We start from the raw sequence: 57,671 nt of genomic DNA, 5'->3' as shown, positions 1-57,671 counted from the left end.
CCAATTCATCTCCGGTATGTTTTCAAAACAGCTCTGAAGTAAGGGATGAATATAAATAATAGACTGAATCGATTTAGAATTATTATTAAAATTACTATCTTTGCCCCCAGAAAATTCAGGAGTAAATAAATGTCTACTTTTCACGGAACTGCCGCATTTCATACACTCGGCTGCAAATTAAATTTTGCGGAAACATCTACTATTGCCCGCCAATTGACAGATGCAGGTTATGATAAAGTAAGTTTTGACGATAAAGCAGATGTTTATGTAATTAATACCTGTTCAGTGACTGAAAATGCTGACCGTGAATGTAAATTGCATGTAAAACGGGCTATGAAAGCCAATCCTGAAGGGCTGGTCGTTATTGTAGGTTGCTATGCACAGCTGAAGCCTGAAGAAATTTCACAAATCGATGGAGTAGATCTTGTCCTGGGAGCTAAAGAGAAATTCAATATTTTAAGCTACCTGGATGATTTGGAAAAATCGGAAAGTGAAGGTATCGTCCATTCCTGCGAGATTGAGGAAACCGATTTTTTTATCGGAAGCTATTCAATTGGTGACAGAACAAGAGCCTTTCTGAAAGTTCAGGATGGATGTGATTACAAATGTACCTACTGTACCATTCCGCTGGCAAGAGGAATCTCCCGTTCAGATACCATCGAAAACGTTCTTAAAAATGCCAAAGAAATTGCCGAAAGAGACATCAAAGAAATTGTTCTTACAGGAGTTAATATCGGTGATTACGGTAAAGGAGAATTCGGAAATAAAAGACATGAACATACTTTCCTGGATCTCATATCAGAGCTTGATAAAGTAGACGGCATCGAAAGAATACGTATTTCTTCCATAGAACCGAATCTTTTGAAAGACGAAAGTATTGATCTGGTTTCCAAAAGCAAAAGCTTTGTTCCCCATTTTCACATCCCGCTACAGTCAGGATGCGATGATCTGCTGAAAAAAATGAAGCGCCGTTACCTTACCAAGCTGTATAATGACAGAGTGAATAAGATCCGTGAGGTAATGCCTGATGCAGCTATTGGTGTCGATGTTATTGTAGGATTTCCGGGTGAAACAGAGGAGAAATTTATGGAAACCTATAATTTCCTGAATGAACTTCCTATCACTTACCTTCATGTATTTACCTATTCCGAAAGAGAAAATACGGAAGCAGCCGATATGGACGGTGTAGTTCCTATTCCTGAAAGAAAAAAACGGAATAAAATGCTGAGAATACTTTCTGAAAAGAAAAAGATGGCATTTTATCAGACTCAACTTGGAAAAACGCTTCCCGTTCTTTGGGAGCACGAAAATAAAGACGGCAAAATGTATGGCTTCACGGAAAACTATGTGAGAGTCCAGAAAGATTTTGATCCTGCATTCGTTAATCAGATTGAATTTCTAAATTTAGAAAAAATCCTGTCAGATGGCACGGTTTCTGTGCAGTCATCCTTCGAAAGTTTTTTAGCAAAAGCGTAGTCTTTTTGCAAAATTTCTACTAAATTTATTTTAACTTTAAATACTACATTCATGAGAGATAAGTTTTTATCTTGGGGAATTGTATTAGTAACTGCTACATGGATCGTCGCATTACTGATCAGAGCGCATTACTGGATACCCATCCTGTTATCTGCCATCTATGCATTGGGTGTTTACAATGCCTACCAGTCGAAACACGCTATTTTGAGGAATTTCCCGGTACTGGGATACTTCAGGTACTTTTTCGAAAGTATTTCACCCGAAATGCAGCAGTATTTCATAGAAAGGGAAACAGACGGGAAACCGTTTCCCCGAAACCAGCGTTCTGCAGTGTATAGGCGAGCCAAAAATCTAAGCGATACTGTGGCTTTCGGAACACAGCTGGAAGTTAATCACAGAAAATATGAAGGAATCAAACATTCTATTTATGCAAAATCACCTGCAGAAGAGCTTCCAAGAGTATGGGTAGGAGGAGAGCAGTGTACACAGCCTTACCATGCTTCTTTATTCAATATTTCGGCAATGAGTTTTGGAGCATTAAGCGACAGAGCACAGATTTCATTGAACAGGGGTGCAAAAAAAGGAAATTTTTATCATAACACCGGAGAAGGAGGAATTTCTCCCTATCATTTGGAAGGAGGAGATCTTTGCTGGCAAATTGGAACCGGATATTTTGGTTGCCGTGACGAAGAAGGGAAATTTAACCCCGAATTATTTGAAAAGTATGCAACCCTCCCCAATGTAAAGATGGTTGAAATTAAGTTGTCTCAGGGGGCAAAGCCAGGACATGGAGGTGTGCTTCCGGGGGTGAAAAACACACCGGAGATCGCAAAAATCCGTCACGTAACTCCGGGAATGACTGTTATTTCACCGCCATCCCACAGTTCATTTTCTGATGCTGCAGGTCTGCTGAGGTTTGTACAGCAATTGAGAGAACTTTCAGGAGGGAAGCCAACCGGCTTTAAACTTTGTATTGGTGATACCAAAGAATTTGAGGATATCTGTGTACAGATGAATGTTTTGAAGATCTATCCGGATTTTATCACCATAGATGGAGCAGAAGGAGGAACAGGAGCAGCACCGCCGGAATTTTCAGACGGAGTGGGGATGCCTTTGGAACCCGCCCTGATTTTCGTTAACAGAACCCTTAATAATTATAATTTAAGAAGCAGGCTAAGAGTTATTGCCAGCGGAAAAGTACTGACAAGTTTAGATATTCTGAGAGCGGTGGCAATGGGAGCTGATATGTGTAATAATGCGAGAGGGTTTATGTTCTCATTAGGTTGTATCCAGGCTTTAAGATGTAATAATAACAATTGTCCGACAGGAGTTGCCACTCAGGATAAAATGCTGGTTAAAGGACTTGATGTTACGGATAAAAGTGAAAGAGTATATCATTTTCATAAAAACACACTGCATACCTGCAATGAACTGATTGCAGCAGCAGGAAGAAGCTCTTACGAAGAAGTGGATGCCACTATGTTCATGAGAGGAGATGAATTTGACCATCTGGCGGATTTGTATTTCCCTGATATTTTAGGGAATGTAAAGCAGAAAGCAAGAACTTAAAAGCATATAAATAAAAACCGCCTTCATCTGAAGGCGGTTTCTTTATGTAGAATATATTAATCTTAAATTATTGTCCGTCAGGTCTGTCAGCTCTTCCGTATACCTGGAAATTAAACACCATAGAATAATTTCTTAAAGAGTATTGTGTGCTGTAAGGGTAGTGTGGATCTCTTGCGAATGCAGCTCTTGACGGTACTAAAATTACACCCTGAAGATTATATGGATCTCCGCTTGGAAGATTTTTAAAAGCTTTGAATTTCTGAATGGCTTCACGGAAACCTTCCACTTCATAATAACTTCTTTGCTGTGCTACTCCTGTTGTTGCAGCATCCAGTATAGACTGTTTTACATAATAATACATCGGATCTATTATTGGAAGACCGTTGCCATTAATTGTATTGGTAATGGGCAAGGCTGCTGCGAAAGCAACATTTCCATCGGTATTAACAGACAAATAAGCAGTCGTTCTGATCATCATAGTAAGAATGTCTTTCGGGCCGATAGTTTGTGGCTCAACTGTTGGCTGTGCTCCTTCTCTCACAATGTATATGGTCCCGGAAGGAAGCGTTTGATACGGCAGATCTATTAATTTTTTTTCATTGTCATCACTGGCATCTGTTGTGCTGAAAGCTTTTATATTTCCCTGGGCGTCCAGATAATTTTCGCTCATAAACTTCTTAATAGCCTGATCGTCATAACTGTTCTGAACGGAGATGTCTTCCGGCTCTGTATAAGTTTCAACTTCATCATCTTTCTTACATGCAGAAAAACATAAAGATCCCGCAAGGATATATAAAAATATTTTTTTCATTTCAAAAAACTTTAATTACTTTACAAATAATATAACGGCAAAAGTATAAAAAAATATGAGAATAGATAAATTTTTATGGTGCATTCGTTTTTATAAGACGAGAAGTATTGCAACAGAGGAAATTAAAAAGAACAGAGTTTCTATTGGAACGTCTGCCGTAAAGTCGTCCAAGGAGGTAAAAGAAGGAGATGTTATTAAGATCCGCAAAAATCAAATTGATTATAAAATAAAAGTTACCCAGATCCCCAAAAGCAGGATGGGAGCGAAGCTCGTTCCTCTTCATATCCAGGATGTAACAGACAAAGAGCAATATGAATTATTAAAGCTCCGCAAGATGTCGCAGGACTATTATAGAAATAAAGGTGAAGGAAGGCCTACTAAAAAAGACAGGCGCGAGATGGATGAATATGTAGGAAATGATATAGCCTCAGACTTTACAGACTGGGATGATTTCTTTGGAGAAACAACAGATGGCCCCGAAGAAAGCGAAGATTAAAAATATAAAAGCTCTAGAGATAGAGCTTTTCTACTATTTCCTGGACAATATCTTCAGGATCCCGGGAATCCGTATTGATGCTAAACTGCGCTTTGCTGTAAAAAGCATTTCTTTCAAATAAATGCTTGGCAATGAATTCAGGCAGATCTTCATCGGAAATATTAGCTATTAAAGGCCTCTTTTCTTTCTGTTTGGAAAGCCTTTCGTATAAAGTACCTACAGAAGCTCTTAAAAAAATGCTTTTTGAGCTGAGGTTGATAATTTCCATATTGTTATAATAAACAGGCGTTCCCCCACCCAGGCTTAAAACCACGTTTTCTTCCGAAGCCAGGATTTCTTCCAATGCCTCTCTTTCCAGCTTTCTAAACTGAATTTCTCCCTTTTTTTCGAAAATCTCAGGAATGGTTAATTTATTTCTCCTGGAAATCTCTTTATCAAGGTCAATTAGTTTGAAATTTATTTTGTCGCTTAAAATTTTGGAAATGTGAGATTTGCCACATCCCATGTATCCAATCAGTGAAATAACCATGAATTTTTTTTAAACAAATTTGCAAAAAAGTTTTGAGATAATGAAAAAACTTCTATCTTTGCACCACTGAAAACGAGGGACATTATTCAAATGTAAATCGTTGCTAAAGTGACCGACTCGGTAGCTCAGCTGGTAGAGCAATACACTTTTAATGTATGGGTCCTGGGTTCGAATCCCAGCCGGGTCACAAGCGAAAAAATTACTAGATTTTTGTAATTTTATAGCCTGCGTGGTGAAATTGGTAGACACGCCATCTTGAGGGGGTGGTTTCCTAAGGATGTGCTGGTTCGAGTCCAGTCGCAGGCACTGCAAAGAAAATTTAATAATTATAGTGAATAATTAAAATTTAATTTTATATTTATCATTATTAATTATGACCGACTCGGTAGCTCAGCTGGTAGAGCAATACACTTTTAATGTATGGGTCCTGGGTTCGAATCCCAGCCGGGTCACAAGTTTACTGAAAAGTAAATTTTTTTCATATTAATATTTTGTGATTTGGTGTTTCAAAGGTCTCCGCAAGAGGCCTTTGATTTTTTTTATATATTCTATTGCAGGAATCAAAAAAAAGCATATCTTTGCACCTCTTAAAAACGACGGCATTAAATGCTGATCGTAAACAAGTGACTGACTCGGTAGCTCAGCTGGTAGAGCAATACACTTTTAATGTATGGGTCCTGGGTTCGAATCCCAGCCGGGTCACAAGTTTACTGAAAAGTAAATTTTTTTCATATTAATATTTTGTGATTTGGTGTTTCAAAGGTCTCCGCAAGAGACCTTTGATTTTTTTATATGATAGCTTCAAAAAGAAAAAACTCTGATAAAGCAACCAGAGTTTATATTATATAAAGAAAATATGCTGAATATTTTGTTGAACAAGTGTTTAATATTAATCCAAATGCATGTTATCAATTAATCTGACACCATCTACTACAACTACGATGAATGCTCTGTAATTTCTGTCCTTATAGAAAAAATCAGTTTCTTTCAAAGTTTCTTCATCAGCGATTAAAAAGTACTCTAATTTCATGCCCTGCTGATGATCAAAGATATCTGTTACTCTTTCTTTTATTTCGGGAATAGTGACAACCCGAAACCAGTCATTTACTTTAACTAAGGTCTGGTAAATGATCTTTGCAGTTTCTTTTCGGTCTTCGTGAAGCCTTTGGTTTCTTGAGCTTAATGCTAATCCATTTTCTGCTCTGTAAATTGAAACTCCTGTAATTTTTACGGGTAGATGTTTCTTTTCTACCATCTTTTTAATAATGGCAAGCTGTTGAAAGTCTTTTTCTCCAAAATAGGCATTATCTGGCTGGACCTGTCTGAAAAGCTCTTCCACTACAGTTCCCACTCCATCAAAATGTCCTGGTCTGGACTTGCCTTCCATTTCATTTTCCAGTCCATCGAAATCATAATGCTGGCTTTCTGTTTTCTCAGGGTAAATATCTGCTACTTCAGGAATATAAACTGCATCTACTAATCCTGAATTTTTCAGGATAAGGATATCTCTGTTGATATCTCTTGGGTACTTTTCCAGATCTTCCGGATTATTGAATTGGGTTGGATTTACAAAAACTGAAGAAACCACCAGGTCATTGTCTTTTCTGGCTTCTTCATACAGGGAAAGATGACCTTTGTGAAGTGCTCCCATCGTAGGGGCAAAGCCTATCTTTTTTCCCATTTCTTTCTGTCTTTCAATGAAATCCTGAAGGGTTTTCTTATTCTTTATAACTTCCATAGCTTATTTTAATACTAATTCAAAAATACTAAAAATATCATATAATTATATGAGTTTTTAATAATTTGAAAATAGGAATTATCGTAAAAAAATGTTAATTAAAATAATGTTGAATGTTTTTTTGTAATTTTGCACATTAAAGCATTTTTACAAAAATATAGATAGAAATTTATGCCGAATCAAAAAATACTGTACATTACTACAGAGATGTATCCATATCAGGAAGACACGAATATGGCTGCATTGGTAAACAAAATGGCACTTAAGATGCACAATGAAGGCAATGATGTAAGAGTTTTTATGCCAAGATTTGGACAAATAAGTGAAAGAAAATTCCAACTTCATGAGGTAATCCGTCTTTCGGGAATGAATATTATTATCAATGACCTGGACCAGCCTTTAATTATTAAAGTAGCGTCTCTTCCGGGGGAAAGACTTCAGGTTTACTTTATTGATAACGAAGAATACTTCAAAAGAAAACAATACTACGTAGATGACGAAGGAAATCCTTTTGATGACAACGATGAAAGAGCGATTTTCTTTGCAAGAGGTGTTATAGAAACCATCAAAAAGCTAAACTGGGTTCCAGATGTAATCCATTTGAACGGATGGATGTCTTCTTTTGTTCCAATTTATCTGAAAACCTATTACGAATCTGATACTTACTTCAAAGATGCTAAGATCGTCCTTTCTTTATACAATGAGAAGGATGCTAATCTGGACAAGAACATTGCTGAAAAATTGACATTCGACAATATTTCTGGATTAAAGGCGTTAGATAATCCGACAATCAAAAACTTTGTTATTGAAAGTATGAAGTATGTTGACATGGTGGTGAAAGGAGATGAGTTTCTGGATGCAGACCTTGATAAAGGTTTCAACGAAACAACTACTCCGAAATCAGAATATGTTGATGTAGATTCTATAAACCAACTTTATTAAAACACATTTTTAATGACTCATACTGTTAAAAGGACCTTAGCCATGCTTTTTGTGGCGGTTTTCGGGAGTGCCCTTCTTTATAATTGCGAACCGGAAGCGGATTCGTTGGGCGAGCAGCTTTTTGTAGACGGGGCTGCGGAAGGCAATGTAATTTCATATCCTCTTATAGCCTATAATGTTAATAATAATGACTCCATCCGTAGTGATGCGGGCAGACTTATAAGTCAGGTGACCGGAACAGGGACAACTTCCTCTCTTGCTGTATTAGGCGCTTTTTCCGAGGGACAATTTGGTATGCAGAAAGCATCCTTTCTTACCCAGCTGAGAATGAGTACTGATAATTTTAATTTCGGAACTACTCCAAAAGTGGATTCTGTTGTATTGGTGATGAAGCCTTATGTTGCTTCTGCTGCTGATTCAATAATAACGCGCCCTCTTAAAGAGGAAAATATATTGATAGGAACTGAAAACGTAGCTGTCTCTACAGAGATAAAGACCTATCCAACGGATTTCACCTTTAAATATGGTAAAACGAAATTAGGTACGGGGGGATCTCATACTTTGCTCCATATCAATGTAGATGAAATTACAACATTCATGGATAGTAATATTGATGCCTTCAGATATTCCAACCCGTCTGTAAGTATAGGGCAATCATTGGGATCCGGTATTCTTGAGGGAAGAGTGACTGCTAAAACCATTACCAAGAAATCAGATAATACAAATGTATTTACTTCGGAGCCAGGACTTAGAATCCGTTTAAATAAAGATTTTTTCCAGACCAAGATTCTTGACAAAAATGGCAAGCCAGAGCTTATGGATGCTGCCAACTTTACAAGATATTTTAAAGGAATAAAACTTTCCGTAACTGATACAGATGGATACCTTTTACAACTGTCTCCGGATAATATGGAGATTGTTATGTATTATACCAACGAGAAAAATGATAACGGAACCATTACAAGACCACAGTCTACTTTCAAATTCTCATTATCGGGGAATGTAGGTAATGCCCGTCTAGGCCAGTATGAGTATGACAGAACCAGTTCTGCATGGGGGATTGCAAGGAATTCAATCAATCCAACGACCGGAGATAAGAAACTTTATCTTCAGGGAATGGGAGGTCCTTCAGTACGTGTAAAAATACCAGATCAAACCATCAATGATCTTAAAACATTATATGTAACAAAAAAGGCAGCCATTGTAAGTGCCAGAATTAGAATCTATACAGATGAGGTAGTTTGGAAAAATAACTACAAGAGGATAGACAATAATTTTACCCTTCTTCCTTTAACGAAGGATGAAAAGACAAACTTGGAGGTGCCTAAAGATTTTCTTACTGATACCTCTGTAGGCTTTAACTGGATAAGGTCTTATGATCTGGATAAAAATCCTTCTTATTATGAGTTTACAGTGACGAAAACAGTAAAAGATATTGTTGAACAAGCAGCTGATGGAACAACTAAGGAAAATAAGCCACTATTGCTTAACATGGGGAAATTTATCCTGTCTGATGGTACTAAGAGGTTAGGATACAGATTTACAGAAAGGGCATTTGCAACAGAAAGAGGGGTTTTTGTAGGATCAGATGAAAATAACCCTGAAAAAAGAATTCAGTTAAAAATCATTTACGGTACTAAAAAATAGTACAGATAAAAAAATAAACAAACACTAGACAAAATAAAAATATGTGCGGAATTGTAGGATATACAGGGTTTCAAGATGCGTATGATATTGTAATCAACGGTCTTAGAAGATTGGAATACAGAGGATATGACAGTGCAGGAATTGTTTTAGAAGGTTCAAACAATAAATTTGAAGTAGAAAAAACAAAAGGAAAGGTTGATGATTTGGTGAATATTTCAGCGCAGTTGAAAGGTACGGCTAAAATAGGGATGGGACACACCAGATGGGCTACCCATGGAGTTCCAAGCGATAGAAACTCACACCCTCATTTGTCAAACAATGGAAAAATTGCTCTTGTACATAATGGTATTATAGAAAACTACGATACTATTAAAACAATGCTCAGCGAAAAAGGATTTACTTTTAAATCTGAAACAGATACTGAAGTATTGGTTAACCTTATCCAGTATTTTATGGATCTGAAATCTGAAACGGATTTCCCGACAGCAGTAAGATACGCTTTGAATGAAGTATACGGGGCATACGCTATCACTGTACTTCATGAAGATTATCCGGGAGTATTGGTTGTTGCAAGACTAGGTTCTCCATTGGCGATAGGTCTGGGAGATAAAGAATACTTTATTGCTTCTGATGCATCACCTTTCGTAGAATTTACTAAAGAAGCGATCTATCTTGAAGAAGGACATATGGCTACAATTTCACTGGAAAATGGAGTAGACATCAGGACTATTAATGACAACTCAAGAATCGAACCTGAAGTTCAGGAGCTTAAACTGAGCTTAGAACAGATTGAAAAAGGAGGGTACGAGCATTTTATGCTTAAAGAGATTTTTGAACAGCCTAAATCTATTCATGATACGATGAGAGGGAGACTTCTTGTAGATGAAGGAATTATAAAAATGGCAGGTATCTGGGATCATTTAGAAAGATTTAGAAATGCAAACAGAATCATTATTATTGCCTGTGGTACTTCATGGCATGCAGGTCTTATCGGGGAATATCTTATTGAAGAATATGCAAGAATTCCGGTAGAGGTAGAATATGCATCAGAATTCAGATACAGAAATCCAATTATTACTGATAAAGATGTTGTTATTGCAATTTCCCAATCAGGAGAAACAGCAGATACAATGGCAGCATTGAAGCTGGCAAAAGAAAAAGGAGCATTTATATATGGTATTTGTAACGTAGTGGATTCTTCTATTGCAAGAATTACAGATGCCGGTTCATATACTCATGCAGGACCGGAAATCGGTGTGGCTTCTACAAAAGCATTTACTGCACAGCTTACCATCCTTAGCTTAATTGCATTAAAATTAGGAAAGCATAACGGTAATTTAGGAAACGCTGAATTCATGAGCTTAATTGCTGAATTGGATGCTATCCCTAAAAAGATCGAAGAAGTTTTAAGTACAACCCACGAATTAACTCAACATATTGCTAAAGACTTTGTAAGCACAACAAACTTCCTTTATCTGGGAAGAGGATACAATTATCCTGCGGCATTGGAAGGCGCTTTAAAGCTGAAAGAAATCTCTTACATACATGCAGAAGGATATCCGGCAGCAGAAATGAAGCACGGACCTATTGCCCTTATTGATGAGAACATGCCAATCGTTATTATTGCTCCTAAAAAAGGACATTACGATAAGATTGTGAGCAACGTTCAGGAAATTAAGGCTAGAAAAGGAAAAGTCATTGCTGTAGTCAATAAAGGAGATAAGCAGGTAAGCGCAATGGCAGATTATGTTATTGAAATCCCGGAGACCTCAGAATGTTTCTCGCCAATCGTAGCATCAGTGCCTTTGCAGCTATTAGCTTACTACATTGCTGTATACAGAGGAGCTAATGTAGATCAGCCGAGAAACCTGGCAAAATCCGTAACCGTGGAATAAAAAACAGTTGTAAATAAAATAAATTTAGATTTCTTCCGTTATTTCAAAAAAAATCTTAAAAGTTTCTTAAAAAAATTATATATTTACGGCTTAATTATAAAAATTAACATGAAAAGGATATTTCTTTTATTATTGTCTGCGTCGGTAGCATCAGTATCTTGTTCAGGTGGTGGCAGTTCTTCTGTAGGGAAACCTGGAACGAAAGGAGAATTGATACCAAGAGAAAAAACGAAATCATTTGTTGCGGAAAGACCATTTGGAATGGTTGGTATTCCTGCAGGTTCATTTGTTGCTGGTCTTGCAGATCAGGATCCAACAAATACTCCTGAAAAAGCTTCGTTGAAAACTGTTACTGTTTCCTCTTTCTTCATGGATGAAGCGGAAACTACCAATGCAGAGTACAGAGTATTTATCAATTATGTAAGAGATTCCATTGCGAGAACTCTACTAGCTGAAGCTGCTGGGGAAGGCGGTGAAGAAGGCGGACGTAGAGGAGCAAGCATCGGTGACTATGCATATCTTGCTAAAAAAGAAGAAAATTTAACACCTTATCAAGAATATTTAGAAGGCCAGGGAGGAAGAGAAGACGGAGGTTATGATGCAACTAAAAGACTAGACTGGAAAATCCCATTACACTGGAGCACTGGAAAGTACCCTGATGTAGAATACGCGGAAGTTTTAGAGTCTATGTATCTGCCTGCTTCTTCCAGAATCGGAAACGAAAGAATTTTAGACGTTAGCAAACTAAAATATAACTATCAGTGGGAAGATATGGATGCCGCACTTGCTGAAAACGAAAGAGGAGCAAACTTCCTTAAAAGTTCCAGCATTGCGATCTATCCGGATACTACAGTTTGGGTGAAGGATTTCCACTTTGCTTATAACGAGCCATTGTTCGAACAGTATTTCTGGCACAAAGCCTATAAAGATTATCCTGTAGTTGGGGTAACCTGGGACCAGGCAAGAGCTTACTGTAACTTCAGATCCAAGCTGAAAACAGATTATAACGAAAGCTTAAAAAGAAAAAAACAAAGACCAATGAAGTTCCGTCTTCCTACAGAAATCGAGTGGGAATACGCTGCTAAAGGCGGAATGCAAAATGCTACTTACCCTTGGGGAGGTCCATATTTAATGGATGACAGAGGTTGCTACCTTGCCAACTTCAAACCGAAGAGAGGTAACTATATGGAAGACGATAAAAAAGGTACTTATACATATACAGCTCCAGTAAAGAAATTTAAGAAAAATGGATTTGGGTTATTTGATATGGCTGGAAACGTTTCTGAATGGACAGCATCTGCGTATAACAACTCTTCTTATGGATTCTCTTCTACGCTAAATCCTTCTACGAAAAATAAAATAGATACGAAGAAGTCTGTAAGAGGTGGGTCTTGGAAAGATATAGGATATGCACTGATGACAGGTGCTAGAGATTGGGAAAGAAAAGATTCTGCAAGAAGCTATATCGGATTCAGAACTGTACAGGATATTCCTGAAGCAGCTGTTAAACCAAGAAGAGTTAACAGATAATAACCAGACAATTTTTCAATAACAATTTTATTTAACATTAAAAAAACTAACTTAATATGTTTAAGACTAAAGATGCTTGGATGAATTTCTTTTATTCATTCGGTGCTGCAATTGTAATTCTTGGAGCTTGGCTTAAAATTACTCACATTACCTTGGGACCAATTAATGGTAATATCGCTCTTACAGTGGGACTTATTACGGAGGCTATTATCTTTATCATTTTTGCATTTGACCCTCCAAAATCAGAAGAATCTTATGCATGGGAAAACGTTTATCCTGAACTATTAGATAAGCATGCCAATCCCAACCCTTTACATTCTAATGTGTCATCCAAAAACAGTGCACAGCAGTTTGCAGAATTAGAAAATTCTCTTTCAAATAAATTAGACAAAATGCTTCAGGAAGCAAAATTGGATGTTCAGTTGTTTGACAGACTTAGAACAGGTATCGACAAGTTCTCCAGCTCTGTTGATCAGATCAACCAGACTGTTGATGTATCTGCTTCTACTCATAAGTATAACGATCAGCTTAACAAAGCTGCACAGCATATGGAAAGTATGAATGCTTTATATGCAATGCAGTTGGAAAGCGGTAAAAAACAATCTGAATTTGCTAACAAATATGTAGCAGATATGCAGAAGTCTGCAGAACAGTCTGAAAAATTCAATCAAGAATTACAAGGTTTAACAACTAATCTTAATAGCTTAAACAGAGTTTATGGCGGTATGCTTACTGCTATGAAGTCTTAATTCCTAAACCATTTCTAAATTTAACTACTTAATCAAAAACTAAAAGAAAAGAGAATGGCACAAGGAAAACAGACCCCTCGTCAGAAGATGATCAACCTAATGTATCTGGTGTTCATCGCGATGATGGCCCTAAACATTGATGCAGAAATCATCAGATCATACTATGACTCTACCAGAGCATTAAATGAAACGAGAACTTTAACAGAAAATAAGAACGAAAAGATTTTCGAAAAAACGCTTGAGGCTAAAGCACAGCAGGTTCCGGATACCTATGCACAGCCTTGGTCGCAGTATAAAGTTTTAAAAGGTAAAATTGATGCTTTAGTAGCTTCTGCTCAGGGGATCAAGGATGCTCTAAAAAAACAGTCAGATTTTCATGATAAAGATCCAAAAACTGGAAAAGATATTGATGTAAGTGAAAATTTTGCGGCATTAAATAATAATGAAGCGACTACAGAATATTTCTTCAAAGAAGGAGAAGAAAATACCCCTTCAAAAGGAGCTTTAGATTTGAAAGCTAAAATTGATGACGTAAGAAATTATATCAACGCAACTTTTGGTGGTAATCCACAATTAAAAGATTTGGTAGACAGAGCTAATAAATCTCTGATTGCCGAATATCCAAAAGGAAAATCTCCAAATGATAAGACTTGGTTTCAGAATAAATTCTATCACCAGCCGTTAATCGCTGCAATTTCTAATTTAGAGATCATCCAGAATGACGCGAGAAACGTACAGTCTGATGCATTAGCGTTATTACTTCAGGAGAAAGTGGATGCAAGCATCAAATTCTCAAGCTATGAACCTATTGTTTCAGGTCCGGTGGATATCCAGGCAGGAAAACAAGCTGAGGTAAAAGTAATGTTAGGTACATATTCTACAAGCAACAAGATTAGTATCACTGGTGTAAGTAGAGTAGAGAATGGTAAAGGTATCAGCTCAATATCAGGTTCTGGTATTGGTGAACATAAATTAGGAGGAACAATTACTTTAACGGATGCTTCAGGAAAACCTCAGAGTTTCCCATGGACACATACGTATAACGTAATCGCAGGACCAAGAGAAGTAAAACTTGAAAAAGGATTATTACTTTCTGCTGATAAAATGAACGTAATGTATAGAGGACTTGAGAACCCTGTTTCAGGATCCATCTTAGGTGCTGATAATTCTAAACTTTCATTATCTGCTCCGGGAGCATCAGTAAGAAATACTGGCCCAGGAAAATGGATCGTGAAGCCTACAACAGGTAATACAGTTAAACTAACATTATCAGGAATAGATCCTTACGGAAAATCAGTATCTCAGGTATTTGAATATAGAATTAAAAATGTTCCACCGCCACAAGGTCAGATCAGAGGACAAAGTATGACATCTATGCCGGCAGGTTCTATCCAGAATCAGACTGTACAGGCAGCAATCCCTGACTTCGACTTCCCTGTTTCATTTACTGTAACTCAGTTTATGGTTAGAGTACCGGGTAGAGCAGCACTATTGGTTCATGGAAATTCATTAAGTGATGCTGCTGGATTAGTTAAAAATCTTAGATCTGGAGATGTAGTTTCTATCTTTGATATCAAAGTTACAGCTCAGGGTCTTGAAGGACAGGCAATTAAAAACATTACTCCTATAATCATTAATATTCCATAGGACTAAAATTGTAATTTATTATGAAAAAATATATTAGCACCCTTTTAGTATTAGTTTCGGGATTCGCTTTTTCCCAGACTATTCTGAACGCAGCTTCTCCGGAAGAGTTCAGACAGATGAGAGAGGAAAACAAACAAAAAGTTGGTGATACTATTATTGATAACACAGTAAAGCCTCTTGAATACGGTTTTGTAGAAGATAAAGATATCCTTAAGAGTATGTTTGTTTGGGAAATCATTGACATGAATGATAAGATCAACCAGCCATTCTACTATGACAATCCGGATGGACTTTTAGCCACACCTACCAGATCTTTGTACCAGTTATTGTTAGATGGTGCATTGACCGGAAAGATCGAGCAGGTTTATGATGATGAAAACTTTACCGTGAAACTTTCACCGGAAGGTATTCAGAAAAGACTGGAAAAAGTAGTAATCAACGATGCTGCTATTGATATCCTTAACTCCGGAAGACAGTTAACTGAGCAGGAGAAAAAAGAATATACCGACGTTTTCAAGACGACTACTGATAAGGTAAAAGTCCTTAAGATCATGGGTATGTGGTTTATCGATAAGAGAGACGGACAGATGAAATACAGACCTCTGGGAATTGCAGCAATGGGACCAGATCCTGCTGTACAGGGTGTTATTGGACCAGATGGTAAGCCGATTGCCAGTAATGATGAGCTGATCGACCTATTCTGGATCTACTATCCGAATGCAAGAGATATTTTGGCAAACAACTATGTTTACAACAGAAAGAACTCTTCTGCCGACCTTTCTTTTGATGATATCATCAATGCAAGAAGATTCTCTTCAGTTATTTACAAATCATCAAGCGGTTTAGGTGATGGTACTATCAAGGACTATATCCCTAAAGATGCTGAAGATCAGTTGGAAGAAAGCGAAAGAATCAAAGCGCAGATCCTGAATATGGAAAATGATATGTGGAATTACTAGATTTCACTTGATATTTATACAAAACCTGAGTACTTTTACTCAGGTTTTTTTATTATGAAACATATAGACTATATTATTGTTGGAGATGGGTATGCGGGATTTTTTTTCGCCCATCAGCTCATGAAGAATAACAAATCTTTTGTACTCTTTTCAGAAGGTAGAAAGAGTGCCTCCCAGATTTCTGCCGGAATTATCAATCCGGTAGTCCTCAAAAAATTCACGACCTTCTGGAAAGCACAGGAACAAATTGATTTTCTGAAAGACACTTTGAATGAAATAGAATCTTATACTGCGAAAAACTATCTCATCAATTCACCGATTCACCGAATTTTTCATGATGGGAATGAACAGAACCTCTGGCTGAAGAAATCAGATAATGAAGAACTCTCCAGCTTCCTTGATAGAAAATTCGATCATTTAGAGGTGGTAAAAAACGACTTTAAGACAGGAAAGGTTAATCAGTCTGCCAGACTTCAGGTGAATGGTTTTTTCATGGGTCTATTTGATTTTTTAGAAAAAAAAGAAGCCTTGATCAAAGAAAAGTTTGATTATGAAAAATTAGATGCTTCTTCATCTACTTATAAAAATTTTCAGTTTAAGCATATTGTATTCTGTGAAGGAATGGGTGTGAAAGAAAATCCATTTTTCTCAGATATTGCTGTAATTCCAAATAAAGGGCATCATATTAAAGTAAAACTTTCCGAACCCATTCCAAAAGATATTACCATCAAAAAGAAACATTTCTTATTTCCAACAGATGATGGGCTTCATTTCTATGGCGGAACCTACGACAGGGAACAGCTTCACTATCACATTGACGAATCTGCAGTTACCCAGCTTGTAAATGGGCTGTCAGAAATTTATCCGTATGATTTTGAAGTTAAAGAAGTGAATTTCGGTTTCAGGCCGACAGTAAAAGACAGGAGACCGATTATCGGAAGACATGCCTCATACAAAAACCTGTACGTATTCAATGGTCTTGGGGCAAGGGGAATTCTGAATGGCTGTTATTTCTCAAAAAGCCTGTATCAGTTTATTGAAGAAAATATTCCGCTGGATGAAGAAGTTTCCAGTGACAGATTTAAATAGCTTGAGCTGAAAAGAGAAGGGGATTCAGATTTATTTACCAAGGTTGCAGTAAAATTAATGAACTACATTTAAAAAGCATTGAAACTATGAATGAAAATATTTTGGGCATAATAGCCGGAGTCCTTACTTCCATCTCCATGATCCCTCAACTGATCAAAGTTATCAAAGAGAAAAATGTAGATGATATATCTCTGGTAATGCTCTTAGTGCTCATTACCGGACTTTCACTTTGGGTCTGGTATGGCTTTATAAAAGATGAGCTGCCCATTATTTTATCAAATGCATTTGCAGTTATGGTGAATATAAGCCTTCTGATCTGCTATACGATCTATAAAAAACCTTAAGAGAATTTATAATAAAAAGACGTTTCACAAAATCGTAAAACGTCTTTTTTTATTGTAAAATTTTAAACTCGGTTATGGTTGAAGGACAAATTTAGCCAAAGGAGCCATTCTTGCCTTATTCAATGTCAGCGTATTGCCGTTTACAGAATAATTATCTGCGGCAAGCACTGCTTTTGTAAATAATTGTTCAGTTTCAAGATCCTCACAGGCTATCATGGTAGACATTCCCTGGTTGAATTTGATTCTCATGATATCAGGTTTAATCTCAAAAGTACCTCCAAATCCATTGCATCCTGCATGACCTTCATATCTCATGCCTTCTGTATTAAGCTTGAAATAAGGATTGTTTTTCGGATTTTTAAGCTTGATCGGCTGCCCGTTCAGCTCCGTAAGTTTCCAGGTCTTTCCCATAATATCAGCTGTTTTTGGAGCTGAAGAAGTTTTACATGCCGTAAGAAAGACAAGTAAAAAAAGAGCGGATAAGTAATAATATAAGTTTTTCATAAATATTATTTTGTTTAAGAGTGGTGATTAAATTAATAGGAAGCCATCTTTGCAGAGCCGGACCCTTTTGTTTCACGTTTTGCGTGGAACAGAACCATATCTACATTTTTTTTCAGTAAAGTAATATTTCCTTTGATATTTGAATACTGATATTCTTCATTGCTTGCAGTGTACTCAGGAAGAGCATCACTTTTTTTCAGATTATAGGTTTTACCCTCCAGATGTACTGTTGCCGTACTTTTTGTATGGTTGATGATAACCTCAATTTTTTCTCCATAACTGTCGGTGAAAACCTCTTTTGTGGTTTCATCTTTGTTTTCCGGTACTGCATCTGTAATGATCTCTGCCTCTTTGCCCGGATGCTTACACGCTGTTGAGGAAAGTACTGCCAGCCCGATAAGGACCAATGTGAATAATTTTTTCATAGTGATAAGTGATTGGTAAGTGTATCATGAATTAGTGATATTAATATTATATAAATTTACAAATATTTTTAATAAATATATGTTAATTTTACATAAATTAATCTAATCTTTCTACCTGTTATGCATTACGGTTCTTTACAGGTGTTTTATAATCATAAAAAGATTTTTCACTAGGATTTGTAAAGATGGTCACCGCAGGAATGCTTTTTGAGCCGTCGGTTTTAAGAATGAAATAGTACAGCTTTTTTCATAATTACATTTGTTGTTTTAATTGAGTGCAAAAGTATTAAAATTATATGGTGTTGATACACAGTAAAAAATGATTTAAATCATACGGTTGAGAAATCCTTTTTTCCATATCCAGTTAAAAAATAATAGTTCAATTTTAGGAGCTTAAATTCAAGAAAAATCTGGTATTTTTCAATTAACAAAGTTCTTCTTCAGCTAATTTAAAGGAGAGTTAAACTTTGTTAATCTGCTATGACGATATGCATATCTAAATGTACATTTGCCACTTCAAAATGAGAAACTTTATAGTATATTTTTTTACAGGTCTTTTTCTGCTTTTCGTAGTAGAAAGCAGGCTTAGCGTTAAAACACTCCGAAATGACTATTCCGGTCATGTTTCTCATCACATGCCTAAAAAAGCCAATAAACTGAACCAAACTTTCGAAAAGCTTTCAGTACAGCAGATGGCAGACAATGTGGAAAATACCAGCTTAGAAATTCCTGAAGATGACTTTCAGTTATCAGATACCTTACAGATTATTGCTGTATTTGCAGGAGTATTCAGTCTTGTTTATATTTTTGGACTTTGTTCTTTTAAAAGCAGAAAACCTGGTATTCATGGTTTTATTTCGCTATGTTCCAATGTTAAGACATTCATTCTGATCCGTTCTATCAGAATTTAAAATTTCATCTTTTCCGATCTATTTTCTGTCCACAGTCCGGATGGGAAATACCCTGCGTTGCATATGCCGGTAATCATTACGGTGCAGAATCTCTATTACCAACTATTTTCATTTCAAAACATTAACGATTTATATTAACTCTAGAATTATGATCAAAAGAGTTGCCTCAGGCATTGCGATAAGCATCCTTTTACTGACTGTTGGCTGCAGTCAGAAGAAAGAAGAAAAAGAAGAAGCCTCAGTATATCCTGTTACCAGTCCTGTAAAAATGGACACTGTGATCAATAAAGAATACGTAGCTCAGATTCAGTCTGTAAAAAACATTGAAGTCCGGGCACAGGAAAAAGGATTTCTTGAAAAAATTTATGTAGACGAGGGCCAGTATGTACACGCGGGACAGACGCTGTTCAGAATTATGCCTCAGCTGTATCAGGCCGAATTACTGAAAGCCAAAGCAGAAGTAGAGCAGGCTACTATAGAACTAAAGAACGCCAGTACTCTTGCCAGCAACAACATTGTTTCTAAAAACGAAAGAGCAATGGCCAAAGCTAAGCTGGATGCAGCCAATGCTGAAATGAAACTGGCCCAGATCCATTTATCTTTTACAGATATCAAAGCATCGTTTTCAGGGGTGATCAACAGAATTCCTTTAAAACTGGGAAGCCTTGTGGATGAAGGAGATCTGCTGACCTCTTTATCAGATAATACCAATGTCTACAGCTATTTTAATGTTTCGGAGCCGGAATATTTAACCTATCAGACTCATGCTGCCGACAGAGGGAGCAATCAAGTATCTCTGATTATGGCTAATGGCGAAATGCTTCCCCAAAAAGGTGAAATTCAGACCATAGAAGGAGAATTCGACAATGAAACAGGAAATATCGCCTTCAGAGCAAAATTTCCCAACCCTGATAAACTCCTTAGAAACGGTGAGACAGGAAAAGTACAGATGACGATGCCGGTTCATAATGCACTGATTATTCCGCAAAAAGCTACTTATGAAATTCAGGATCAGAAATATGTATTCATCATTGATAAAAACGGAACAGTAAAATCAAGAAATATAAAAGTCTCTTACGAACTGCCCGATCTTTATGTAGTAGGCTCAGGACTTGCAGAAGGTGATAAAATTCTTTTGGAAGGAGTACAGAAAGTAAAAGACGACCAAAAAATAAAGACCAAATTCCAGGATCCTAAAAAAGTTCTTCAGTCATTGAAACTAAAAGCAGAGTAGTCTACTCGTAAAACGAAGCAGTATGTTTAAGAAATTCATCCGCAGACCTGTTCTGTCTATTGTGATCTCGCTGATCATTGTATTTATGGGGATCCTGTCGCTGGTAAAACTTCCGGTGACCCAGTTTCCCTCCATTTCACCACCTAAAGTAAATATCACCGCAGAATATCCGGGAGCCAACAACGAACTACTGATCAAATCAGTGGTTATTCCTCTCGAAAGAGGATTGAACGGAGTTCCCGGTATGAAATATATGACCTCCGATGCGGGTAACGACGGGGAAGCTTCCATTCAGATCGTATTTGATCTCGGAACAGATCCCAATGTGGCCGCAGTAAACGTTCAGAACCGTGTATCTTCCGTTGTTAACAAACTCCCGCCTCTGGTAGTGCGTGAAGGGGTGAAAATTACCCGTGAAGAACCGAATATGCTGATGTACATTAACCTGTACAGTGATGACCCGAAAGCTGACCAGAAATTCCTTTTCAATTATGCTGATATCAATGTGATGTCTGAGCTGAGAAGGGTAAGTGGAGTAGGTTTTGCAGATATCCTCGGAACCCGTGAATATGCTATGCGTATCTGGCTTAAACCGGACAGGCTTACGGCTTACAATATTTCTGCCGACGAAGTGATGGAATCCCTGAACCAGCAGAGTTTGGAAGCTTCTCCCGGGAAAACAGGAGAAAGCTCAGGAAAACGTTCCCAGTCGTTCGAGTATATCCTGAAATATTCCGGACGTTTCAACAATGAAAAAGATTACGGAAATATTATCCTGAAAGCAAAACCGGGAGGAGAATTTGTAAGATTAAAAGATGTTGCCGATATAGAATTTGGTTCCTCAATGTATGATATCTATTCTACACTGAACGGAAAGCCTTCTGCAGCGATCACAGTAAAACAATCCTACGGTTCCAATGCAAGTGATGTTATCAAAAACGTTAAAACTTTGATGGCTGATCTTCAGAAAAACAATTTCCCGAAAGGAATGCATTACGATATCAGTTATGATGTTTCCAGATTCCTGGATGCTTCTATGGAAAAAGTAATTCATACCCTTTTTGAAGCCTTTATCCTGGTAGCAATTGTAGTATTTCTGTTCCTTGGAGACTGGCGTTCGACCTTAATCCCTGCGCTGGCGGTTCCGGTTTCACTGGTTGGAACATTTGCCGTCATGTCCGCATTTGGAATCACGTTAAACATGATCTCGCTCTTTGCATTGGTAATGGCCATCGGGGTCGTCGTCGATGATGCGATTGTGGTCATTGAGGCTGTCCATGCCAAGATGGAAGAAAAAGGACTTTCCCCATTAAAGGCTACTGAAGAAGCCATGCATGAAATCAGTGGGGCGATTATCGCGATCACTTTGGTCATGGCATCCGTATTCATCCCGATTGCATTCATGTCTGGTCCGGTTGGAGTATTTTACCGCCAGTTTTCTATTACCATGGCTTCAGCCATTATCCTTTCAGGAGTTGTGGCCTTGACTCTGACTCCTGCTTTATGTGCTTTGATCTTAAAAAACAATCACGGAAAAGCTAAAAAGAAAACACCAATTACCATTTTCCTGGATAAATTCAACAACTTATTTACGAAAGAAGCCGGGAAGTATGAGAAAATGCTGAACAAAACAGTGAAGAAAAAATCCATCACGCTTCCTTTACTGCTGACATTTTGTGCCTGTACATACTTCTTAAGCAACTCACTTCCTTCAGGGTTTATTCCGGCGGAAGATCAGGGAATGATCTATGCCATTATTCAGACTCCTCCGGGATCCACTCTGGAAAGAACCAACCAGATCGCCAAAGAGTTATTAAGAGAATCTGAAGACATTGATGGTGTACAGTCCGTTTCCTCACTGGCCGGATATGAAATCCTGACAGAAGGTACAGGATCCAACTCCGGAACCTGTCTGATTAACCTGAAAAGTTGGGAAGAACGTAAAGAATCTGCTGCAGAAATCATTGAAAAACTTGAAGAAAAAGCTAAGAATATTCCCGGAGCCAATATAGAATTCTTCCAGCCGCCTTCCATTCCCGGTTATGGTGCTGCAGGAGGCTTTGAGCTCCGTCTTCTGGATAAAGCAGGAAGTGGGGATTATCACAAAATGGAGCAGGTAAGTAATGATTTTGTAAGAGAGTTGAAAAAACGACCTGAGCTTGGATCTGCATTTACATTCTATTCTGCAAGTTTTCCCCAGTATATGCTGAAGGTGGATAATGACCTTGCTGAACAAAAAGGAGTAACTATAGAAAATGCAATGGATAACCTTTCGACATTGATAGGATCTAACTATGAGACCAGTTTCATCCGTTTCGACAGACCTTATAAAGTAATTGTGCAGGCTGGTCCCCAATACCGGGCCTTACCTACAGATCTCCTGAAACTTTATGTGAAAAATGATAAAGATCAGATGGTTCCGTATTCAGATTTTATGAAAATGGAAAAAGTATATGGATTATCAGAAATTACAAGACATAATATGTACAATTCTGCAGAGGTAAGTGGAACCCCGGCACCTGGATACAGTAGCGGACAGGCTATTAAAGCAATCCAGGAGGTTGCGGATAAAACCCTTCCGAGAGGCTTCGGTATCGACTGGGCAGGTATTTCTAAAGATGAAGTGAGCAGAGGAAATGAAGCTGTATTTATCTTTCTGGTCTGTCTCGGATTTGTATATCTGATCCTTGCAGCGCAGTACGAAAGCTTTATCCTGCCGTTACCGGTGATTTTATCCCTTCCTACAGGTATTTTCGGAGCATTTTTATGTCTGAAATTATTAGGCTTGGAAAATAATATCTATGCTCAGGTAGCCATGGTTATGTTGATTGGCTTATTAGGCAAAAATGCTGTATTGATTGTAGAATTTGCCGTTCAGAAGAAAGCAGAAGAAGGAATTTCTGTAGCGAAGGCAGCTATCGAGGGGGCGGCGATCCGTTTCCGTCCGATTTTGATGACTTCATTTGCCTTTATCGCAGGTCTTATTCCTTTGGTAATCGCAACTGGGCCGGGAGCTCTTGGAAACCGTACGATTGGTACTGCTGCTGCGGGAGGAATGCTGATAGGAACTATTTTCGGGCTGATGATTATTCCGGGACTATATTATATTTTCGGAACCATTGCAGAGAAATCAAGACTGGCAAGATATGAAGAGGAAAATCCTTTAACAGAACAAACTGAACCTTATCAACACGATAACAAACATGAAGATTTATAATAAATATATAGCAGGCATTGCTTTATTGCTCGTACTCACAGGCTGTAGAGCTCCTATGGCTACTGTTATAAAAGATGAAGTAAAAGAAAACCTGCCTCAGAATTTCAATCAGGAAGAGCAGCAGGATATTAATGCAAACAGTGGAACAACCCCCTGGAGACAGTTTTTTACAGACCCGAATCTGGTAAGCTTAATTGAAACTGCTTTAAAAAACAATCAGGAATTACTGATCACACTTCAGGAAATTGAAATTGCGAAAAGCGGTGTTCTAGCTAAAAAAGGAAGACTGACACCAACGGTATCAGCTGGAATAGGGGCAGGTCTTAAAAAAGCAGGCCGTTATACCAGTGAAGGGGCTGGTGATGCTACTACGGAAATAGAACCCGGAAAAGAAATGCCGGATCCGTTGGGTAATTTTGAAGGTGGCTTGATGGCCAACTGGGAGATTGATATCTGGAAAAAACTCAGAACTGAAAAGGAAGCGGCTGTTGCTCACTATCTTTCTACAGTGGAAGGAAAAAACTTTGTGTTGTCCAATCTTATTGAGGAAGTAGCGGACAATTATTATGAATTGCTGGCGCTGGACAATCAGCTGGATATCATTCAGCAGTACATCAAATTGCAGGAAAAGGCATTGGAAATCTCCAAAATTCAGAAAGAAGCTGCTGCGGCTACGGAACTGGCTGTTAAGAAATTTGAGGCGGAACTGGCAAAATCAAAAGCAGCAGAATATACGATCCGCCAAAATATTACGGAAAAAGAAAATCAGATCAATGCGCTTTTGGGAAGATATCCTCAGCCTATCGTGAGAACGAAAGAAAGCTTTATGTCTACGATGCCACAGACAGTTTACACGGGAATACCGTCTCAGTTATTAGCTAACCGTCCGGATATCAAACAGGCAGAATTGGAATTGAAAGCCTCAAAACTGGATGTACAGGCTGCAAGAAAGGAATTTTATCCCTCACTGGAGATTTCTGCTACATTAGGGTTGGAGGCTTTCAAACCTTCTTATCTAGTCAAGATGCCGGAATCCATTGCCTATAATCTGGCAGGAGAACTGGCAGGCCCGCTGATCAATAAAAGTGCAATAAAAGCGAACTTCCAGACTGCTGATGCTAAACAGATACAATCGCTGTACGAGTATGATAAAACGATCCTAAATGCTTATCTGGATGTAGCGAATCTAATGTCAAAAGTTAAAAATATTGATCAGTACTATCAGATGAAGTCGCAGGAAACAAAAGCGCTCGACCAGTCTATTGATATTGCGAACCAATTGTTCCGGAATTCAAGAGCGGATTATCTTGAGGTTCTTTTAAATCAAAGAGATGCTCTGGATGCTAAAATGGAGCTGATTGAAGCTAAACAGAAACAGCTGAGCACCGTTGTAGACATCTACAAAAGCTTAGGCGGCGGCTGGAAATAAAATATCATAATTCTATCAATAAAACAGTTAATGTTTTGGGCTGATCCTTTTCGGGGATTGGCCCTTTTTTTTTAATATGTCAATTTTTTGAGAGCTAGGTTGTTTTGCTCGTTCATTAGAATGAAATAAAACTAAATTTTATGCAACAAAGATAATTCCGGACTTTGGAAGTGAAAAAAATAATTTAATCCAACATCGGAGAAATACTCAGGTATTTACTGCAATTATAGCCATTTTCTGTGGTATATTTGTTAGACATCAACACCACACAAATCCTTGCCATGAAAAAGTTCTTTCTAGCCATTCTCGGCATTCTTGTTATTTTGGCAGCTGTACTGCTGATTAAAATGTATACGTATCCTTTTAAAAAAGCAGCAGCCGAAACTTTAGAAGGCTGGAAGCTTGTAAAGAATGATTCTGCTGTAATGCGTCTGTCAGGCGGCCTCAAAATTCCTACGGTTTCCACTGGCAGCCTTGGTGAATTCAATTATGCGCCGTTTGATCAGTTTAAAGAATACCTGAAAACATCTTATCCGCTGGTTTATCAGCATACCGAAAATAATGAGATCAATACCCATGCTTTGGTTTTCAGGCTTAAAGGAAGCGATCCTTCACTGGAGCCTATACTTTTTCTTTCCCATATAGATGTCGTTCCTCCCGGTGATGCCGATGTGAAAAATAAAGAACAGAATATTTTCAGACCCAATGACAAACCTCTGCCTCCGGTTTCTAAAGTAGCGGAAGACTGGGATTTTGAACCTTTTTCAGGAAACGTTGCGAACGGAAGGATTTATGGAAGAGGAGCCATCGATATGAAAGGAATGCTCTTTTCACTCATGGAATCTATGAATACCATGATTAAAAGCAAAAAGATGCCTAAACGCGATATCTATCTGGCTTTCGGTTTTGATGAAGAAGTGGGCGGACAAAAGGGAGCGATGCAGATTGCTGAATATTTTAAGAAAAAAGGTCTCCAGTTTGATGCAGTGTATGACGAAGGAGGTCTGATTATGCAGAAAGGTAATGTAGCAGGCGTAGATTCCGATGTGGCTGCTGTTGGATGTGCAGAGAAAGGTTTCTTTTCTGCAAAGATAAAAGTCAAAGGGCTTGGAGGTCACTCCTCAATGCCTCCCATGGAAAGCGCAATAGGAAAAGCTGCCGTGATCATGCAGAGGCTTGAAGATGATCAGATGAAACCTTCTATAACTCCGCTCATCAAAGAATTCTTTAGTAATATTGGCGGCTCAATGCCTTTTACTTCCAGGCTGGCGCTTTCCAACCAGTGGCTGCTAAAGCCTCTTCTTTTATCACAACTTACCAAAAATAATACGACCAACGCCTTGGTACGTACAACAACAGCGTTGACGATGATGAAAGGAAGCGACGGAACCAATGTTCTTTCTCCCGAAGTAGAATTTGTGGTTAATTTCAGATTGCTTCCCGGAAACACGTTGAAAGAGGTCCGTGAGCATATTGCAAAAGCAACAGAAGGTTTTGATGTTGAGGTAGAAGATATCGACAATACAAGAGAAGCTTCTGCCGTTTCTCCTTCCGATACAAAAGGATTCAGATTAATAGAAGCCGGAGTCAGGGAAATCTATCCGGGAGCCATTGTGACCCCATATCTTACTATGGCCGGTACCGATGCCTACAAATATCAGATCGTAAGCAAAAATATCTATAGATTCATGCCCATCAGGATCAACAGCTCAGAACAGCAAAGTATCCACAGCACCAATGAATACATCAGTATTGAGAATTATCTGAAAATGATCCATTACTTTGAATACATGATGACGAATTACGACAAATAATGTTTGGGAATCGGATTTCAGTAGGAATTAGAAAGTCAGATATTTTGAGGAGTTTAGAGTTTTAAATGTAAGGTTTCGTATATATTAACTCAAATAATAATCCCAGCTTCACACAAAATTTATATCTGAAATCTGACGTCTGAAATCTAAATTCTTCATCTTACCTTAATAAATATTTTACAAAAAAAATAACACGTCAAGTTTTGTCGCATTACAGCAATAGCTTTGTCATATCAAAATTACAGAGCTATGGAATTGCCGTTTTACTTAACATTTAAAGAATTTGAAAGCCATTATTACGACACCCTTGAAAAATGGTTTGAAGAATATCATAATGCCAGTGAGATCGATTTTTTAAAGGCCCTGGCAGATCTTTACAGCCCTTATTTATACTACAGTTTTGCGGATGACAGGCTTTTGGCTGATACTTCTATGGAGATCAAAGACTGCTTTTTCCCTTATCATGAAAAGATTGGGATCTCTTTCTGTACCAACTGTGAAAATGAAAAGCATCCCAAAGCTGCCAAAGGCATGAATCATATATTTGAGTGGAAAACCATTACCATGATGGAATACGCGCAGCATATTTTGGATAAAATCAACAGGCACTTGTCAAAAAACGGCAACTCTATGGACGGAAATAAAACAGTTTTGGATTATATCAATGACTGTGAGATTATTACTTCAAGAGAAGGAGCAGGGTATTGTGTAAATTATAAAAGACACCAAGCTGCGGTTCCCTTTTTGAAAGCTTATCTTCCTTATTACGGTCAGACTGTAAATATTGCAGTGTATCGGGATTTTATTTTTTCTGTCGCACAGATCGCAGAGTATATCGACCGGAAACTGAAATCCGTACAGGCCTTTGAACACACTGTTTATGCTAAACTAAAATCAGAAGCCAAATTCAAAGTTCAGATGAGTCATCAGTTCTTGACAATCTGCAATTAAATTTTACACCAAACATTCATATCTAATTATATTGATGGAAGACCTTTAATGGTTTTCCAGACAAATCCTGGCAGAGATGCCGGGATTTTGTTTTTATTCCATTATTACTCATTATTTAATAGTATTGAACAAAAAAAGGCCTTAAACAATTAAGTTTAAGACCTTTATCTTCTTGCAGAGAGGAAGGTTCTGGTATTGTGACATTTAATGCAATCTAATGAATTGAAATGAAATGTATTTGTTTTATTTACAGGTGTTTATAATGTCATTTGTAAATACTATATTTTATAATCAATACATTACATTTTGTTTAGGTTTCATTAATGTGGGGAACATGTGGGGAATGATAATGATTAATTTGGCATCAAATTTGTAAGTGTCAAAATACGTTAATATTCGTTCTTTAATATTTGGATCTATAGAGTTTATTCTTTGAATAACACCAACCTGTCAGACCTTACTGATAAGGTGGTTCAATGATTCGGCTTCAAAGCAAAGCTAATAGGCTAAACAAAGGGTGCAGATATCTTTTCTGTAGAATTTCATACAAATTGAATAATGTCACCTGTTTTATTGAACAAAAAACGGAGATGTATAATTTAATAAATAACGTATGAAAGTAAAATTCATTTTAAAAAATCCTAAAGAGGATAAGAATACAATTTATGTAAGAGTAAGAGCAGGAAGAGCAATTGATTTAACAATAGCAACAAAGGAAATTGTTGATTTAAGTGATTGGGATATTATCAATGAATGCTTATTAGAGCAATATGATGAATACAGGAATGGTAAAACTATTCTTAAAAGAGATGCAGAAACGAAACAGAAAATTCATGAAAATAAAATTGTGAATTATCGTTTGATTGAACTAAAGAAGAAGATAGAAGACTCTTATAGATCAACTGATAAATTCATTAATTCGGGATGGCTTAAAGATTTAATTTATCCAAAGATTGATGAACCAGTATCCGAAAATATTTTATTTACGGATTATTGTAATATTTTCTTGAAGTCAAAAGGAACTACAGTCAGTAAAGAATATGGAACAAAAGTAAACAGCATCAAAGCAATTATTGAAAGATATATAATCAATAGAAAATTAAAGAAATTATTTTTAATTGACATTAATAATGACTTCAAAAATGACTTTGAAAACTACTGTAGAGGAGTGGAAAAATATTCAGTTAACTATTTTGAGAGAAATTTTAAATTTATTAAAACAATACTTTATCACGCTCAACAAAATGGATGTCAAATTTATTCAGGCCTGAACAGAATTAAATGCAAGACGGAAAAAACAATGTTTGTATTTCTTTCTCAACAAGAATTAGAAAGAATAGAACGAACAACTTTTCAAGAGGAGCATTTTGAGACTGCTAAAGACTGGTTATTAATTTCCTGTTATAGTGGACAAAGAATTTCAGACTTTATGAGATTCAATACTTCAATGATTCATATAAGAGAAGTAAAAGAGAAAGAAAAATACTTTATTGAATTTACTCAGGAGAAAACTAATAAACAACTTTTGCTCCCTCTGCACGAAAAAATAGTAGAAATTCTTCATAAGAGGAATTGGTGCTTTCCTAGGAAAATGTCAGAGCCAAGATATAATGAACATATAAAAAAGGTATGTGAGCAAGTCGGAATAGATGAACTGGTAGATGGAACTTTGGCAGTAAAGGACGAAACAGAATATATTAAGAATAGAAAGAAAAACAATAGAAGAAAAATAAAAGGAAATTTCCCCAAATATATGTTGGTAAGTTCTCATATAGGAAGAAGAACATTTGCGTCTAATAACTTTGGAAGAATTCCGACACCTCTTTTAATGGTAGCAACAGGACATTCAAGTCCAAGTATGCTCATGAGATATATAGGAAAGATCGATGAACAGCAGTCTTTAACCTTAGCAGAATACTTATAAAATTAAAATTGATTACAATGAACGATATAATAATTACAAACCATAATAATATTAAAGAAATATTTAGAGAAGTAATAAGCGAAGAAGCTTATAAATTCGCAAATTGGTTCAACTCCAAGCTAATTGATCAAGATAAAACTTTAACCAGAAAGCAGGCAGCAGATTATCTTGGTATGAGCCCTAGTACACTATACCGGCATACTAAACAAGGTGACATCAAAGCTTATGGAATAGGTAACAGAGTTTATTATAAACTTAAAGATATCCACGATGCCATGCGGGCTATTAATTAAATGAAACCGTTTGCAGTTTTAATACCAGAAAGGATTGACATTGAAGGTATAATAAATGTCAATCCTTCTCTTTTTGAAGAGGATTACTTACGATATTTGATTAATATGATAGTGATTAAGCAGGGGCGAATGATTGAGAATCATGAATTTCAGATAGAATCATATTTTGAGAAAAAGCCTTACTATGGGAGTTCTGAAAGATATGTTAAGATTGAATCACTAAAAAAAGGGAGCCAATACCAAAAACACAAACAATTGTGTGAATACCTTTGTCAGGATAACGTTATGGTCAATAGAAGCCGAACGAGAACAAAGTTGGTGAGTGTATTTGAGAGAATCCTGTATATTCCAGAAAAGAATTCTTTTGAATATAGGATTGGGGCATATTATAGGAAAAGCAAGTTGAAAATAGAATTCATTCAGGATCAGCAAATCATTAAAGCAATCAAAGGGAATGAATCAAAGTGTGACAGCGAGTTAAAACGAGGTCATTATAAATTCTTTCAAAAATATTTTGATCAAAACAAGTTACAAATTGATTTACCAAAAGCAGTTGAATTATGTGAGTTGAGACATGAAGGTCATAAGCAGTATGATAAATACGTAAAAGAGATGACCCAAATCACCAATCTTTATAATGGTATTTATAGACTGACTTTTAAAAAGAATTCATTAGGAAGAATCTATACCAACCTTACCCAATTACCTAAAGCTTATAGAAGGTTTGTATCCTATAATGATAAGAAGTTATCCGAAATGGATGTATCTAATTCTGTAATCTTCTTTATGGGGATATTGTTAGATAATATTCTTGATAAAGATTCTATTGAAGAATTATTTAATAAAGATATATATAATAATATATTAAATGGAGAGAGTTCTTTCCTCCTACTAATGTTTTATAAATCTTTTGAAAGCCTTTCAGAGAGGGAGGTTCAGCTGATACAACAACTAGGCAGGAATGGTACATTTTATGACGAGTTTGTTTTTTTATTTGATGAGTACTTTACTTTTGAAGAGATGAGAGATCTTTATGAAGAAGATAATGAAGATAGCTATTTAGGAATTGACAAACAAAAAAGAAAAATTAGTAAAAAACAATTATTGGCAATGCTTTTTGCTAAACCGACCCAGTATTTGAAAGAACAAGAGGTTTTTAAAATGAAGTTTCCTGAATTGTTAGACAGTATTAATAGTTCAAAGATGAGGTTGGGCACGAAAAACTCTCATATCTTCTTTTTCAGATTGAAGCCTGTTTTGTTTTGGATGTTGTAGCTCGAACTTTTAATAAAAAAAACTATAGAAATGCTCCTGTGTTTACTCTGCATGATTGTTTAATTACTACTTCTGATTATGTGGATGATTTACAACAAGTATTTAATGAATGTTTTAGTCAGTATTTAGGTTGTTTTCCTAAAACAGAGATTGAAGAATGGTAATTTTATTACTAGTATAATATCAGCTTAAAATTTATTGAATTATTTATAAATCTATCTTATGTCTATTTAAAAAAAGCGGAAAATTATCCGCATCGTATTTTAGTTTAATAAAAGAGTTTTTAATTTATCTATTCATTCTTTATCTTTACCAACAATCTTATCAGCCATGAAGAATAAAGCAACCATAAATAATAGTAGTATTGAATCAGCCGGTATACCAAAAGATTATAAAGAATCTATTGCGGAATATATTTGGAATGGATTTGATGCGAATGCAACTACAGTTGAGGTTAATTTTAATTATAATGATATTAATAGTATTGAAGAAATTGTAATTTCTGATAATGGATATGGAATTGAATTTAGAAACCTTGATAAGACATTTGGTTTTTTCCTTGATTCATTAAAAAGACAATCTTTTCAGAGGTCATCATATATAAAAGGGAAAAAAGGGAAAGGTAGATACTCATTTTCAACATTTGCAAATAAGGCAGTATGGAATACCGCTTATTTAAAAGATGAGGTGATTTTAGAATATGATATTGTCATAAGAAAGGAAAATAAGGATGTATTTGAAGATATAAATCATGTCAAATCAAAAAGAACTCATACAGGAACTAATGTCATTCTAAGTGGCATTTATGAGTTAGATGCTTCACATTTTTATGATGATAAATTTTCTAATTTTTTAGCAGATGAATTTGGTTGGTTTTTATTTCTGAACAGAGATTTAGGATATGACTTAAAAATAAATGGAATTAGTGTCAATTATGAACATTTAATTGCTGATAATGAGAAGAAAGAAATTTTGATAAAGGATGGAAATAGTGATGACCACAGTTTTTTTATTACTTACATAAGATGGGAAAATAGAATAGGAGATAAATATTATTACTATTTTTTAAATGATGGAAAAAGAGAATGTGCTAAAAGACTAACATCTTTCAATAATAATGCAATTGATTTTCACCATAGTGTATATATTGAATCATCATTTTTTAACAATTTTGAGGCAGAAAATAATATATCTGAAATAGAGGATAGTTTATTTTTTAAAAACCAAAATCACCCAGTTTTTAAAACTCTTATTACTCGTTTAAATGGATATTTAAATTCTAAACAGAAAGAGTATGTAAAAGGTATCGGTGCCGATGAACTAATATTGAAATTTGAAAAGCACCAAGTTTTTCCAAAATTCTCTAATAATAAATATGATCAAGATAGAAAGAAGGATTTGGTGAATGTAATAAAAGAACTTTATACTGTACAGCCTAAAATTTTCAAGGGTTTAAAAGAAGAACAGGAAAGAACATTTGTTGGATTTCTGAACTTATTATTAGATACTGATGAAAGAGAAAATATACTGGGAATCATAGAAAGTATAACTCATCTCACAACAGAAGAAAGAGAAGAACTAACAGATGTTCTCAAAAGAACTTCATTGTCAAAAATAACTAAAACAATAAAGTTGTTGGAGAATAGGTTTAAAACAGTTGAGTTACTTAAAATATTGGTTTATACTTTAAAAAAGTTTACGACTGAAAGAGAACATATTCAAAAAATTATTGAAGAAAATTATTGGCTTTTTGGAGAGCAATATCATTTAGTTTCATCTGATCAGAATTTTCAAGTAATGTTGAATAATTATCTTTATTTAATCGATGGAATAGAAGATAAGAAAGAAATTAAAGATTATGATTGGAAAAGAAGACCTGATATTTTTGCTTGCAGGAAAAGAAATATTCCTGATGTTATGGAAGATAGTTCTATGCTAGAAGAAAATATTCTTGTGGAATTGAAACGACCGACTGTTACTTTGTCGAAAAAAGAATTTAGGCAAGTTGATGATTATTTAGATTTCATTTTGAAACAAGATGGCTTTAACAGTCAAAAAAGAATTTGGAAATTTTATTTGGTCAGTAATAAAGTCGATGATTATATTTTAAAGCAATATGAAGCATTTAAAGATAAAGGTAAACGTTTTCTTGTCCAACAAGCAGGAAGATATGAAATTTTCGCTATGACTTGGGATGATTTATTTTTAACATTTGAAATAAAACATCAGTATTTGCTCGATAAATTAACTTTTGACAAAACGTCTATACAAGATATACTAAAATCTAAGGGAATTCAGATTGAATCAAATGAGATCACTTCAGAAATAATAAATTTAAAAGAATAATAATTTTATGAATGTCCAACTGTTTCAAAAGATATGGAAAGATTCTGTTTGGAGTAAAATAATCTCTGTTATAATCCTTGCTGTAGTGACTTTTATATATAATGCTTTAGTTGCTAAAGATAAGAATGAAACAATCTTAGAATCTTTGTCTCAGGTTTTGTATTTTAAAGTAGAACTATGGATTTTTATTGTTATTTGTTTGTCTGTTTGTTTAGTTCTATACTTTACTAAGCGACAATTTAAATATGACAATGAAACTTTGGAGTTAGATAGAAAATTGTTTAATCAAATTTCAAATGGAGAGGGAATTCTTGAATTAATATTAGAAATAAAAGGAAACGGTTTTTCAAGTCATCCAGTCAAAATGGAAAGGATAGAAACAATGATTGATTTGTTAGAAGAGAGTAAAAAGCCTAATTTTGAATTTCTTAATCCTCAATTGGATGCATTGAAATGTAAGATTCTTGATGAATTAAGTAATCTAGATAGTACTCTTTCCAATTATGTGTTTGGTGCTAATCTTCACGGCTGGGTTTCCATTCCTTCTGAATGGGAATATGGACAGAGTGAAAGATTTAATAAAGCTAAGAGTGAAATTAGAAAACAAGAAGATATTTTCACAGAAGTATATCAAAAATTTATTACGGAGGGAAGAAAGATTTTAAAAGTTTAAATAAAATAATAAATTTGTATAAAATAAAAGTAAGAAAATAAAATAAACAACATTTAAAAATATAAGGAGCGTTAAACTCTGTTGTTCTGTAAGAAATCGGCAAAATTTTAAACAGCAAGAATAACAAGTCTGATGCACTCGTCCTACGGGCGTGTGTTAGTACTTGTTTGCTGTGGGCTTTGCCGAGCCTCTTACAACAAGGTTTGAACCCACACGCTTTTTTAATAATTAATTTTCATCTTGTGGGCTGATGGATTAAATCACTTATGAAAAAATACTATTTATTCGGCTTACTTGTTTTCTTTTATAATTCCACATTTTCTCAAACCTATGAAAGACCAGATAAATGGTACATGGGAATAAATTACAAGCAATCTGGTGATCAAGACGACATCTCTAATGATGACAATTACTTATGGTTTGGATTTCATTATGAAGATGAAACAAAAAATCGAGAATCTTGGCATAAAAAAGGAGGTGTTGAACCTGCTGAATTGATTTTAACAGCATATGATTTTACATTTCAAACAGGCAAACTTGAAAGAATAATGAGTAGGTGTAAATCAGATTTAGATAGATCGAAAATTGAGTTTCAAAAATACGTTGTTTATAATCTTGAAAATGGCTTTGTAAAATTCAATTCAAAAGGTAAGCTACAAAAAATTCAACTTGATAAAGAAATGAGAAATTCTTTTGAAACAGTTGGGGATATGCTTGAGGTTTCAAAATTGCTAGATCTAGCTAAGAAAGTTTATGGTCCAAATTATGAGACAATTATAACAGGAAAGATAACAAAATACATTTGGAAAGATTTGCATTCAACAGTAACAATTGTTATTGATATGAATAATAATCTTATCTCTAGCATTTATTCTTCAAATAATGACTAACATCCCCATAATTTCCCTCTTGTTATGGAATTCTATAGTTAGTACATCAATTTAAAAAGATAATCGAAAAATCAAGGGTATGTATATGCTAAGATTAAGCCTATTTATTATCCCTTTCTAATAACTTTAATAAACTACCATCATGAAAATCAACACGAAGTACATTTTTGCACGTTTATTTATATTCCTAATATTCTTCGTTGGCTTTGTTTTAGGCGGTATTACTTTAATCATACATGGTTATAATCATGATAGTGATGTAGAGTTGATATTTGGGTTGGTTATAGCTTGTTTAGGATTATTTCAAATTTCTCAAAAATATAAAATTAGTTATGTGTTTACTGTTATACCTGTTTTAGTAGCTGTAGTAGGTTTATCAGGAACATTCATTTTTATTCTTTTCTACCTCCCATTCTTTTACAAGGAATCTTTGAATCTGGATTTAGGATCATTGATTTTAAAAGATTGGTTTGTAAGATTAGTAATAATAATTATTGATGTGCTTTTACTCATCAATGTATTTACATATACCAAAAAGCAGTTGAGCAAAAACAAAGAACAAGAAAAAGGTCAATATTAACCAACTCTTATTATTTACGGTTATCCGTAAGAAACCATCATAAATACAGAATACTTTTATCAATTAAAATTTAATTATTAACAAATAAAAACTTTAACATTATGAGAAAACTAATTTTTGTAACATTAACAATCATTTTCAGTGCCTTCATTTTATCGTGTTCAAGCAATGATGATAACAATAATCAAGCATTCCCTTTTCAGGGTAAATGGTCTGGAAGCTATTCCGGAGCAAAAGACCACGGGACATTTAAGATTGATGTAAGTTCAACAGGTAAGGTTACAGGTACAACAACATCAGCCGTATTTAATGAGGACTTTGACGTAAACGGTAATGTTTCGGAATCTGGAAATTTCTCTGCAATTGCTGGGAATGCCAGTTCGGGGGCGACATTCACGGGACAAATGAGTGGGAATAATGCAAATGGGACATGGATAAATACTTCAACAAGTATGGATGGGACTTGGATTGGTGGAAAGAATTAGTTGATATTTACATAGGCGTATCAAGATTTTAGCCCGTTTCTATTGCTTTTGGTATATCAGTGTCAAAAATAAATTTGAGGGGCTAAAATCGTGATATGTTAGGAGAATGTATTCTTAAATCTATTAATTTAAAATAATACATTATTTGTTGTTCTTTCAAATATATTTTGTCAAAACAATTACGGTTTCCCATATAGTGAGGATATATTTTTTCTTAATTTGTAAGAAAATAGCATAACCATAAAATTTCCATCAAGTACACGCAAAGAATAAATCTGTAAAATAGTTTTATCAGGTATATCTAAAGCTTAATTATTGAATAATTTTCATAAATATTTACTCATGTCTAAAAATGACAATATAAATACTCTATTTTTTTGTGATGAGACTAAATTTAGTATTAAAAATGGCGATATAGAAAATGCAATTTATTATTTAGGAATTGCAGTAAATAAAAACGATGTCGCAAAAATAGATGCACAATTAAAGGCAATAATTTCAAAGCATAGAATACAATCATCTACACTACATTCAAATAAGCTATTTAAGGAGCCTAAACCAAGAGAAAAATTAATGACTGATTTAGTTTCATTAATAATCAAAAACAAATTACACTGTTTTTGTTATAAGTATCAAAAAGATTTGTTTTTTAATAAGACTCAAATATTAAATAAGTTTAATAATGAAATATTAAACTTTAATAATTCTGAATTTCAAGCATTATTTTATTATTTAATTATTTTGAATACATATTTAAGAGATATCAACAGTAGTTTATTAACAAAAGACATTATTATGTATTTTGACAGGAATGTTTACGGAGTTAATGATACTGATGAGTTTATTTTTCCCAATGAAAATTTTATTTTAAAACAAATGACCTTTTGTGAAAAATCAAAAGTAAGTCTCTTATTCCTTCCTGATTTTGTAGGATATTTATTTAGAAAATCCAAATTATCTAAAGATAAATATGATAGTGGAAATTTAAATCTTGAAAAATCTTTATTAACAATCGACTGTTATAAAAATATGGTTGAATTAAGTGGTAAGGGACTTTTTCACTTTTTAGATATCAATGAACAAATTTTACAAAAAGCTATCGAGTTAATAATATAAAATAATTAATTTTCACCAACCATTTAAACTCTAATTAATACATGGAACAAAAATACACTTACAAGGATTTCACTTATATTTTAGACAAAAATAATAATCACATTGTAGAAGTTAATCCCAAAAGAGATACTCCTGAAGAAATTTACAAATATTATTCAATAACAAAAAATTCGATAACTGCATTAAAAGATTTAAAACTTTATGCTACTCATCCATTTTTGTTTAATGATTCAATTGATAGTTCTGAATTGATTTTGGATTTTAGAAATATTTCTAAAGAAAGATATATTAGTTTTTATGAAAGAATAATAAACCGTGAAGAGTTTTTAAAACACGATTTTGGAAGTTTATATGAAGAAGATAAAAAGCGAAAATTTTATGATATAAGAAATGCTATATATACAACATTCTCAAGAAATTTTGGCATAATATCATTAACCACAATACCGTTCAATATTTTAATGTGGTCTCACTATACAAATGAAACAGGTTTTGTGATTGAATTTGATACAAAAAAATTGTTAGATAGTATTAAAATCAATAAAGATGTTAACAACTATTGTTTTCGCCCAGTGCAATATGTTGAAAACATAGAATTTATTGATGTATTTTCAAAGGATTTTTCAACACCTGATGTTTCGTTTTTATATGCTACAACCATAAAAAGAAATGAATGGGAGTATGAAAACGAATGGAGATTATCTATCTATAAAAATGATATGGGTATCCCCTTCAGTAATTTGTATCCTGATACAAATGATTATGAAGGTTCTGACAATCGTTTTTTTCATTATTCACTAGATTCAATACATTCAATAAGTTTAGGAAAACACTTTTTTAATGGCAAAAATTGTGAATTCGTTAATGAGGGTAATATATTTACACTTTATAGAAGAGATGATGAAAAAAATAAAGAAAATGATGAATTATTTATTGAATTAGTTAATCACCTTGCTGAAAATTTCAATGACAATCTATATATGTCTGGTGAATATGAAAATGGAAATACTCTAGTAAGAAGTCTTGGCAAAATTAATTTAGAAAAAGTATCTGAAAATGTTTTTAAATTAATTGACTTAAAACAAATAGTGCTACAAGATTAATTTAAAACCAATAACCATAAAAGATTGAATGTATATATTATAAAATAATTGATGATATGGCAACAATAACTTTTCGTATAATGGGAATTGATGATGAAAGAAGAATTATGGATGTAATAATGCAAACCGTAAGTCGAGAGGGAAGATATATTCTTAAAATACAAAATAATCCAAATTTTGAGGATTTAATGGCTAACCAATTAGTTCAGTATAAAGTTCTGACAAGAAAGGTGATTAAAAATAAAGATGATGTAGAATCTTTTGAGTATAGCGAAGGAGATAATTTTGCTTCTGCAAAACTCAAAGGTGCTTATAAATGGGTAGAAGAAGAAAAGAAAAAACTTAATCCAGATTATTACATGAGAATGTGGAATAAATTGAGTAGCAATGTCCTACTTGCTACGCTAATTGGAGCGGCAGTTGGAGCATTATTGACAGTATCATTAACATCCTTATTAAAATAATGAATATGAGTACAGAATTTTACACACAAGCATCGAGATATGAGAATTTAGTTCGTATAGCTTTCAAGTGTTCAAGAGGAGCAAAGAACGGTGCAGATTTAAGTTTTATGCAAAATGCAATGACTATGGAAAACGGAGATTCTTTTGCAAAGCATTTAGGGAGTTTTGATAAACAATTTGATAAGGTTAAGAATTACACTTCTAAAGCATTAATTAAATTATCAAAGACAAAACCATTTTCTTCTGAAAAAGAATTTTTCTTAGACTTAGAAGGGAAAATAAATTTTGTAGGTACAACTTCTCAGTTGATGGATATTGTTAACAAATCAATAGAAAAAGTTTTGGAGTTGAGAGAATAATTTCTACCAGCTCTCCGAGACTTATGCGTAATAAATACTTTATAAATATCTTTAAACATTACTGATAGGCTGTTTAGTGTGATTTTCGTTTTACTTGGTAAAATGACATTTAATGGATCAATATGACTTTTTAGAATCAATATCAATCAAAATGAGGTATTCAAAATTAATTTTAAAATAAGATTTGTATCTAAAGAATATTTTATACGGTCTTCTACACGACAATAAAAGCTTTTTTACCCTAGCGTTCAAAGATTCTAGCCCTTATCTTTTTTTTCTGGTATATCGGTGTCAAAAAATAATTTGAGGGGCTGGAGTCTGGAAATGTTAGGAGAACGTATGAAGTTGTTTCGCTTTGCATTTTGCCAATACAATATCATAGTCAGTCACAATGAACTAAATTTTGGATTTGGTTTTATTAGCATTCTGATAAACAACATAGTTAAACCAAAAATGAATTCTGCTTCATGCTTATTAGAAATACTATCGTCATGTTTAACATGTTCATTTTGATATGTATTATAATATTCAATTGTTTTCTGAAACGTATTTCTTATTTCTTTACTTATTCCCAAATCTTTTTGATATTTACCAATTTCGGATAATTGGTTTTCAAGACTTTTATTATTACAAAACACCTCTTTTAGCAATAACTCTAATGTTAATCTTAAATTATCAACACCATCTCTTAAATCTTCATTTTTGCTATAATGATTTAATGCAATTTCAAATCTTTTTTTAGCTTTTGAAAAATTATTTAACCAATAAAGTGTTTCAGAAACTAAATCCTGTTGAGAATAATTTTTGGCTGAAAAATCATTCAAAGACTGAAAAGAAGAAAATTGTTCTAAGTTATCAAATGTGAAAGGAGATTGTATAAATTTTTGAACAATTCCTATTTCATCAATTTGCTTTTGTTTCCAATTCAGAAAAATTTCTTTTTTCTTTAATGGTAGGGAATAATTATTTACATCCTCGTATTTATATATTCTAGAATTTAGTTTTTGTATTAAAAGCTCGGTAAAAATCTTTTTTCTAAAAAAAATGATTTCTGATGATAATCTTGCTGAAATTCCTTCTAATTCAATTTCTAAATTTTCAAATTTTCCGGCATAAACAAAATTTTCAATTCTAAGATTATACTTCTTACAAAATTCATCAATATCTTCATTACTTTTAAATATTAATGGGTTTTCTTGTATTAAAAGTTTCTTTATCGTTTCATCTTGCAACGTAATTATTAATTGATTTTCCTTATGCTCAATTAATAAATTCCACACTTTTTCTGCCCAAATTTCAGTTATGAAGTTTGCAAAATATGAAATTTCACCTAAAGAATAGTCTAATACATTTGTATAATATACTCCATTAAATAAATCCTTTTCTACAGAAATTCTATTTTGTCCTTTAGTTGTTAAATTTAATTTAATTTTAAGAGGCTCTATTCTTACCTGAATAGGTTCAATAGAAATTCCTCTAATTTTTTGAATAAAATTTCCATTTTGGGAAATTTCCATTTCATTATAAAAAGCATTGACAGTTAAAGACTGATTATCAAGTTGAAATTTTTCCATTTTTTAAAAGGGTGTTGGAAGTAATTGCCTGTACCATAAAAAGTATTGGTGAAGTACGGTCTGGATTTAACTAAAAGTTCAATTCAGACTGAGCAAAGCTAATGCTTTTTCAGATTGTCTAAATTAAATAAAAGCCCCACATTTTGCCATGATAATGTTAGCAGAAGTTATATTAGATTTTAGCTCCAGTAAATTTTATTGGATAATTAGGATAACCTGAAATAAATAATAAAATTGAAATACTTTCTAAATCTTTTTCAATTTCTAATTTATAAAAATGCTCTGGTTTTTCACTAGGAAATTTTATAATGAAATTTTGTTTTTCATTTTCTTTAATTTGTTTTGACAATTTAAATTCAAATTTTACACTATTAAAATTCGAATCATTCGAAAATAAACCAATTCCTTTATGCAATATTTTCAAATAAATTTCTTCATTATTCGTAAATAAATTAAAATATCCATAATCATTTAAACCTTCATTATATTTAATTATTCCTCTGTAAATTTCTTCCATTAATATATTCTATCTTGATTAAACTTATGATTTCTTATAATTTTATATTCTACATCTGTTTTATTCAAATTTATTTATTCTATTTATAAGGTTCGAATAAAATTTATTTATTTTTTCTAAACTAGAAATTAACTCCTCTTTATTTAAGTTTACCTCATTATCTAAATATCTTGCATTTCTACGTTCATTTGATAATTTGTTGAAAGCTCGTCTTAATTCTAATTCATCTTCATGGCTAGAATTCTTATATCTTAAATTAAACGTTTGATTAATTGATTTATGATTTGATTTCATACCGATATTTTCGTTAGCTTCAAACAAAAGATTAGCTTTGGCCATTAACTCAAATGCGCTGAAAGCATTATCTATATATGCATTATGAAAATCATTATTTAACGCATAATCAGCTGTTTTTAGAAATTGTATTGAATTATCAAGTAATTTTTTACAAGACTTTTTATTATATACAAAATCAAATTTTAATTGGTAACAATCTGTAAAACGAATTATTATGATGTGTCCACAGTCTAAATATTCTTCTTCATTAATATCAATTGCTTCAACATCTTCAGAATTTGGAAAAAAATCTTTAACAGATTTGTCAACTCCTTCTTTTATTTTCACTTTAGCATTAACTTCACCATTAAGTCTAATAATATTTTGTCTTTCATCTGGAAATATTAAAGCTTGTGCAGCATATAGTTCAAAACTTTCATCTAGTGTTTTATTTTTTTTTCTTCTTTCAATTTCTGGATTAAAATAGATTTCCATTAAATTTTTGAAAGCATTTTCAACAAATATTTCATCCTGATTTTTTTCAATCATTTTTTTACAATTTCTGTTAACGCCTAAATATACGCATTACGTTAATATTAAATGTTCAAATTATTTTTACTCTCAGAGCGAGATAATGGTACATATTCTCTATATCTCATTGTCTTATAGAAAAGTATTCATATTCACAAATAATTAAGACCATGTAAATAACTTAACCCTTTTCTGGTAAACTGTTTGCTAGGTTTTATATTTTGCTTGGTAAATTGTCGATTGAGCAAGACTTGCATTGGCGTTTTTAGCGCTGTACTGTGTTCTGTTTTAAGCCTTATCTCTATAAAAGTGATAGAATTGCCAGAATTTATTTTAAAGCGGAAAAACTGGGGTACGTTTGTTGACCGTCTGAGATTATTCAGCAGCTAACTACTTTAAAAATTTTTAGAAAAAATGGAGCGGTAAGGTCTGTGTATAAAACTACCCCCTCTTTGCTCAAAAGGAAAGTCGATTTTTTAAGAGGGGGTAGGGATTCATAAATTTTCATTCTGGAAAATAATTTCCCAAAACTTTTCTATAGTCCGAAAAAGATACAATATTTTCGTAGCTGTCTTACTGATTTCTGTAAGAGCCTGCATAGCTATTAATTTATGAGAGTGGTTAAGCAAAGAAATAATTATAGTATTTTAATCAATTAAAAACTTTTTAGCTCATTTTTAAGCAAATTAATATAAAACGTTATAACTTTGCAGTGGGGAATAAATCTATAGAAAACAAAGAAACCCGTTGGTTTTCAACGGATTTCAATTAATGCTTGCAGAGAGGAAGGGATTCGAACCCTCGATACAGTTACCCGTATACTACCTTTCCAGGGTAGCTCCTTCAACCACTCGGACACCTCTCTATTTGAGACTGCAAAAATAGGCTAATTTCTGGAATCTGCAAATTATTATTTAAAATTACTCAGTAATTTCTCCACAAAGACTCTTGGTAAAGTTATCTGCAAAGGTTCCGGAATAGTTCGGATTGTCTATCAGGTGCATCGCTTTACTGATAGCACTTTCTGCCGTCATATCCTTTCCGCTGATGGCTCCGATCCTTGAAAAAATATTACTGTTTTCATACTTTCCGAACGAAATACCTCCTGAGATACACTGGCTCACCACAACGATTTCTGTTCCGTTGTTTCTGATTTCCTCAAGCGTTTCCTGTGTTTTTTCACTGCTGAAAATGGTTCCTGATCCGAAAACCTGAAGAATTAAAACCTTCATTTTAGGGATTTCTTTAAAGTGGCTCAGATGCATGCCCGGAAAAATTCTCCAGAACAGAATATCTTCAGAAATATGTTCATCCACATGAAATTCTATATCAGGATCACAACGGTAAAGATTATCTTTGATGATATTTAAATGAACGCCGGATTGTCCCAATATCGGGTAGTTCGGACTTGCATAAGCATCAAAATATTCGGCAGAATATTTTAAGGTTCTGTTTCCTCTTAATAATTTATATTCAAAATAAACGGCAACCTCCTGAATAACCGCTTCATCATTTTCATAAAGGCTGGCATAATAAAGACTTGTCAGAAGATTTTCCTTCGCATCCGTTCTCAAATCTCCGATTGGAAGCTGTGAACCTGTCATAATTACAGGTTTTCTCAGGCCCTTCAACATAAAACTTAATGCAGAAGCTGTATAAGACATCGTATCCGTTCCATGAAGGATCAAAAAACCGTCATACAGTTCATAATTTTTGAGAATATAATTAGCAATAACCTTCCATTCTTCAGGTCCCATATCCGAAGAGTCCAGTGGTTTTGCGAATGGATGGACAAACACTTCGCATTCCATTAATTTCATCTCGGGCATTTTTTCGAAAATATTTCCAAAATCAAATGCGCGGAGGCTTCCGGTTTCATAATCTTTTTCCATACCGATGGTTCCTCCGGTATAGATGAGCAGGACTTTTCGTTTCATGAATTACTTTTTTCTAAGAAATTGAGCCTCGTTCAGGTTCATAGCCCAAAATTACGTTAATTTGCAAAGATTTGAAAATGAATGGAAGATTTAGCGCAAACTTTTGAATACTTAAAGCAGTTTTTAACAGAGGAAAGACTCTCAAAAATAGAACATTTCTCCAAAGAAAGTTCCGATTTTGTTCTTCCTGTGATGGATGATGTCTACCAGTTCAGGAATGCAGCGGCTATTATAAGGTCTGTGGAAGCCTGCGCTTTCCACAAGGTAGTAGCAATGGAGGAGGAGAATGTTTTTGATCCCAATCTTACCGTAACCAAAGGTGCTGAAACCTGGGTAGAAGTAGAGAAAATGCCTAAAAATACAGCTTCATTACAGGATATCAAAGACAGAGGTTATAAAATTCTTGCCGTATCATTAGAGAAAAATGCAGTGATGCTCCCTGATTATCAGATTACGGAACCTATCGCCCTGGTATTCGGAACTGAGAAGGAAGGCGTTTCAGAAGAAGTCTTAGACTTTGCAGACGAAACATTAGCCATTCCAATGTTTGGTCTTACAAGAAGCTACAATGTTTCCGTAGCCGCAGGCATCTGTATGTACGAACTGAAGCAGAAGCTTATTAAATCAGATATTGATTATAAGCTCAATGAAGAAAAACAGATGAAAATGAAGATCCGGTGGGCTGTAAACTCAATGCGAAGTGGCCAGCAGATTTTTGAAAAATATCTTAGAGATCATAATCTGAAAATTTAGGCTGAGCTGTTGATTTATTGATGAATATACGCTTCTGATCCCTAGCCTCTCATCATTTTGGAATAATTCCAGGCCGCTACAAATACACCGGCCGTTTCTGTTCTCAGCCTTTGGTTACCAAGTGAAACTGCTTTTACATTATTGCCGGACAGAAATTGAATTTCCCTTTCAGAAAAATCTCCTTCAGGACCAATTAAAAAAGTGATCTGTTCCAAAGCAGGAATTTGGTTAAGCTCAATCCTTTCAAGCTTTTCATGACAGTGTGCCACAAAAGTATGTTGCGGATCAATGTTTTTCAAGAAATCAGTGAGTTTCACTGCATCATTGATGACAGGGAAATGAAACCTCAGACTTTGCTTGGAGGCGGCTACAGCCTGCTTTCTGATCTTATCAATATTAATATTTTTACGTTCAGTTTTCTCTGTGATAATAATACTGATCTCTGAAATACCCATTTCCACAGCTTTTTCAACAAAAAACTCAATCCTGTCGATATTTTTCGTTGGAGCAATGGCAATATGAAGTCGGGGACTAAAATCCGGAATATCTGTTTTAATTTCAGAAACTTCCAGGCCGGCTTTCTTTCCTTCAATAATTAACTTTCCGGAAGCAACAATTCCTTTGCCGTCAGTGACATGAATATCTTCACCATTTTTCATACGAAGGACTTTCACAATGTGCTGCTGTTCTTCGTCATTAATTATTGCTTTTCCATTATTGATTTCGCCAAAAAAAAGTTTCATATATTGATATTTAGAATGCGCCTGAATTTTATTTTAGAAGTGATGACTAAAAGGTAATTTCATTATCGCTTAAAAATGCTACACCGGTTTTTATCGTGGTATAAATATCACCTTCACAATCTCTGTATGAACATGCGTAAATTTCTTCAACCCACTTATTATTCATAAAAATTAAATTCAAGTATTCGTTTTTTCTTAAATTATTTTTGATGGATAAGTAATCTCCTTCTTTGGGTTCGTAAGTAAAACTAAATACATTTTCTGAATTGATCTTCTCTATGATCTCTTCCTTTATATTTTGAACATATCCAATTTCTGAACTTATCATTAAATAATCTTCGTCTTCAGATTTTTCTGTCACTTCATTTTTTCCTATAACGGTTTCTAAAACCCAGTAATATTTTGAATTTTTTTTAGAATGCGTTCCCAGTATTTTTTCTTCTAATAATATTTTCATAAATCATATTTTGCAGTTGCGGAAGTTCTCAGATCCGTAAATTCACCTCTTTCAAACTTCAATTGAGCAACCATGGCAATCATCGCAGCATTATCAGTTGTATATTCAAATTTTGGAATGTAGATATTCCAGCCTAATTTTTCATGATTGTCCTCCATTGCTTTTCTCAAAGCAGAATTGGCAGAAACTCCACCGGCGATGGCCACTTCTTTTATATTTAATTCTTTGGCTGCTTTTTCAAGTTTAGCCATCAAAATCTCAATAATTGTTCTTTGAACCGATGCACACAGATCATTCAGGTTTTCTTTAATAAAATCCGGATTTTTTTTCACCTCTTTCTGAATAAAATAAAGAACTGAAGTTTTAATTCCGCTGAATGAATAATCATAATTCTCCATTCTGGGCTTGTTGAATGTAAAAGCATCAGCATTTCCTTCTTTGGCGAGTCGGTCTATAATAGGTCCGGCAGGATAATCAAGGTCAAAAATCTTTCCAATCTTGTCAAAAGCCTCTCCTGCAGCATCATCTATTGTTTTACCTATAATTTCCATATCAAAATAATCCTTCACCAATACAATCATCGTATGACCTCCGCTAACCGTAAGACACAGGAAAGGGAATTGAGGCGGCATAGGATTTGCATCCTCAATGAAATGGGCTAAAATGTGTGCCTGGAGATGATTTACTTCAATTAATGGAACATTTAAGCTCATTGCCAAAGACTTAGCAAATGATGTTCCTACAAGAAGTGATCCTAAAAGTCCGGGACCGCGTGTAAATCCTATAGCTGAAATAGCATTTTGTTGTATATTTGCTTTAGTAAGAGATTTTTCAACAACGGGGATTATATTTTGCTGATGCGCTCGCGATGCCAGTTCCGGAACCACACCTCCATATTCTTTGTGGATGGCCTGATTCGCAGCAATGTTGGACAGAATACAGTTTCCCTTGATGATAGCTGCTGAGGTGTCGTCGCAGGACGATTCAATACCTAAAATTATAGAGTCGCTCATAATAATGGCAAAGTTAGAGAATAATAACGAGAATGAGAATAAAAAATCAGTAGCTGAGAACCTAAGTGATCAGGTACAGAAGACTGTTGAAGATGTAGAAGGGGCTGTAAAGGAGACCGTTAAAGAAGCATCTGAGCTGGCATCAGATGCTATTCATCATCCTGTAGAGACCGCTGAGGAATTTGGGAAGCAGGCAGTAAAAGATGTCACCAGCTATTCCTGGTGGGCAAAGCTTCTTCTGATCCTTTTCTGGCTGGGGGTTATTCTTGTTGGAGGAATACTTATTGCCATTAATCTCCCGGTAACCAAACGTTGGGCAGCCAATCAGGCGCTCCAGATCGTAAACAAGGATTTTAAAGCCGGGATGTCTACAGAAAGTGTAGAAGTAGATTATTTTGGAGATGTCACCATAAAAGGATTAAAAATAAAAGACTACAAAGGTCTTGAATTCATCAAAGTAAGAGAATTCCGTGCAAATTCAGATTGGATGTCTCTCGCTTACAATGCTATTTCCGGAAACAGCAATTCACTAAGCTTTAATTCCCTTACCCTTGTTAATGCAGATGTAAAGGTCATAACGTATAAAGGGGATAGTATTTCCAATTTTATCAGATTTACACAGCTCTTCGACAGCGGAAAGAAAAGAGACCCGAAGAAACCTCCATTTCAGCTGGATTCCCGTGTACAGATCATTGATTCAAAGGTTTCAATTGTGAGTCAAAACTCTCCGGGAGATCCCGGGAAATGGCTTACTGCCACAAAATTTAATTTAAAGGCACCTAATGTAAAGGTCAACGGAGGCAATATTTCGGCATTGATCAATAATATGTCCTTCGTCACTGCCAGATGGGGGAAATCTCATTTTGTAGATACCTTTTCTACTGAACTTTCTTTAACGAATGAGTTTCTGTCATTAAAAGATCTTACCCTGAATACAGACCATTCACTGCTCCAGGGAAATATCAAATTTAATCTCCATGACGGTTCATGGTCAGATTTTGCAGACCGGGTTCGCTGGGATATGGAAATCCAGCAGGGAAGCCAGCTAAGCGGCTATGATATCAGCTACTTTGTGACGAACTGGGATAACTTTAAACCATTCAACCTTGCCGGAAAAATGACCGGCCCATTGAATAAATTCCATCTGGAAAATTTCCTGATCAGAAATCCTGATGTTAATATCGCGACCAAAACAATGAAGGTTGACAGGCTGCTGGAAGGGAATTTTTCCATTGAAACAAACGACCTTTCTACTGATTTTACTTACAAAGATCTCAAAGCGATGATGCCTTCATTTATTTCTAAAAAGATGAAGAATTTTGCAGATGATTTTGGAAAACTGAAGTATAACGGAACGGCAAAGGTAAATCCGGACCAGGTATATGTTGCCAGTGGAAACCTGATGACCGGAATAGGGCAGGCTAAGATCACTAAACTTTCGCTTACCGGATACAGCACGGCAATGCCTAAATATTCAGGATTTGTGGATGTAAAAGATCTCAATACCTCTGTCATCACCAAAAGTAAAGCTGTGGGCCTGATCTCCGGTAAATTTGATATTAATGGGCAGAGTTTTGACGTCAATACAATGCGTCTGACCACGAAATCCCAGATCACCAGCATTGAAATTATGGATAAACAGATCAGTAATCTGTATCTTGACGGATTATTAGATCATAAAAAATATAACGGACTCATCACTGTGAATGATGAACAGGCCAAAGCAACGATTAAAGGACTTATTGATTTCAGTACCTCAAGGGTTGCTATGGATGTAAATGCGGATGTCACTTACCTGAATATGAATTATTTTACCAATAAACCTGGAAACCAGATCGTGAGCGGACGGGTAGAAGGTAAAATGTCCATGTCTGATATTAACGATTTGACTTTGGATGTGGATGCCAACGATCTTCACTTTGCTACAGCTACGCAAAAATATATTATTCCAACTGCGAAACTAAAAACTTTTGTAGAAGCCGGCGGACGTGTCATTGATGTTGATGCGCCTGGTGCGGCAAGCGGGAAGATATCAGGAAGATATAACCTTGCCGATCTTGCAGGTATGGTAGAGAATGGAATCGGAAGAATCCTGGTAGGCCCGCCACCGAGAAAACTATACAGGGGTCAGAATTTTAAAATGAATTTTGATGTTCAGCAGGGTGTTGTGAATTACTTTCTGCCTGATCTTAAGCTTCCGCAGGGTGCTGTGGTAGAAGGAGAGTATAACGGAGATTCAAATGATCTGATCCTGAATCTGGATGCCGCCTCTCTGAAGTATATCATGACGAAGAAGGAAGAGATCTCGGATGCGGACAAAGCTTTGGCAGCCGCCAATCCTGAATATAAGATTAATGACCGAAATAGTATTTCCAGAGACAGCGCAATGATCGACAGTGTTATGGTAAGAATTAATACAGCAAATCTTAACGAACAGCTGTATGCAAGAATTAGTAAACTGGAATACAATAAAAACATTATCAAAGATTTTGAACTTAAAGGTAAAAATGAAAACAATACAGCTCTTCATCTGGCCACTACATTCAAGCATGGAAGTCCGGAAGATGAGCTGAATGAAAATCTTAAAGCTTATGCCATTAATGTAGATCAGTCTACAAATGCTGCCGGTGACTATGTTTTTAGATTTGAGCCTACAGAAGTTAAATTCAATGAGGTTACCTGGGCAATAGATACTAGTCCTGAGTTGGATCATTCCATTACATACAGAAAAAACGAAGGAGATTTCGATATCAGGAACCTGCGTATATACTCAGATAAAAGCGCCCTGTTTATCAAAGAAGCACAGTTCAAATCTGCCAAAGACTTTTATGTAGATGCGGATATTGAAGAATTTGCTGTTGAAAAGCTTCTTGAAATGCAGTCCGGAGGAAACCCTATGGGAATAAAAGGTCTGGCGAACGGAAGTGTAAAGATCAAAATGGATAAAAGCACTTTGCAGCCACTCGTAGATCTTACCGTAGATAATATCGTTATGAACGGAAATCAGATGGGTGACCTTACTATTTCTGCTACAAACGGTTTCTCTTTGAATGTGTATGACGTGGATGTAAAAGTGGCTTCGGCAGGAATTCTGGGAAATAATAATCTTCATCTGACAGGGACTGTAAATAATAATACTGCTTCTCCTACAATTGACCTGACTGCGGAAATGCGTGATTTTGATCTTGCCTTTACCCAGCAGTTTGTTCAGACTGTTTTCGGAAACATCAGAGGAAAAGCAACAGGTGATCTGAAGATCAACGGGAAATTAAGCGATCTTGATTATAGCGGAGATATTGCTTTAAAAGGTTTCGGTTTAAAGCTACTGTTCACCGGAGTAGATTATTCATTTGATGATACTGTGATTCCGCTTTCCCGTGGACTTGCCATTCTTAACAATATTGAAGTTCATGATGGAAGATCCAATTCTAAAGGAACAATTTCCGGTGCCATCCAGTTTGAAACAATTTCGTCAATGGGGGTCAACCTGGTAATGAGAGCGGATAATCTCCTAATGCTGAATACAACTCAGAAAGATTATGATCTGTTCTGGGGAAGAGTTTATGGTCAGGGTGATCTTTATGTAGATGGGCCTGTTTCCGGATTGAGTATAACTACCCCTAATATGAAGGCACTGAACGGAAGTAACTTTACCTTTAATTCCAGTTCGACTTCCAACGTTGAAGAGTTCAAAATGCTGAGATTCCTGAAAGAAGGAAAAGACGGGCTTATAACGTTGGAAGAAAAGAAAAAGACGGGAGCTAATATGTACATCGACTTCAGTCTTGATGTGGATAAAGGAACTACAGTGAATGTCCTTGTAGGTGACGATGTAGGTAATATTACCGTAAAAGGAACTGCCGACAGACTGAGGTTCCAGATGGGCAGACAGGGTGGCATTGCCATGAACGGTACTTATAAAGTAGATAACGGAACATTTGTTTCCAAAGCTATTCTTAATAAAACATTCCAGATAGAAAAGAACAGCAGCATCAGATGGGATGGCGATGCAATGAAGCCGGCACTGGATATTACAGCCAATTATGTAAGAATGGTTTCCAATGCAGGTGAATATTTAAGCATGGGGAAACTGCAGCCAATCAGTGTGCTGCTTCAGGCTAATATTACCCAGTCTCTGATCAATCCGAAAATTGATCTGAATGTGACTGCGCTTGATGTTTCCAGCCAGGTAAAAGAGACATTGGCGGCCAAGATGAGCCAGGAAGGTGAAAAAGTGCTTCAGTTTGGTTCTGTCCTGCTGCTGAGCACCTTTAATGTTTCCAACAGTGGAGGTGTGGATTTTGATGTAGCGGGCGTAGCAGAATCATCTGGATACAACATGCTTCTGAAGCAGCTTGGATCCGTTCTTAATACAATGAGTAATGAATTCCAGATCGATTTGAATTATGTAAAAGGTGATCAAAATTCCAACACTGGTGACCGGGCCAATGCCGGGGTAAGTGTAGCCCTTTCACCAAGGGTAAATATTAAAACCGGACTTGGGATTCCGCTGACAAAAACGGAGGGTACACAGACCAATTACCTGTCTGGTGAGGGTTCTATTGAATACGACGTTTCTAAAAAGAATGACGGAAGTCTTGTTTTAAGAGGGTATTCCAAGCCTACCAATATTGGGATGGTAAGTACCAATGGTTCTGCAAATCAGGCCTATGGTGGGGGAGTTGTGTGGAGTAAAAGCTTTAATTCTCTCTTTAAAAAGAAGAAAAAAGATAAAAAACAGATGGAAGCCAAAACGGAAATAAAAACAGATTCTACAAAATCAACTAGTAAATAATCGTAATATTTTAATGATTTTTATCATCCGTGTTAATTATTGTTAATATTTAATATAATTTTTTTAGTTAAATTATTTTTTATAAATTTGCAACAAATACATAGATTTTTTAAGAAAATTGTAATTTAACTAATATGAACTATCAACTGGACGAAATAGACAAGAAAATTCTTGATTTCTTAGTCGAAAACACAAGAATGCCTTTTACTGAAATTGCAAAACAGATGGATGTTTCTGCTGGAACAATTCACGTAAGAGTGAAAAAAATGGAGGATGCAGGTATTATTTTGGGATCATCTCTTAATATCGATTATGGCAAGCTGGATTATCACTTTACAGCTTTCATTGGAATCCTTTTGACAAAATCAAACCGCACTCAAGAGGTATTGAAAGAACTATCAGTACTTCCAAACGTAATCGAAGCTAGTGTTATTTCTGGAAAATATAATATTTTCTGTAAAGTAAGAGCTAAGAATACGGAAGATGCGAAAAGAATTATCTATCAGATAGACGACATTCAAGATGTAATGAGAACCGAAAGTATGATTTCTATGGAAGAGTACTTAAGCGACAAAAACAGATTGATTAACGCTATTTCTATATAATTCAAATTTTAAACGAATATTATATTAAAGAACTTATGAATATATTCATAAGTTCTTTATTTTTGTACCTATGGAAGAATACAGTTACTTTGACGAGGATCCTAAGAAAGGGTGGGGCTTTATTTTGGCGTTTGCAGCATTGATGCTGTTCACCATTATGGGGCTGGGAATTGATCTCGATGAATATCTTCAGCATGAATATCTTCAGATTCCTAGATGGTATTTTTTTGTTATCTTTTCCATTGATGTACTAATGATGATTGGGCTTATCCTGATGTTTTTCTACAGAAAAATCGGGATTTTTATGTTCCCTGCATTGCTGGTCCTGCATTTTTTTATGCATAATTATTACCTGTCCACATTCTTGTATACAGATGTAACCAATCTATTCCTATTTACGGGCTTCGGGATGCTGGCGATTATTCCGAAGTGGAAGTTTTTCCGATAGAAGCTTGATGGATCTAGCTTCTTAATTCCTGCCTATAAAAATGTATTGCCTTTTGTTTTAAAGGGCTTTTACTCCATGTTTCCCATTTTCCTGAATATGGATCGTAGCCGCATTTCAGAGGCTTAGAAGCGTCTAGTCCTTCTTTATTTATATGATTACGCTCTGTATAAGCTCTACAGTCTGTGCAGACATATCTGAACTCACAGTCTTTACAGGTTTCTATGTGATCTTTGGTAAGATTCCAGTATTTTCTGAATTCAGGCTTTATCAGTGCATCTTCGAGACTGATATCATTGATGTTTCCAAAGCTTTCAGCCATTAAGGGACAATTTTTGATGTTGCCGTTTATATCTATTCCTATTTTTTTGTGGAGACAGGAATTGTGATTTAACGCTTCTGAAACTTTTGAAATATTAGTGTTGAAATATTTCAGATTTACTTTTCCGCAGGATGAAATTTGTACTTCTTCTTCAGTAAACTGTAAGCTAAATCTGAATTCATCCTTTATTCTGAAAGGGCTTTTCCCACAACTATAAAATACGATATTATATATTCTCTCTGTATTCTTATGCAGGGTATTTATAAAGAGCTTATTTACATTGTTATGGAATGGAGAAAAGATTTCAATGCCAGATAAAACAGAAGTGGCAAAGATCTGATCAATCTTTATAAAATCTTCAGCTGTGAATTTTTTTGTGCTGTAAAGAACCAAATGCTTTATCCTAAGATGTTCTACCGATTGTTTTATTTTTTTCAAAACAGAGATTCCAGAAAACTCTATAAAAATTTCAGAAAGAATACTGGGCTCTTCATATTCATAGGAAAGAGTCGGGAAATTTTTGTCCCAATTATCCTCTGTAATAAATCCATATTCACTTTGCAACAAAATATTTAAATATTCCTTAACCATAACTTTGGATTCGTCGTCGTAACCATCGATAACATTTTCTATGCTGTGGTTTCTTAATTCCTCCATGATGTCATATAACTCCAAAGGGTAGAGTTCCGAGACATTCCTTTGAAGATCTGAGATTAAAATTCTGCCTGCTCCTCTCGTAACTAATATATTTGAAAACAAATTAAAATATCTCATAATAATCGGATCAGTGGTTTTACAGGCTTCTCCCTGACATAAAAATCGCTTTGGTATTTTTCACTTTTCAGTATACATAGTGTATTGCTGTCGATTTTTTTAGTGCTTTTATGTTCAAAATATTCCATCTGTTTAAATGATAAAGGCAGTTTATGCTTTTCTCCAAAATTTTCTTTCATAAATAATCAGCAATTTTTTTAAATAGGGGATAATTACAGTGATAGGCTACATTTGCAAACTGTCCTACAGGATTTACCTCCAAGAAGTAGTACAAATCTCCGCTTTTAATAAAATCCAAAGAGCCACAATTAAGATCCAGTGTCTGCATCAGCTTTTGAACCTTGGTCTCTATTTCTTTCGGAAGACTGTATCTGATATTTCTATTAGGCTTTTCATTATTATATTTTCTGAAATCTGTTTTAGTCTGGTCATCATTCTGAGAAAAAATAGCCATTGAATAACATTCACCGTTCAAATAAAAAGTTCTGATCTCAAAATCCTTTTCTATTTTTTCCTGAAAAAAAGAAATAAAGAATTCTTCTTTTTCCGTTTCTTCAATAATTGTCGTGTACATGATTCCGTCCAGATTTTCAGATATATTATCCAATATCACATTACCTGTGATTGATTTTGTAATGGTTTTATTCAGGATAACCTCCTGGGTATTTTCAGCCAGAAAATACTCAGGAACATTTAGCCCTATATTCTGTGCATACTCTAATACCAGGAGTTTATTGACGTGACTGTTGCTTTGCTTGTTGATATGCTTTTTGGATTCTAAAGTCTTAAGTATATAATCTTCCAGCCAGTGCTGGGCTTCATTCATATAGATATTAACAGAATTGTTGATGTATTGATAGCGTTTGAACAAAAGCCCTCCTCTTCTGTACCACACGCTTTGTATATCATCAAGAAAGAAGCTGTTTTTCTGGCTTTGCAGAAAGAACCGCTTTTTGTCAACTTTAATGTCAAAAAACTCATCATCATTCACAAGAATAAAGTCTTTCTTAAGTGCTGCCAGCCAACGTATAACTTCTATCGTTGTTCTGTCGTTATTATCAGAAAATATCAGTATCATTTGGTTTTCAGGCTATCAGAAAAGTCTTTTGCTATTTTGTTTCTATATTTCAAGCTTGGCAGTCCTATACTTTTCCTGTTCCGGTTTACTTTAGCTGAATCGGTTATATTTTGATATCCCATATATACTCCATAAGTACGAGGAATTTTGTGATGCATATTGTTTCGGTCCACCATAGCAGCGTAATCTCGTGGAGGACACTCGCCGGACTTTACATATTCCAGTATTTTTGTTTTGAAGTAAGGATAGTATTCTTCATAATCTGCCATATGAAGAAGTATTACATCCATAGGCATAAAAGTATCCTTGTAATATAAACCTATTTTCTGCATGGAAGGATAGCCATAATTCTTAAAGGCCCATTTCAGAAGTTCGATATTTTTCAGGTCATTTTCAAATATATCGGAAATGTTGGAACGTCTATTATACTGATCCCGGCCTATTGCTACTACAAAAGAATCAATCAGCATCTTGTCATGTTTACTTTCCCATTGTGCAATTTTCTGTTCTATGTTCAGGCTATCAATTCCATATTTTTTATAAAGCTTAATGAATTCCTTATCTTCCTTTTTATATCTCCAGTAAGGAGCAATTAAAGGGATAAGCTGATAAAGGCTTTTTTTTCCTCCGAAACTTTTATTATATCTGTCGGAAATTCTGATATAGGTCTCATATTCTTCAATCCGTTCCTGATTGAGGGGCTTGTATTTCCTGAACAGTTTTCTGTATTTTTTTATTGCTTTTTCAGGCTGTTTGGCCATTCTGTAAATGCTGTCGATCTCGTTTACTTTGTTGTAGTAAGTGATATAATCCCTGCTTTTACAGCAGTAAAAGAAAAAACAGATAATTATAGAAGTTAGACTCAGGTATCTGATATGTTGATTTTGTTTCATATATAGGATTTCCTTACACAATAATTAATTATTAAACTGTTTGAACAGATAAACAAACAGGACCACAAGCGGCCCTGTTTGTAGTCTAAACCTGATTAATAAGCAGTAGTAGGATTGGGTCCTTCAATAACCAGAGTCATTGTTTTTATACCGTCTTTATAATAAACAGTATCAGAGCTGTTGCTACCAGATGAAGACTGTGATGAAGTTCGCGCTGAATCATCTCCTCCACGGATAGACTGTAAATCCTTAAGTTGTTTGTTTTCTAATGAAGAAAAGCCATTCTTCATTCCTTGAAGCTTTTTCATAATTGAATAATTTTTTTGTTAAAATCTGTGTTGTCATATAAACCCTGACATGGGTTTTGTCATTCTCTTGTTTCATCCCATACTGTACACTTACAGGCGAAATATCGAATTTCAATCAACGTTGATCTTTTCAAAACTATAAATTATTATATCCCTTAAATGTGATTAAATGTGTAGTTTTTTTGTGAATTCATAATGGGTTGATATCGTATTGTACATGTTTAAATAATCTTAAGAATTATAGATGTTGTAAAATTTTATTAACCGCAGATTGTGAAAATATGAGGTTTGTATTATAAAATTGATTCATTAGGAAATACTCTGATATCAATGTTGTACACGACGATGAATATATTGTGCATACAAAAAAATGGGTATATAAAATACAGTAAATCATGACCAGATCATTTATTTTTTCATCTATTTTTGCATTTAATAGCTAGATCAAAACTTAAATGGCAAAATCAACGTATGGAAAGCCTCAAAAAACTCAATATTGAGTTAAAAAAATATCTTGAAGGAATTAAAGATGAGGTCATTAAAGATCTTGTACAAATGTTCAAAAGAGAAAATGTAGATTATCTCGAGGGCAAGACTAAAACAGATATCAAAGCCCTGTATTTTGAATATGAGTATGATTATTTGGACATCGTAGCCTGGGCTGCAGATCAAAAAGGGAATATCATTACCCAAACTATGGTTCTACCTTATCAAAAGAAAAAGCAGGCAGATAAAAGTGAGACTTGGAATTCTTTTCTCCCCGAAAGGATATGGGCCGAAGCTTCAGACTTTCAGGAACAATATGAGAACGAAGATGACTTTGATGATCTCTGGGATGAGTATAATGAGGAAAAATACAAACTGTTTGAAGACTGGTTCATTGAATGCTGGAAAAAAGTCACAGAGCTCACCCAAGCTAACGTTGATGTCTATTTTTCAATTCATGACAGCTACTTCAAAACAGATCTTAATACTTTTACAACCATCAGTGACGATGAGATTGCAAAACGCTATACATCCGGATAAAATAATTAAACATTAAAATATATCACAATTTATTATGAACACTTATCAATTTTACAAAAAAGAAGGAACACTTTTTATTTTCAAAAACCAGCCTATATTTAGTTCAGTATTGGTTATTCTTACATTTATTGCTGCAGGGCTTGCCTATAAATATAATTTTCCTTTATTGGGCTTATTCTTAATTGTGATTGCGGTACTGATCATTGCTAA

54 protein-coding genes, 5 tRNA genes and 1 riboswitch (2 of these 60 only partly in view) are annotated in these 57,671 nt (G+C 34.8%); of the genes, 41 read left to right on the top strand and 18 right to left on the bottom strand.

Going from position 1 to position 57,671, the window contains the following annotated elements; genetic code table 11:
• The 3 genes from J2T03_RS09105 to J2T03_RS09095 form a co-directional block, all read left to right on the top strand.
• On the top strand, positions 1-59 hold the 3' end of the coding sequence (locus J2T03_RS09105; RefSeq protein WP_307210824.1) for a DUF1572 family protein. Its footprint begins 529 nt before the window's first position; the window shows 59 of its 588 coding nt (coding positions 530-588); its start codon lies beyond the left edge, outside the window; the stop codon is at positions 57-59.
• Between the two features lie 70 nt (positions 60-129).
• Positions 130-1,476: a tRNA (N(6)-L-threonylcarbamoyladenosine(37)-C(2))-methylthiotransferase MtaB gene (mtaB, locus tag J2T03_RS09100; RefSeq protein WP_306846194.1), complete on the top strand. Its 1,347-nt coding sequence runs from the start codon at positions 130-132 to the stop codon at positions 1,474-1,476.
• 51 nt (positions 1,477-1,527) lie between these two features.
• Complete coding sequence (locus J2T03_RS09095) at positions 1,528-3,045, top strand: FMN-binding glutamate synthase family protein (protein WP_306846195.1); 1,518 nt, start codon at positions 1,528-1,530, stop codon at positions 3,043-3,045.
• A 67-nt stretch (positions 3,046-3,112) separates the two neighbouring features.
• Here J2T03_RS09095 and J2T03_RS09090 read toward each other — a convergent pair whose 3' ends face one another.
• Positions 3,113-3,856, bottom strand: a complete 744-nt coding sequence (locus tag J2T03_RS09090) for a hypothetical protein (RefSeq protein ID WP_307210823.1) — start codon at positions 3,854-3,856, stop codon at positions 3,113-3,115.
• Between the two features lie 55 nt (positions 3,857-3,911).
• Here J2T03_RS09090 and J2T03_RS09085 point away from each other — a divergent pair, with 55 nt between their 5' ends.
• Positions 3,912-4,352 (top strand): RNA-binding S4 domain-containing protein, encoded by a 441-nt coding sequence (locus J2T03_RS09085; protein ID WP_307210822.1) that lies wholly within the window; start codon positions 3,912-3,914, stop codon positions 4,350-4,352.
• A gap of 13 nt (positions 4,353-4,365) precedes the next feature.
• Here the strand turns inward: J2T03_RS09085 and J2T03_RS09080 are convergent, their stop codons facing one another.
• On the bottom strand, positions 4,366-4,881 hold the full coding sequence (locus tag J2T03_RS09080; RefSeq protein ID WP_306846198.1) for a shikimate kinase: 516 nt from the start codon (positions 4,879-4,881) through the stop codon (positions 4,366-4,368).
• 114 nt (positions 4,882-4,995) lie between these two features.
• Here J2T03_RS09080 and J2T03_RS09075 point away from each other — a divergent pair.
• The 4 genes from J2T03_RS09075 (at position 4,996) to J2T03_RS09060 (ending at position 5,583) form a co-directional block, all read left to right on the top strand.
• Positions 4,996-5,068 (top strand) — tRNA-Lys (locus J2T03_RS09075).
• A 36-nt stretch (positions 5,069-5,104) separates the two neighbouring features.
• Positions 5,105-5,187 (top strand) — tRNA-Leu (locus tag J2T03_RS09070).
• A 73-nt stretch (positions 5,188-5,260) separates the two neighbouring features.
• Positions 5,261-5,333, top strand: a tRNA-Lys gene (locus tag J2T03_RS09065).
• Positions 5,334-5,510: 177 nt separating this feature from the next.
• Positions 5,511-5,583 (top strand) — tRNA-Lys (locus J2T03_RS09060).
• Positions 5,584-5,770: 187 nt separating this feature from the next.
• Here the strand turns inward: J2T03_RS09060 and panC are convergent.
• Positions 5,771-6,619 (bottom strand): pantoate--beta-alanine ligase, encoded by an 849-nt coding sequence (panC, locus tag J2T03_RS09055; RefSeq protein WP_307210820.1) that lies wholly within the window; start codon positions 6,617-6,619, stop codon positions 5,771-5,773.
• Positions 6,620-6,790: 171 nt separating this feature from the next.
• Between panC and J2T03_RS09050 the strand changes: the two genes are divergently transcribed.
• The 9 genes from J2T03_RS09050 (at position 6,791) to J2T03_RS09010 (ending at position 17,421) form a co-directional block, all read left to right on the top strand.
• Positions 6,791-7,561 carry a glycogen/starch synthase gene (locus J2T03_RS09050; RefSeq protein WP_034703356.1) on the top strand — a complete coding sequence of 257 codons (771 nt, stop codon included), beginning with the start codon at positions 6,791-6,793 and terminating at the stop codon, positions 7,559-7,561.
• A 12-nt stretch (positions 7,562-7,573) separates the two neighbouring features.
• Positions 7,574-9,208, top strand: coding sequence for a DUF4270 family protein (locus J2T03_RS09045; protein ID WP_306846200.1), 1,635 nt, complete (start codon positions 7,574-7,576; stop codon positions 9,206-9,208).
• A gap of 41 nt (positions 9,209-9,249) precedes the next feature.
• Positions 9,250-11,103, top strand: a complete 1,854-nt coding sequence (gene glmS, locus J2T03_RS09040; protein ID WP_306846201.1) for a glutamine--fructose-6-phosphate transaminase (isomerizing) — start codon at positions 9,250-9,252, stop codon at positions 11,101-11,103.
• A 108-nt stretch (positions 11,104-11,211) separates the two neighbouring features.
• Positions 11,212-12,633 carry a type IX secretion system lipoprotein PorK/GldK gene (gene porK, locus J2T03_RS09035; protein WP_306846202.1) on the top strand — a complete coding sequence of 474 codons (1,422 nt, stop codon included), beginning with the start codon at positions 11,212-11,214 and terminating at the stop codon, positions 12,631-12,633.
• Positions 12,634-12,689: 56 nt separating this feature from the next.
• Complete coding sequence (gene porL, locus J2T03_RS09030) at positions 12,690-13,382, top strand: type IX secretion system motor protein PorL/GldL (RefSeq protein WP_306846203.1); 693 nt, start codon at positions 12,690-12,692, stop codon at positions 13,380-13,382.
• Positions 13,383-13,436: 54 nt separating this feature from the next.
• Complete coding sequence (gene porM, locus J2T03_RS09025; RefSeq protein ID WP_307210819.1) at positions 13,437-15,029, top strand: type IX secretion system motor protein PorM/GldM; 1,593 nt, start codon at positions 13,437-13,439, stop codon at positions 15,027-15,029.
• 20 nt (positions 15,030-15,049) lie between these two features.
• The gene (porN, locus tag J2T03_RS09020; protein WP_307210818.1) at positions 15,050-15,988 is read left to right on the top strand and encodes a type IX secretion system ring protein PorN/GldN; all 939 of its coding nucleotides are present in this window, start codon (positions 15,050-15,052) and stop codon (positions 15,986-15,988) included.
• A 54-nt stretch (positions 15,989-16,042) separates the two neighbouring features.
• Positions 16,043-17,077 carry an NAD(P)/FAD-dependent oxidoreductase gene (locus J2T03_RS09015; RefSeq protein WP_306846206.1) on the top strand — a complete coding sequence of 345 codons (1,035 nt, stop codon included), beginning with the start codon at positions 16,043-16,045 and terminating at the stop codon, positions 17,075-17,077.
• 86 nt (positions 17,078-17,163) lie between these two features.
• On the top strand, positions 17,164-17,421 hold the full coding sequence (locus J2T03_RS09010; RefSeq protein WP_306846207.1) for a SemiSWEET transporter: 258 nt from the start codon (positions 17,164-17,166) through the stop codon (positions 17,419-17,421).
• Positions 17,422-17,493: 72 nt separating this feature from the next.
• On the opposite strand, the gene J2T03_RS09005 is transcribed toward J2T03_RS09010, so the two are convergent.
• Positions 17,494-17,925: an META domain-containing protein gene (locus tag J2T03_RS09005; RefSeq protein ID WP_306846208.1), complete on the bottom strand. Its 432-nt coding sequence runs from the start codon at positions 17,923-17,925 to the stop codon at positions 17,494-17,496.
• Positions 17,926-17,957: 32 nt separating this feature from the next.
• Entirely contained in the window at positions 17,958-18,350 is a 393-nt protein-coding gene (locus J2T03_RS09000; RefSeq protein ID WP_307210817.1) for a hypothetical protein, read from the bottom strand.
• Positions 18,351-18,871: 521 nt separating this feature from the next.
• On the opposite strand from J2T03_RS09000, the gene J2T03_RS08995 reads away from it, so the two are divergent.
• From J2T03_RS08995 to J2T03_RS08910, 18 genes are all read left to right on the top strand, one after another.
• A complete protein-coding gene (locus J2T03_RS08995) occupies positions 18,872-19,261 on the top strand; it encodes a hypothetical protein (RefSeq protein ID WP_306846210.1) in 390 nt (129 codons plus the stop codon).
• Positions 19,262-19,412: 151 nt separating this feature from the next.
• Entirely contained in the window at positions 19,413-20,495 is a 1,083-nt protein-coding gene (locus J2T03_RS08990; protein WP_373426904.1) for an efflux RND transporter periplasmic adaptor subunit, read from the top strand.
• Between the two features lie 22 nt (positions 20,496-20,517).
• Positions 20,518-23,712 (top strand): efflux RND transporter permease subunit, encoded by a 3,195-nt coding sequence (locus J2T03_RS08985; RefSeq protein ID WP_307210814.1) that lies wholly within the window; start codon positions 20,518-20,520, stop codon positions 23,710-23,712.
• Complete coding sequence (locus tag J2T03_RS08980) at positions 23,699-25,141, top strand: TolC family protein (protein ID WP_307210812.1); 1,443 nt, start codon at positions 23,699-23,701, stop codon at positions 25,139-25,141. Before J2T03_RS08985 ends, J2T03_RS08980 begins: the two co-directional genes overlap by 14 nt.
• Before the next feature lie 281 nt (positions 25,142-25,422).
• Positions 25,423-26,955, top strand: coding sequence for a M20/M25/M40 family metallo-hydrolase (locus tag J2T03_RS08975; protein WP_307210811.1), 1,533 nt, complete (start codon positions 25,423-25,425; stop codon positions 26,953-26,955).
• Between the two features lie 249 nt (positions 26,956-27,204).
• Entirely contained in the window at positions 27,205-27,906 is a 702-nt protein-coding gene (locus J2T03_RS08970) for a hypothetical protein (RefSeq protein ID WP_307210809.1), read from the top strand.
• A gap of 407 nt (positions 27,907-28,313) precedes the next feature.
• Positions 28,314-28,416, top strand: a riboswitch (SAM-I-IV-variant riboswitch).
• Between the two features lie 103 nt (positions 28,417-28,519).
• Positions 28,520-29,830, top strand: coding sequence for a phage integrase SAM-like domain-containing protein (locus tag J2T03_RS08965; protein ID WP_307210807.1), 1,311 nt, complete (start codon positions 28,520-28,522; stop codon positions 29,828-29,830).
• A 17-nt stretch (positions 29,831-29,847) separates the two neighbouring features.
• Positions 29,848-30,123: a helix-turn-helix domain-containing protein gene (locus J2T03_RS08960; RefSeq protein ID WP_307210805.1), complete on the top strand. Its 276-nt coding sequence runs from the start codon at positions 29,848-29,850 to the stop codon at positions 30,121-30,123.
• Positions 30,124-31,398 (top strand): hypothetical protein, encoded by a 1,275-nt coding sequence (locus J2T03_RS08955; protein ID WP_307210803.1) that lies wholly within the window; start codon positions 30,124-30,126, stop codon positions 31,396-31,398.
• Between the two features lie 330 nt (positions 31,399-31,728).
• Positions 31,729-33,744 (top strand): ATP-binding protein, encoded by a 2,016-nt coding sequence (locus tag J2T03_RS08950; protein WP_307210801.1) that lies wholly within the window; start codon positions 31,729-31,731, stop codon positions 33,742-33,744.
• Between the two features lie 7 nt (positions 33,745-33,751).
• Entirely contained in the window at positions 33,752-34,417 is a 666-nt protein-coding gene (locus J2T03_RS08945; RefSeq protein WP_307210799.1) for a hypothetical protein, read from the top strand.
• 266 nt (positions 34,418-34,683) lie between these two features.
• Positions 34,684-35,307, top strand: a complete 624-nt coding sequence (locus J2T03_RS08940) for a hypothetical protein (RefSeq protein WP_307210798.1) — start codon at positions 34,684-34,686, stop codon at positions 35,305-35,307.
• 142 nt (positions 35,308-35,449) lie between these two features.
• Positions 35,450-35,887 carry a hypothetical protein gene (locus J2T03_RS08935; protein WP_307210796.1) on the top strand — a complete coding sequence of 146 codons (438 nt, stop codon included), beginning with the start codon at positions 35,450-35,452 and terminating at the stop codon, positions 35,885-35,887.
• A 101-nt stretch (positions 35,888-35,988) separates the two neighbouring features.
• Positions 35,989-36,372, top strand: a complete 384-nt coding sequence (locus J2T03_RS08930; protein WP_307210794.1) for a hypothetical protein — start codon at positions 35,989-35,991, stop codon at positions 36,370-36,372.
• A 342-nt stretch (positions 36,373-36,714) separates the two neighbouring features.
• Positions 36,715-37,488, top strand: coding sequence for a hypothetical protein (locus J2T03_RS08925; RefSeq protein ID WP_307210792.1), 774 nt, complete (start codon positions 36,715-36,717; stop codon positions 37,486-37,488).
• 41 nt (positions 37,489-37,529) lie between these two features.
• The gene (locus tag J2T03_RS08920; protein WP_307210791.1) at positions 37,530-38,591 is read left to right on the top strand and encodes a DUF2971 domain-containing protein; all 1,062 of its coding nucleotides are present in this window, start codon (positions 37,530-37,532) and stop codon (positions 38,589-38,591) included.
• Positions 38,592-38,647: 56 nt separating this feature from the next.
• Entirely contained in the window at positions 38,648-39,055 is a 408-nt protein-coding gene (locus J2T03_RS08915) for a hypothetical protein (protein ID WP_307210790.1), read from the top strand.
• A gap of 5 nt (positions 39,056-39,060) precedes the next feature.
• Positions 39,061-39,414, top strand: a complete 354-nt coding sequence (locus J2T03_RS08910; RefSeq protein WP_307210789.1) for a hypothetical protein — start codon at positions 39,061-39,063, stop codon at positions 39,412-39,414.
• Between the two features lie 386 nt (positions 39,415-39,800).
• Here the strand turns inward: J2T03_RS08910 and J2T03_RS08905 are convergent, their stop codons facing one another.
• The 5 genes from J2T03_RS08905 to J2T03_RS08885 all read right to left on the bottom strand — a co-directional run bounded on the left by J2T03_RS08905 (position 39,801) and on the right by J2T03_RS08885 (position 44,249).
• Positions 39,801-40,988, bottom strand: a complete 1,188-nt coding sequence (locus tag J2T03_RS08905) for a hypothetical protein (RefSeq protein WP_307210788.1) — start codon at positions 40,986-40,988, stop codon at positions 39,801-39,803.
• 172 nt (positions 40,989-41,160) lie between these two features.
• Positions 41,161-41,505 (bottom strand): hypothetical protein, encoded by a 345-nt coding sequence (locus J2T03_RS08900; protein ID WP_307210787.1) that lies wholly within the window; start codon positions 41,503-41,505, stop codon positions 41,161-41,163.
• 60 nt (positions 41,506-41,565) lie between these two features.
• On the bottom strand, positions 41,566-42,330 hold the full coding sequence (locus J2T03_RS08895; RefSeq protein ID WP_307210786.1) for a HEPN domain-containing protein: 765 nt from the start codon (positions 42,328-42,330) through the stop codon (positions 41,566-41,568).
• A 760-nt stretch (positions 42,331-43,090) separates the two neighbouring features.
• A tRNA-Ser gene (locus tag J2T03_RS08890) sits at positions 43,091-43,177 on the bottom strand.
• A gap of 55 nt (positions 43,178-43,232) precedes the next feature.
• Complete coding sequence (locus J2T03_RS08885) at positions 43,233-44,249, bottom strand: asparaginase (protein ID WP_223558439.1); 1,017 nt, start codon at positions 44,247-44,249, stop codon at positions 43,233-43,235.
• 81 nt (positions 44,250-44,330) lie between these two features.
• On the opposite strand from J2T03_RS08885, the gene J2T03_RS08880 reads away from it, so the two are divergent.
• The gene (locus tag J2T03_RS08880) at positions 44,331-45,002 is read left to right on the top strand and encodes a TrmH family RNA methyltransferase (protein WP_306843972.1); all 672 of its coding nucleotides are present in this window, start codon (positions 44,331-44,333) and stop codon (positions 45,000-45,002) included.
• 41 nt (positions 45,003-45,043) lie between these two features.
• Here J2T03_RS08880 and J2T03_RS08875 read toward each other — a convergent pair whose 3' ends face one another.
• The 3 genes from J2T03_RS08875 to tsaD are packed head-to-tail and all read right to left on the bottom strand — an operon-like array spanning position 45,044 to position 47,215.
• On the bottom strand, positions 45,044-45,745 hold the full coding sequence (locus tag J2T03_RS08875; protein ID WP_307210785.1) for an RsmE family RNA methyltransferase: 702 nt from the start codon (positions 45,743-45,745) through the stop codon (positions 45,044-45,046).
• 46 nt (positions 45,746-45,791) lie between these two features.
• Positions 45,792-46,202: a hypothetical protein gene (locus tag J2T03_RS08870; protein ID WP_306843975.1), complete on the bottom strand. Its 411-nt coding sequence runs from the start codon at positions 46,200-46,202 to the stop codon at positions 45,792-45,794.
• Positions 46,199-47,215: a tRNA (adenosine(37)-N6)-threonylcarbamoyltransferase complex transferase subunit TsaD gene (gene tsaD / locus J2T03_RS08865; RefSeq protein ID WP_306843976.1), complete on the bottom strand. Its 1,017-nt coding sequence runs from the start codon at positions 47,213-47,215 to the stop codon at positions 46,199-46,201. Before tsaD ends, J2T03_RS08870 begins: the two co-directional genes overlap by 4 nt.
• 4 nt (positions 47,216-47,219) lie before the next feature.
• On the opposite strand from tsaD, the gene J2T03_RS08860 reads away from it, so the two are divergent.
• The 3 genes from J2T03_RS08860 to J2T03_RS08850 all read left to right on the top strand — a co-directional run bounded on the left by J2T03_RS08860 (position 47,220) and on the right by J2T03_RS08850 (position 53,063).
• Positions 47,220-52,010: a translocation/assembly module TamB domain-containing protein gene (locus J2T03_RS08860; protein WP_307210784.1), complete on the top strand. Its 4,791-nt coding sequence runs from the start codon at positions 47,220-47,222 to the stop codon at positions 52,008-52,010.
• Between the two features lie 134 nt (positions 52,011-52,144).
• Positions 52,145-52,615 (top strand): Lrp/AsnC family transcriptional regulator, encoded by a 471-nt coding sequence (locus J2T03_RS08855; RefSeq protein WP_034703315.1) that lies wholly within the window; start codon positions 52,145-52,147, stop codon positions 52,613-52,615.
• A gap of 70 nt (positions 52,616-52,685) precedes the next feature.
• Positions 52,686-53,063 carry a hypothetical protein gene (locus J2T03_RS08850; protein ID WP_306843987.1) on the top strand — a complete coding sequence of 126 codons (378 nt, stop codon included), beginning with the start codon at positions 52,686-52,688 and terminating at the stop codon, positions 53,061-53,063.
• 13 nt (positions 53,064-53,076) lie between these two features.
• On the opposite strand, the gene gwsS is transcribed toward J2T03_RS08850, so the two are convergent.
• The 5 genes from gwsS to J2T03_RS08825 all read right to left on the bottom strand — a co-directional run bounded on the left by gwsS (position 53,077) and on the right by J2T03_RS08825 (position 56,435).
• Complete coding sequence (gene gwsS, locus J2T03_RS08845) at positions 53,077-54,156, bottom strand: grasp-with-spasm system SPASM domain peptide maturase (protein WP_307210783.1); 1,080 nt, start codon at positions 54,154-54,156, stop codon at positions 53,077-53,079.
• Positions 54,153-54,335: a hypothetical protein gene (locus tag J2T03_RS08840; RefSeq protein ID WP_306843991.1), complete on the bottom strand. Its 183-nt coding sequence runs from the start codon at positions 54,333-54,335 to the stop codon at positions 54,153-54,155. Before J2T03_RS08840 ends, gwsS begins: the two co-directional genes overlap by 4 nt.
• Positions 54,332-55,234, bottom strand: coding sequence for a grasp-with-spasm system ATP-grasp peptide maturase (gene gwsG, locus J2T03_RS08835; protein ID WP_307210782.1), 903 nt, complete (start codon positions 55,232-55,234; stop codon positions 54,332-54,334). Before gwsG ends, J2T03_RS08840 begins: the two co-directional genes overlap by 4 nt.
• Positions 55,231-56,127: a hypothetical protein gene (locus J2T03_RS08830; RefSeq protein ID WP_307210780.1), complete on the bottom strand. Its 897-nt coding sequence runs from the start codon at positions 56,125-56,127 to the stop codon at positions 55,231-55,233. Before J2T03_RS08830 ends, gwsG begins: the two co-directional genes overlap by 4 nt.
• Before the next feature lie 95 nt (positions 56,128-56,222).
• On the bottom strand, positions 56,223-56,435 hold the full coding sequence (locus J2T03_RS08825) for a TIGR04139 family peptide modification target (RefSeq protein WP_307210778.1): 213 nt from the start codon (positions 56,433-56,435) through the stop codon (positions 56,223-56,225).
• A gap of 471 nt (positions 56,436-56,906) precedes the next feature.
• Here J2T03_RS08825 and J2T03_RS08820 point away from each other — a divergent pair, with 471 nt between their 5' ends.
• A complete protein-coding gene (locus tag J2T03_RS08820; RefSeq protein WP_307210776.1) occupies positions 56,907-57,461 on the top strand; it encodes a hypothetical protein in 555 nt (184 codons plus the stop codon).
• Between the two features lie 34 nt (positions 57,462-57,495).
• Positions 57,496-57,671: the 5' portion of a hypothetical protein gene (locus tag J2T03_RS08815; protein ID WP_307210774.1), read on the top strand. 289 nt of this gene lie beyond the right edge of the window; 176 of the gene's 465 nt are visible here — the first part of the coding sequence; it begins with the start codon at positions 57,496-57,498; its stop codon lies off the right edge, out of view.

It is taken from the genome of Chryseobacterium lathyri, from assembly GCF_030812195.1.
Taxonomy (GTDB): Bacteria; Bacteroidota; Bacteroidia; order Flavobacteriales; family Weeksellaceae; genus Chryseobacterium; species Chryseobacterium lathyri_A.
Note: the sequence above shows the minus strand (reverse complement) of the source record. Positions and strands in the feature narration are given on the sequence as shown.

Bases quoted from the DNA above. Each gene is read 5' to 3' on its own strand.
- J2T03_RS08955 (WP_307210803.1), top strand. From the start codon at position 30,124: ATGAAACCGTTTGCAGTTTTAATACCAGAAAGGATTGACATTGAAGGT.
- J2T03_RS08965 (WP_307210807.1), top strand. From the start codon at position 28,520: ATGAAAGTAAAATTCATTTTAAAAAATCCTAAAGAGGATAAGAATACA.
- J2T03_RS08925 (WP_307210792.1), top strand. From the start codon at position 36,715: ATGTCTAAAAATGACAATATAAATACTCTATTTTTTTGTGATGAGACT.
- J2T03_RS08895 (WP_307210786.1), bottom strand. From the start codon at position 42,330: ATGATTGAAAAAAATCAGGATGAAATATTTGTTGAAAATGCTTTCAAA.
- porM (WP_307210819.1), top strand. From the start codon at position 13,437: ATGGCACAAGGAAAACAGACCCCTCGTCAGAAGATGATCAACCTAATG.
- J2T03_RS08855 (WP_034703315.1), top strand. From the start codon at position 52,145: ATGAACTATCAACTGGACGAAATAGACAAGAAAATTCTTGATTTCTTA.
- J2T03_RS09010 (WP_306846207.1), top strand. From the start codon at position 17,164: ATGAATGAAAATATTTTGGGCATAATAGCCGGAGTCCTTACTTCCATC.
- J2T03_RS08870 (WP_306843975.1), bottom strand. From the start codon at position 46,202: ATGAAAATATTATTAGAAGAAAAAATACTGGGAACGCATTCTAAAAAA.
- J2T03_RS08885 (WP_223558439.1), bottom strand. From the start codon at position 44,249: ATGAAACGAAAAGTCCTGCTCATCTATACCGGAGGAACCATCGGTATG.
- panC (WP_307210820.1), bottom strand. From the start codon at position 6,619: ATGGAAGTTATAAAGAATAAGAAAACCCTTCAGGATTTCATTGAAAGA.
- gwsG (WP_307210782.1), bottom strand. From the start codon at position 55,234: ATGATACTGATATTTTCTGATAATAACGACAGAACAACGATAGAAGTT.
- J2T03_RS08850 (WP_306843987.1), top strand. From the start codon at position 52,686: ATGGAAGAATACAGTTACTTTGACGAGGATCCTAAGAAAGGGTGGGGC.
- J2T03_RS08935 (WP_307210796.1), top strand. From the start codon at position 35,450: ATGAAAATCAACACGAAGTACATTTTTGCACGTTTATTTATATTCCTA.
- J2T03_RS08880 (WP_306843972.1), top strand. From the start codon at position 44,331: ATGGAAGATTTAGCGCAAACTTTTGAATACTTAAAGCAGTTTTTAACA.
- J2T03_RS08985 (WP_307210814.1), top strand. From the start codon at position 20,518: ATGTTTAAGAAATTCATCCGCAGACCTGTTCTGTCTATTGTGATCTCG.
- J2T03_RS09090 (WP_307210823.1), bottom strand. From the start codon at position 3,856: ATGAAAAAAATATTTTTATATATCCTTGCGGGATCTTTATGTTTTTCT.
- J2T03_RS08830 (WP_307210780.1), bottom strand. From the start codon at position 56,127: ATGAAACAAAATCAACATATCAGATACCTGAGTCTAACTTCTATAATT.
- J2T03_RS08910 (WP_307210789.1), top strand. From the start codon at position 39,061: ATGAGTACAGAATTTTACACACAAGCATCGAGATATGAGAATTTAGTT.
- porN (WP_307210818.1), top strand. From the start codon at position 15,050: ATGAAAAAATATATTAGCACCCTTTTAGTATTAGTTTCGGGATTCGCT.
- J2T03_RS08860 (WP_307210784.1), top strand. From the start codon at position 47,220: ATGGCAAAGTTAGAGAATAATAACGAGAATGAGAATAAAAAATCAGTA.
- J2T03_RS08945 (WP_307210799.1), top strand. From the start codon at position 33,752: ATGAATGTCCAACTGTTTCAAAAGATATGGAAAGATTCTGTTTGGAGT.
- mtaB (WP_306846194.1), top strand. From the start codon at position 130: ATGTCTACTTTTCACGGAACTGCCGCATTTCATACACTCGGCTGCAAA.
- J2T03_RS08970 (WP_307210809.1), top strand. From the start codon at position 27,205: ATGGAATTGCCGTTTTACTTAACATTTAAAGAATTTGAAAGCCATTAT.
- J2T03_RS09015 (WP_306846206.1), top strand. From the start codon at position 16,043: ATGAAACATATAGACTATATTATTGTTGGAGATGGGTATGCGGGATTT.
- J2T03_RS08820 (WP_307210776.1), top strand. From the start codon at position 56,907: ATGGAAAGCCTCAAAAAACTCAATATTGAGTTAAAAAAATATCTTGAA.
- J2T03_RS08825 (WP_307210778.1), bottom strand. From the start codon at position 56,435: ATGAAAAAGCTTCAAGGAATGAAGAATGGCTTTTCTTCATTAGAAAAC.
- J2T03_RS08875 (WP_307210785.1), bottom strand. From the start codon at position 45,745: ATGAAACTTTTTTTTGGCGAAATCAATAATGGAAAAGCAATAATTAAT.
- J2T03_RS08930 (WP_307210794.1), top strand. From the start codon at position 35,989: ATGAGAAAACTAATTTTTGTAACATTAACAATCATTTTCAGTGCCTTC.
- J2T03_RS09095 (WP_306846195.1), top strand. From the start codon at position 1,528: ATGAGAGATAAGTTTTTATCTTGGGGAATTGTATTAGTAACTGCTACA.
- J2T03_RS09050 (WP_034703356.1), top strand. From the start codon at position 6,791: ATGCCGAATCAAAAAATACTGTACATTACTACAGAGATGTATCCATAT.
- glmS (WP_306846201.1), top strand. From the start codon at position 9,250: ATGTGCGGAATTGTAGGATATACAGGGTTTCAAGATGCGTATGATATT.
- J2T03_RS08980 (WP_307210812.1), top strand. From the start codon at position 23,699: ATGAAGATTTATAATAAATATATAGCAGGCATTGCTTTATTGCTCGTA.
- J2T03_RS09080 (WP_306846198.1), bottom strand. From the start codon at position 4,881: ATGGTTATTTCACTGATTGGATACATGGGATGTGGCAAATCTCACATT.
- J2T03_RS08920 (WP_307210791.1), top strand. From the start codon at position 37,530: ATGGAACAAAAATACACTTACAAGGATTTCACTTATATTTTAGACAAA.
- J2T03_RS08960 (WP_307210805.1), top strand. From the start codon at position 29,848: ATGAACGATATAATAATTACAAACCATAATAATATTAAAGAAATATTT.
- J2T03_RS08950 (WP_307210801.1), top strand. From the start codon at position 31,729: ATGAAGAATAAAGCAACCATAAATAATAGTAGTATTGAATCAGCCGGT.
- tsaD (WP_306843976.1), bottom strand. From the start codon at position 47,215: ATGAGCGACTCTATAATTTTAGGTATTGAATCGTCCTGCGACGACACC.
- J2T03_RS09085 (WP_307210822.1), top strand. From the start codon at position 3,912: ATGAGAATAGATAAATTTTTATGGTGCATTCGTTTTTATAAGACGAGA.
- J2T03_RS09000 (WP_307210817.1), bottom strand. From the start codon at position 18,350: ATGAAAAAATTATTCACATTGGTCCTTATCGGGCTGGCAGTACTTTCC.
- J2T03_RS08915 (WP_307210790.1), top strand. From the start codon at position 38,648: ATGGCAACAATAACTTTTCGTATAATGGGAATTGATGATGAAAGAAGA.
- porK (WP_306846202.1), top strand. From the start codon at position 11,212: ATGAAAAGGATATTTCTTTTATTATTGTCTGCGTCGGTAGCATCAGTA.
- J2T03_RS08995 (WP_306846210.1), top strand. From the start codon at position 18,872: ATGAGAAACTTTATAGTATATTTTTTTACAGGTCTTTTTCTGCTTTTC.
- J2T03_RS09005 (WP_306846208.1), bottom strand. From the start codon at position 17,925: ATGAAAAACTTATATTATTACTTATCCGCTCTTTTTTTACTTGTCTTT.
- J2T03_RS08940 (WP_307210798.1), top strand. From the start codon at position 34,684: ATGAAAAAATACTATTTATTCGGCTTACTTGTTTTCTTTTATAATTCC.
- J2T03_RS08905 (WP_307210788.1), bottom strand. From the start codon at position 40,988: ATGGAAAAATTTCAACTTGATAATCAGTCTTTAACTGTCAATGCTTTT.
- J2T03_RS09045 (WP_306846200.1), top strand. From the start codon at position 7,574: ATGACTCATACTGTTAAAAGGACCTTAGCCATGCTTTTTGTGGCGGTT.
- J2T03_RS08900 (WP_307210787.1), bottom strand. From the start codon at position 41,505: ATGGAAGAAATTTACAGAGGAATAATTAAATATAATGAAGGTTTAAAT.
- gwsS (WP_307210783.1), bottom strand. From the start codon at position 54,156: ATGAGATATTTTAATTTGTTTTCAAATATATTAGTTACGAGAGGAGCA.
- J2T03_RS08975 (WP_307210811.1), top strand. From the start codon at position 25,423: ATGAAAAAGTTCTTTCTAGCCATTCTCGGCATTCTTGTTATTTTGGCA.
- porL (WP_306846203.1), top strand. From the start codon at position 12,690: ATGTTTAAGACTAAAGATGCTTGGATGAATTTCTTTTATTCATTCGGT.
- J2T03_RS08840 (WP_306843991.1), bottom strand. From the start codon at position 54,335: ATGAAAGAAAATTTTGGAGAAAAGCATAAACTGCCTTTATCATTTAAA.